Origin of the sequence: Nocardioides sp. (assembly GCF_036493135.1) — a bacterium.
Taxonomy (GTDB): Bacteria; Actinomycetota; Actinomycetes; order Propionibacteriales; family Nocardioidaceae; genus Nocardioides.
On the sequence record NZ_DASXQG010000052.1, the window covers coordinates 1 to 46,551 of the forward strand.

A 46,551-nucleotide genomic window follows, 5' to 3' on the forward strand; every position below is an offset into this window, starting at 1 on the left:
GTTTCCTTCTTCCCTATGAGGTGTCCGAGAGGAGTGATGCTGTTCAGCCGCGGCCGTAACGGGCGGCGGAGTAGCGCGCGACTCGATCCAGCATCACCCCCAGTGCGGTGATGGCGATGCCGGCGGCGAGCCCCTTGCCGAAGAGCTGGTCCTGTGAGAAGCCCGAGACGACGAGGTAGCCCAGACTGCCTCCGCCGACCAGTCCGCCGATGACGACGACCGAGAGCACATACAGCAGGCCCTGGTTGGTGGCCAGCACCAGGGACTCGCGGGCCATCGGGATCTGGACCTTGCGGATCATCTGCCAGCCGGTGATGCCGGAGGCGTGAGCCGCCTCGACGGTGGTGGACGAGACGCCACGGATGCCGTCGGCCACGAGCTTGGTCGCGATCGGTACGCCGTACGCCACCGCCGCCACGATGGCGGTGAAGCGGCCCACACCGAACAGCGCCAGGGCCGGCACCAGGTAGACGAACGACGGGATCGTCTGGAAGGTGTCGAGGAAGGGACGGATCGTGACGTCCGCGATCCGGTTACGACCCATCGCGACGCCCAGGACCAGCGCGATGATCATCACCAGGATCGTGGCGACGAGGGTCATGGTCAGGGTGATCATGGAGTCGTTCCAGAGCCCGGTGCCGAGGATGATCGCCTCGCAGACGGCGACCGCCACGAGGGCGCGGATGCCGCCGAGCACGAACCCGACCGACAGCAGGACGAAGGCCATCAACCACCACGGCGACTGCGCCATCAGGTCCTGGAGCGGGTTCAGCAGGCCGTAGGTCACGAGGTTCTTGAAGGCGGTCGTGACGGTGTCGACCTGGTTGACGAACCAGTTGACGAAGTCGTTGATCTTCTGCGCGATGTCGCTCCCGAAATCCCAGCTCTCGGGGAACTGGGCCAGGTTGAGGTACTGCCGCGACAGGTAGACGCACACGATGACCGGGATCGCGACCAGGCCCAGGCTGATCCGGCGCATCAGCGCCGACGGCCGCCTGCGACTCACCCGGGCGTCCTCGCTCGCCCAGCGCGGCAACCGCTCGAGCACGACGTTCGTCAGCATCACGCTCATGCCGGAGACGGAGGCGACCCGGCCCTGCACGCGCTCGCGGCGCTCGCTGGCCGCAGTGGTGGTGCGGTCGAGCATGATCGCGATCATCACGATCAGGCCGCCCGAGACCGCCGCGGTACCGACGTCGAGGTTCTGCAGCGCGTTCATCACGTCCTGTCCGAGACCGGGCCCGGCGACGAAGGCCGAGATCACGGCCATCGACAGCGCTGCCATCGTGCACTGGTTGATGCCCACGACGATGGTGCGCCGAGCCATCGGCAGCTGGACCTTGCGCAGGAGCTGGCCCTTGGTCAGGCCCATGGAGCCCGCCGCCTCGATCGTGGTGTCCGGCACGGTCCGGATGCCGTGCTCGGTGATGCGGACCAGCGGCGGCAGGGCGTAGATGATCGTGAGCACCACCGCCGACGAGGCGCCGATCCCGAAGATCAGGGCCAAGGGAGCCAGATAGGCGAACGAGGGCATCGTCTGCATGATGTCGAGCACCGGCGTGATCGCCGGGGAGAGCCACTTGCGTCGTGCCATCGCGATGCCGAGGGGAATCCCGATCACGATGCAGGTGACGACCGCGATCACGGTGATGATCAACGTGTCGACGCCGTCCTGCCAGAAGCCGCAGAGGCCGAAGAGCAGGACGGTCACCATGACCAACCCGGCCCATCGGACGCCGGCGGCCGCCAGACCGACCCACCCGAGCAGGGCCACGACGCCGAGCCATCCGATCTCGGGGACGGGGCGCGGGGGCGAGGGGATGCTGACCAGCTGCTGGATCTGGGTCACCAGCCAGTTGAAGAAGTCGGAGATGTTGCCGATGACGCCGTGGAAGAACCAGTTGGTCTGGGCCGCTGCCTGGATGTCGTCGCGGAGACCGTTGATCCAGGTGTCGAAGCCGTTGAGCTGCTGGAACGGCACGTACAGCGTGTTCTGGCCCTTGAGCAGGGACCAGCCCACGACCCACACGACGGCGATCGCGAGCAGCTTCCACCCGGTGTGGCGCTTGTCTCGCGCGACGGCGCGCGGCTGCTCCTCCTTCGGGGGCGGCGTCGCCGAAGGCTCGGGGGCGGTCTCGACGGCGGTCACGACTCGACATCCTCCGCGACCACGACCCGGAGGATGTCCTCATCGTCGACGACGCCCACGACCCGGTCGCCCTCGACCACGCGGACGGGACCGTCGGCGGCGAGCACGGCGCGTGCGGCTTCACGGACGATGGTCTCGGCCGGCAGGGACGGTCCGCCCTCCGCCTCGCCGGGCTTCGGGTCGCGCATCACCCAGCGCAACGTCAGGACGTGGGACTTCGGGACGTCGGAGACGAAGTCCTTGACGTAGTCGTCCGCCGGTGCGCCGACCACCTCGTCGGGCCGGCCGACCTGGACGACCGCGCCGTCGCGCATGATCAGGATCCGGTCGCCGAGCTTGAGCGCCTCGGCGAGGTCGTGGGTGATGAACACCATGGTCTTGCCGACCTCGTGGTGCAGCCGGATGACCTCGTTCTGCATGTCGCGCCGGATCAGCGGGTCGAGCGCGGAGAACGGCTCGTCGAACAGGAGTACGTCGGGGTCTGAGGCGAGTGCGCGAGCCAGTCCGACACGTTGCTGCATGCCACCGGACAGCTGGTCGGGGTAGGAGCGTTCGTAGCCGCTCAGACCGACCAGGTCGACCATCTCCTGCGCACGTCCGCGTCGTTTCCCGCGGTCGTCGCCACGCACCTCCAGCCCGAACCCGACGTTGTCGATCACCTGACGGTGGGGGAGCAGGCCGAAGTGCTGGAACACCATGCCCACACGCTTGCGCCGCAGCTCGCGCAACGCCTTCTCGTCACACGTCGTGATCTCTTCACCACCGAGGTGGACCGAGCCCGCCGTCGGCTCGATCAGCCGGGTCAGCATCCGGACCAGCGTGGACTTTCCCGACCCGGACAGACCCATGACCACGAACACCTCGCGCGGAGCGACCTCGAACGAGACGTCCTTCACCGCCATCACGCAGCCCGTCTTCTCCTGCAGGTCCTTGCGCGAGAGGTCGGCGTCGGGCGTGCCGATGATCTTGTCGGCGCGGGCACCGAAGATCTTCCAGAGCGCGTCGACCTTGAGAGCGGCGTCGCCGGCGCTGCCGGCGGTGGCCTGACGGTGCTCGGGTTCCATCGTGGGCGCGGTCATCGGGTGACCTCCTTGTCGGCCGGGCCGGCCGGGTCGGCCGGCCCGTCGGTGGCGGCCGCGTTGCGCGCGTCGCCGGGTGGGTAGAGCGGCATGCGGTCGCGATGCCGGTAGTACGGGACGTCGAGGGCGGGCAGCGGGGTGTTGCCACTGATCAGGTCGGCCGACTTCTCGGCCACCATCATCACCGGCGCGTAGATGTTGCCGTTGGTGACAAAGGGGAAGACCGACGCGTCCACGACACGCAGTGCTTCGAGCCCGTGCACTCCCATGGTGGTGGGGTCGACGACGGCGTCGTCCTCGATCCCCATCTTGGCCGTGCACGACGGGTGGAGCGCGGTCTCCGCGTCGCGGGCGACCCACTCGAGGATCTCGTCCTCGCTGTCGACCGAGGGTCCGGGGGAGATCTCCCCTGCGTTGTACGGCGCGAGGCCTGGCTGGTTGAGGATGTCGCGCGCGACCCGGATCGCCTCGACCCACTCCTTGCGGTCGGTCGGGGTCGACAGGTAGTTGAAGAGCATCGACGGGTGCTGGCGCGGGTCGGTCGAGCGGATCTTCACGTGGCCGCGGGTGTCGGCGTACATCGGACCGATGTGCACCTGGTAGCCGTGGCCCTCGGCCGGAGTGCTTCCGTCGTACCTGATGGCGACGGGCAGGAAGTGGAACATCAGGTTCGGGTAGTCGACGTCGTCGTTGCTCCGGACGAAGCCGCCGCCCTCGAAGTGGTTGGTGGCACCGAGCCCGCGCCGGTGGACCAGCCACTGGTAGCCGATGCCGGGGCGGGCCCGCAGGCGCAGCCCCGGGGCGATCGAGACGGGTTGCTTGGAGGCGTACTGGACGTAGACCTCGAGGTGGTCCTGGAGGTTCTGGCCGACACCCGGTACGTCCGCGACCACGTCGATGCCGAGCTTCCCGAGGTCGTCGGCGTTCCCGACGCCCGACAGCTGCAGGAGCTGAGGCGTGTTGATCGCTCCTCCGCAGAGGATCACCTCGCCGGCGTCGACCTGACGGCGGAGGCGGCCGCCGCGCTGGTAGTCGACGCCGACCGCGCGCTTGCCCCGGAACCGGACGCCGGTGACGAAGGACAGCGTGTGCACGGTGAGGTTCTTCCGGCTCTTCACCGGGTGCAGGTACGCCCGGGCAGCCGAGAGGCGACGGCCCCGGTGGAGGTTGCGGTCGAACCTGGCGAACCCTTCTTGGCGGTAGCCGTTCACGTCGTCGGTGAGCGGGTAGCCGGCATCCTGGGCGGCCTGGAAGAACGCACCGAAGAGCGGGTTCTCGGCGGGGCCGCGCTCCAGGACCAGCGGTCCGTCGCCGCCGCGCCAGTCGTCGGCGCCGACCCGGCCGTCGGGGAGGAGCACCGTCTCCATCCGCTTGAAGTACGGCAGGCAGTGGGCGTAGTCCCACTCCTTCATGCCCGGCTCGGCCGCCCAGCGCTCATAGTCGAGCGGGTTGCCGCGCTGGAAGATCATCCCGTTGATGCTGCTCGAGCCGCCGAGCACCTTGCCGCGGGCGTGGTAGATGCGGCGCCCGTTCATGTGGGGCTCCGGGTCGGACTCGTACTTCCAGTCGTAGAGCCGGTTCCCGATGGGGATCGTCAGCGCCGCGGGCATGTGGATGAACGGGTCGATCTTGAAGTCGGACCGGCCGGCCTCGAGGAGCAGCACGCTGGTGCCGGGGTCCGCGGAGAGTCGGTTGGCCAAGGCGCAGCCGGCCGACCCGCCGCCCACGATCACCACGTCGTACCGGTCCGTCATCGCCTCACCCCGCACCGTCGGGGCCATCGGATGCGCCGTCGAACCATCGCTGCTCGGACGGCCGGATGTTGTGCCAGACGTGCTTGGTCTCGCGGTACTCCGCCAGACCCACCTCCCCGAGCTCCCGGCCGAACCCGGACTGCTTGTACCCGCCCCACTCGGCCTGCGGCACGTACGGGTGGTAGTCGTTGATCCACACCGTGCCCATCCGCATCCGGGCCGCGACCCGCTGCGCCTTGCCGGCGTCCTGGGTCCAGACCGCGCCCGCCAGGCCGTACGTCGAGTCGTTGGCGATCGCGACCGCCTCGTCCTCGCTGTTGAAGGTCTCGACGGTGAGCACCGGGCCGAAGGACTCGTTCTGGGTGACGCTCATGCTGCTGGTGCACCCGTCGAGGACGGTGGGCAGGTAGTAGAACCCGTCGGCCAGGGCCGGGTCGTCGGGCGCGGCGCCGCCGCAGCGGAGGACCGCACCCTCGGCGACGCCGGCTGCGACGTACGCCGCCACCTTGTCGCGGTGTGCGCTGCTGATCAGCGCTCCGGTCTCGGCCTTCTCGTCGTGCGGGCCGCCGAGGCGGATCATCTGCGCCCGCTCGACCAGGGCGTCGACGAGGCGGTCGTGCAGCGACTCCTCGACGAGCAGCCGCGCGCCGGCCGAGCACACCTGCCCGGAGTGCAGGAAGACGGCGGTCAGCGCGTAGTCGAGGGCGACGTCGACGTCGGCGTCCGCGAACACGATGTTGGGGTTCTTGCCGCCGAGCTCGAGGGCCACTCGCTTCACGGTCGCGGCGGCAGCGGCCATGATCCCGCGGCCGGTCTGCACGCCGCCGGTGAACGAGACGAGGTCGACGCGGGGGTCGGTGGCCAGGGGCGCACCCGCGTCGGGGCCGGCGCCCAGCACCAGGTTGCCGACGCCGGCCGGGAGCCCGGCCTCGGCCAGCAGGCGCATCAAGTGGATCGAGGTGTGCGGCGTGAGCTCGCTCGGCTTCAGCACGAACGTGTTGCCGGCGGCCAGGCAGGGCGCGACCTTCCAGGACGCCTGGAGCAGCGGGTAGTTCCACGGCGCGATCAGCCCGCACACACCCACCGGCTCGTGCACGATCCGGCTGACCACGTCGGGGTTCCCGGTGTCGACCACGCGGCCGGCGTCCTCCGCCGCGACCCGGCCGTAGTACCGGAGCACCGCCACCACGTCGGCCACGTCGTACCGGCTCTCGACCAGGCGCTTGCCGGTGTCCTGCGACTCGGCGAGGGCCACGGTCTCCGTGTCCCGCTCGAGCAGATCGGCCGTGCGCAGCAGCAGGTCGCCGCGCTCGCGCGCCGACGTGGCCGGCCATGGGCCCTCGTGGAAGGCGCGGTACGCCGCGGCGATCGCCCGCTCGGTGTCGGCGGCGGTGGCCTCGTCGACCTCGCCCACCAGCGACCCGTCGGCGGGGCAGTGGATGGCGCGCCGGCCGCCGGCCGACGCTTCCTCCCAGACCCCGTCCACGAAGAGCTCTGGCATCTGCCGCGCCTTCTTCCCACATTTTGCGACAGGGAAGGCGAGTTGCGTGATCTGCAACTCGGTGCTTATGTCGCAACGATCCCTATGAACGGAGGATAGGTGACCTAGGCCACACGTCAAGGGTCACGACCACATTGTCACCCCGCCGTGCCCTTGGGGAGAGGGGCGGCGGCTTCGCGATCAGGACGGTCAGCTGCGCCGCCCCCACCCGAGGCGGTGCGAGACCTCGAGCGCGGCCGCGACCACCATCGGCACGGCCTCGGCGAGACGCCCGTCGTCCAGCCGGAAGGTGGGTCCGGAGATGCTCATCGAGGCGATGATGTCGCCGTGGGCGCTGCGGATCGGCGCCGCCGCAGCGGTCAGGCCGAGCTCGAGCTCGTCGACCGCGAGTGCGTACCCGAGTCGCCGTACCTCGGCGAGCTCGTCGAGGAGCTTGCGCCGCGACGTGATCGTCAAGTCTGTGAAACGGGGCAGGTCCGGCAGCGCCTGCGCGAGGTCCTCCTCGGCGAGCTCGCTGATCAGCACCTTGCCGTTGCTGGTGGCGTGCAGCGGGATCCGTTGGCCCACCCAGTTGTGGGACTGCAGCGCCGAGGACCCGGCGGCCTGGTCGAGGTACAGGGCAGAGGTGTCCGACCGCACGGTGATGTTGACGGTCTCGCCGGTGTCGGTCGCCAGCTGCCGCGACACGGGCCGTGCCTCGGTGACCACGTCGAGCCTGGCAGTGGTGGCGCCGGCCAGCCGCAGGTTGCCGACGCCGAGCCGGTAGCGGCCGCGGTCGTTGATCTGCTCGACCAGGCGATGCGCCTCGAGCGTGGCCAGCAGACGGAACGCGGTGGACTTGTGGACGCCGAGCCCGCCGGCGATCTCGGTGACGCTGGACTCGCCGTCGTGCGCGAGCAGCTCCAGGATCGTGATCGCCCGGTCGACCGACTGCACCGGGGCAGCGGTCCCGGCAGGTGGTGGGGCGTCTGGCACCGCCGACATGGGGCGCAGCCTAGGTCATGAGTTGCGCATCGCGCGACATGTCCCGCAACACGCAACAAACACCGGCTCGGAGTGAACGTGATGCCTGTTTTGCGGCCGACTCGGTGTCAGCGGAACACCACCGTACGGCTTCCGTTGAGCAGAATCCGGGTCTGGGAGTGCCAGCGAACGGCGCGCGACAGTACCTGCGCCTCGACATCGCGGCCGGACGCCACCAGCTGGTCGGGGCTCAGCGTGTGGTCGACACGCGTGACGTCCTGCTCGATGATCGGGCCCTCGTCGAGGTCTCCGGTGACGTAGTGGGCGGTCGCGCCGATCAGCTTCACGCCGCGGTCGAAGGCCTGGTGGTACGGCTTGGCGCCCTTGAAGCTCGGCAGGAACGAGTGGTGGATGTTAATCGCACGGCCGCTCAGATGCCGGCACAGGTCGTCGGACAGGATCTGCATGTAGCGGGCCAGCACGACCAGGTCGATGTCGAGATCGTCGACCAGTCCCATCAGCTCGGCCTCCGCCTGGGCCTTGGTGTCGGGCGTGATCGGGATGTGGTGGAAGTCGACGCCGTAGTGCCGCGCCATCGGCTCGGCGTCGCGGTGGTTGGAGACCACCAGCGGCACCTCGATCTGGAGGTCGCCCGTCGACGTTCGGAACAGCAGGTCGTTGAGGCAGTGCAGCTGCTTGGAGCACATGATCAACGTGCGGTACGGCGCCTGGGCCGACCACAGGTCGTAGCTCATCGCGAACTGCGCCGCCGTCGGCGCGAACGCCTCGTGCAGCGTGCCGGCGTCGGACGCCCGTGCGGTCTCGAAGTCGATCCGCATGAAGAAGCGACCACTCTCGCGATCACCGAACTGCTGGCTCTCGCGGATGTTGCCGCCGTTCTCCAGGAGGAAGGAGGTGACGGCATGCACGATGCCGGGCTGGTCGACGCACGCCAGCGTCAGCACGTAGTCGCCGAGCGGCTCGACGGTCGAGGTCGTCATTGAGGGGTCAGTCCCCCAGCTCCGTGCGGCGGCGGTTCACGTAGGCCTCGAGCTCCTCGCGGACGGCGTCGTCCAGCGGTGGGGGCTCGTACTCCTCCAGCTTCTGCTTGTAGATCTCGCCCGCGCGGGTCGCGGTGTCCTTGGCGCCGTTGCGCATCCAGCGCTCGTAGTTCTCCGAGGAGGAGAGCATCGGCCGGTAGAAGCAGGTGCGGAAACGCTCCATCGTGTGCGCCGCGCCGAGGAAGTGTCCGCCGTGCCCGACCTCTTCGTGGGCGCCGAAGGCCATCGAGGCCTCGTCGATCTCCAGCGGGGTGAACTCGTGCTGGAGCATCTGCACCAGCTCGACGTCGATGACGAACTTCTCGAACCCGGCGACCAGGCCACCCTCCAGCCAGCCGGCGGAGTGCATCACCCAGTTGGCGCCCGCCAGGAACGTCGGCAGCAGCGTCATCAGCGCCTCGTAGCCGGCCTGCGCGTCGGGGACCTGCGAGGAGGTCAGGCCGCCGCCGGTGCGGAAGGGCAGGTTGAAGTGGCGCGCGATCTGGCCGGTGCAGAGCAGGCCGATCCCGGACTCCGGCGTCCCGAACGTCGGGGACCCGGACTGCATGTCGATGTTGGAGAGGAACGAGCCGAAGACCACCGGGGCGCCCGGGCGGATCAGCTGGGACAGCGCGATGCCGGACAGCGCCTCCGTGATCTGCTGGACCAGCGCAGCCGGGATCGTCACCGGCGACATCGCCCCCATCAGGATGAACGGCGTGAGCACGACGGGCTGGTTGGCGGCGGTGTACTCGAACTGTGCCTCGAGCATCCGGTCGTCCCAGCGCAGCGGGCTGTTGCAGTTGATCAGCGAGATGATCGCCGGCGTCTCCTCGATCGTCTCCCGGGAGCCGAACAGGATCTCGGTCATCGCGATCGTGTCGGCGGCGTTCGTGCCGCTGACGACGTTGCCCATGTAGATCTTGTCGGTCAGCGTCTGCAGCGCATAGACCATGTCGAGGTGGCGGCTGTCGAGCGGGGTGTCGTTCGGCTCGGTGACGACACCACCCGCGCTGTCGAGCACGGGGAAGCTCTGGGCCAGCCGGGAGAAGTTCCGGAAGTCCTCCATCGTGCCGTCGCGACGTACCTCGCCCTCGCGGACGAACGGCGGGCCGTAGACCGCACCGAAGGCCATCGCGTCCGCGCCGATGTGCACGGTGTTCTCGGGGTTGCGGGCCTGCAGGTCGAACTCGCTCGGCGCCTTCGCGACCTGCTCGAGGACGAAGTCGGGGTCGAGGAAGACGGTGCGGTCCTCCACCTTCTGCCCGGCCCTACGGAACAGGTCGAGGGCGCGGTCGTCCATGAACTCGACGCCGATCTCGGACATCAGCCGACGCCAGCCCTGGTCGAGGGTGGCCATCGCGTCCTCGGAGAGCACCTCGTAGCGGGGCATCCGGTTGCGGAACATCGATCCTCCTGTCTAACCTCATGATGTGGGACCACAGTTCCACATCATGGAACCATCACGAAAGACCTTCTGCGAGGTGAGTTTTGCGGTGACCGAGCCGGCGAGCAGCGGGACACAGGCACTCGACCGTGCCGTGCAGCTCGCGTCCATGGTGGTCCAGGGCGACGAGCCGCTGTCGTTCGCGGATCTGCAGGAGACGTCCGGGCTGGCCAAGTCGACGACCTCGCGGATCCTCGCCGCCCTCGAGCGCGGCGGGCTGCTGGAGCGCGACGACACCGGCGGGTACGTCGCCGGCCGTCTCTTCTGGCTGTACGCCGCCCGGCACGACCCGTGGGAGGAGCTGGTCCGGATCGCCCGCCCGGTCATGGAGCGGGTCGGCAGCGACACCCAGGAGACCGTGCACCTGTCGGTGGTGCGCGGCGACAAGGTCGTGCAGGTCGCCCAGGTGGACTCGCGCTACCTGCTCGGGACGCGGGACTGGACGCAGGTCGACGTGCCCAACCACACGTCCGCCCTCGGCAAGGTGTTCCTCGCGTGGGGCGTCCTCGACGTACCCCGGCACGACGTCGCTCGACTCACGCCGGAGACCCTGACAACCCACGCGCAGCTCGATCGCGACGGCGCCGCTGCGCGCCGGCGCGGCTATGCCGTGACCGTCGACGAGCTCGAGGTCGGGCTCACCGGCATCGCCGTTCCGGTCCACGGCGCGCACGATGACGTCGTGGCCGCTCTCGGGATCTCGGGTCCCACCAGCCGCCTCGAGGACCGGACCGAGGAGCTCGGCCGGAACCTGGTCACCCGCGCGGCCGAGGTCGCCGCGGTGCTCCACGGCAACACCCATCACGTCACGAAGGAAGGCGTTGCATGAACACACCCGAGGAGATCCTCCAAGGCCTCTACGACGAGACGCTGGTCGGCAACGCCCCCCGCGTCCTCGAGCTCACCGAGGCGGGTCTGACGCTCGGCATGGAGCCCCAGACCCTGCTCTTCGACGCGCTGATCCCTTCCCTGGAGGAGGTCGGAGCCCGCTTCGAGCGTGGCGACTTCTTCGTCCCCGAGATGCTGATCGCCGGCCGGGCGATGGCCGGTGCGATGGAGCGGCTGCGCCCGCTGCTGGCCGAGACCGGCGTCGAGACAGTCGGCAAGTTCCTGATGGGCACGGTCAAGGGCGACGTGCACGACATCGGCAAGAACCTCGTCAACATCATGCTCGAGGGCGCCGGCTTCGAGGTGATCGACCTCGGCGTCCAGGTGGCCCCGGAGAAGTTCGTCTCCGCGATCGAGGAGCACCACCCCGACATCGTCGGCTTCTCGGCGTTCCTCACCACGACGATGCCGATGTTCAAGGCCAACATCAACGCGCTCGAGAAGGCCGGCCTGCGCGAGTCCGTGGTGATCATGGTCGGCGGTGCCCCGGTCACCCAGGAGTACGCCGACGCCGTCGGTGCCGACGGGTACGCCGCGGACGCCTCGGCCACGGTCAAGCGCGCCAAGGACCTCCTCAACCAGCGCCGTGCCAAGGCGATGGCATGACGGGCACGAACGCGGAGACCAAGGAGACCGTGCTCCGCAGCGCCACCAAGGAGGTCGTGATCGGGCACGGCCGCCGCTTCTGCCTGATCGGCGAGCGGATCAACCCGACCGGCCGACGGATCTTCCAGGATCAGCTACGGGCCGGCGACCTGTCCGCGATCGAGCGCGACGTGGTCGCCCAGGTCGAGGGCGGCGCCGACGTCCTCGACGTGAACATGGGCGTGCCGCTCACCGACGAGCCCGAGCTGCTGGCCAAGGCCATCACGCTCGTGCAGTCGCTGACCGACCTGCCGATCTGCATCGACTCCTCCGTGGTCGAGGCGCTCGAAGCCGGTCTCTCGGTCTATCAGGGCCGCGCCCTCGTGAACTCGGTGACCGCCGAGGACGACCGCCTCGCCGCCATCCTCCCGCTGGTCAAGAAGTACGGCGCAGCGGTCATCGCCCTGCCCAACGACCACGACGAGATCCCGATGGAGGCCGACAAGCGGCTCGCCCTCACCGAGAAGATCATCCGGGTCGCCACCGGGGAGTACGGCCTCGACGCGGCCGACATCCTGATCGACCCGCTGGCGATGCCGATCGGCGCGGACACCACGACCTCCGTGGTGACCATGGAGTGCATGCGCCGGATCCGCGACCAGTTCGGCGTGAACATGACCTGCGGCGCGTCCAACGTGTCGTTCGGGATGCCCGATCGGCACACGCTGGGTGCGGCCTGGCTGCCGATGGCGATGGCCTCCGGGCTGACCAGCGCGATCATGGACGCCCGCACGCCGCAGATCGTCGACGCGATCAAGGCCGCGGACGTGTTCCTCGACCACGACGACTGGGGGACGGCCTGGATCTCCGCCCACCGCGCGAAGCAGGCCGCGTCCGCGTGAGGAGTGGTGCGTGAGGACGGCATGACCGACAGTGAGCCGGAGCGACCGGAGTTCTCGCTCGACGCCGTGCGTCGGGAGGGGCTGCTCGCCCCGGCCGGCGTCGAGCCGGCCGCGCACGACGGCACCGGCCGGGTCCAGCTGTCCTTCACCGTCGAGGACAAGGAGGCGCCGCCGGCGCAGCGCCAGGTGCGGGTGCCGCCGGGCGTCAGCGTCTTCGACTCCGCGTCGTGGAACGGCATCGCGATCGACTCCACGTGCGGCGGGCACGGCACCTGTCACAAGTGCAAGGTGCGCGTCTCGCCGGCCACCGCGGTCACCCGGCACGACGCGCGCACCTTCACCCCGCGAGAGATCGACGACGGATGGCGGCTCGCCTGCCTGGTCCAGGCGACCCGCGACCACGATGTCGTCGTACCGCCGCTGACCACGCGGCCGAAGGCCGCGACCGTCGGCGTCGGCCGCCAGGTGATCCTGCGGCCCGCGGTCCAGAAGCGGTACGTCGAGCTCTCCGAGCCGACCCTCGAGGACCAGCGTCCCGACCTCGACCGGCTCCTCGAGGCGATCGACGACCTCGAGCCGGTGGCCGACCTCCATGCCCTGCGCCGACTCGCCGGCGTGCTGCGGCAGGCGGACTTCAAGGTGACCGCCGTCGTCGTCGACGAGGCCCTGATCGACGTCGAGCCGGGTGACACGACCGCCGTCCGGCACGCGATCGCGTTCGACCTGGGCACCACGACGGTCGTCGCCACCCTGCTCGACCTGGTGACCGGCACGCCGGTCGCGGTCGCCTCGATGCTCAACAAGCAGCAGCCGTTCGGCGGCGACGTGATCTCCCGGATCAGCGCGACCATGATGGACCCGGCCGCCCTCGGCCGGCTCCAGGACGCCGCCGGCCAGACCCTCTCCGAGCTGGCCGAGCAGGTCTGCCGCGAGGGCGGGGTCGACCCGCAGCACGTCTACGAGGCGGCGCTCGCGGGCAACGCGACGATGACCGCGCTGGCCCTCGGCATCGACCCCGAGCCGCTCGGCGTCGCGCCGTTCGTCCAGACCACGGCGACGCCGCCGACCGTGCTCGCCGGCGAGATCGGCCTGAAGCTCCACCCCGGGGCGCGCGTCGCGCTGTTCCCGGCCCTCGGGGCGTACGTCGGCGGCGACATCGTCGCCGGCATGCTCGCCACCGGCATGGACCGCGACAAGCGGGTGCGGTTGTTCATCGACGTCGGTACGAACTGCGAGATCGTCCTCAGCGACGGCGAGCGGATCCTCTCGACGGCAGCGCCGGCCGGGCCGGCCTTCGAGGGCGGCGCGATCCGATGCGGGATGCGCGCGGCCGAGGGTGCCATCGAGGTCGTCAAGCTCGCACCCGACGACCCCGACGTCGAGCTCGGCGTGATCGGCGACGTGCCACCGCGCGGCCTCTGCGGCTCCGGTCTCGTCGACGCGGTCGCCGAGCTGGTCAAGGTCGGCCTGCTCGACGCGAGTGGTCGCTTCGTCTCCGACGAGGTGGCCAAGGAGGTCGCACCCGGGCTGGCCGACCGCCTCACCTTCATCGGCAAGGAGCGGGTCTTCGTACTCCACCGCGAGCGCCTCGATGCGGATCCGACGGAAGGAGTCGTGCTGACGCAGCGCGACGTACGCGAGCTCCAGTTCGCCAAGGCCGCGATCTCGACCGGCTGGACGCTGCTGATGGAGGAGCTCGGGCTCGAGCACCGCGACATCCAGCAGGTACTGCTTGCCGGCTCGTTCGGCAGCTACCTGTCCGCGGCGTCGGCGGTGCGCATCGGGCTGGTACCCCAGCTGCCGGTGCTCCGCATCGTCGCGGCCGGCAACGTCGCGGGCGAGGGCGCCAAGATGGCGCTGCTCTCGATCCGCGAGCGCGCCGGCGCGCTGGCCCTGCTCGAGGAGGTGACCTATGTCGAGCTCTCCGACCGAACCGACTTCAACGACCGGTTCGTCGACCTCCTTGCGTTCCCGAGCTGACCGACCCCGTGCCGGCAGGGTCGCCCTGGTCGCCTGCGGCGCACTGGCCCAGCCGGCGGCGTCGATCGTCGCGCGCCACGACTGGCCGGTCGACATCCACCCGCTGCCTCCACTCCTGCACAACCGTCCGCAGCTGATCGCCGAGGAGGTGCGCCGCCTGGCCACCGAGCTGGCCGCGACGTACGACGCGGTGGCGGTGGGGTACGCCGACTGCGGCACGTACGGCGCGGTCGACGCGGTGTGCGACGAGCTCGGGCTGCGGCGGCTGCCCGGGCTGCACTGCTACGACCTGTACGACGGGGAGTCGGCGCTGGCCGAACGGCTCGACGCCGAGCCCGGCACCTATCTCCTCACCGACTTCCTGGTCCGCTCCTTCGAACGGACCGTCGTACGCGAGCTCGGTCTCGACCGCTGGCCCGAGCTGCGCGACGACTACTTCGGCCACTACACGCGGGTCGTCTGGCTGGCGCAGGAGCCGGACGCCGAGCTGCGCACGCTCGCCCAGCAGGCGGCGGACCGCATCGGGCTGCCGCTGACCGTGGTGCCCACCGGCACCGGCCGGCTCGACACGGCCCTGGCCGGACTGCTCGAGAGCGTCCTGACGCCCAGCCCGTGAGCACGCCATGACGTCAGTCGAACACCCGCAACAGCCGTTCCGCCTTCCAGCGCGACTCGGCGTACTCCTCGTGCGCGTCCGATCGGACCGTGATCGCGCCGCCGGTGCCCAGCTCCCAGCTGCCGTCGCCGGCCGTGGTGAGGGTCCGGATCACCACGCCGAGGTCGGCGAGGCCGGCTCCGGAGATCCAGCCGAACGCGCCGGCGTAGGCCCCGCGCGCGGTCGCCTCGACGTCGCGGATCACCTCCATCGTCCGCAGCTTGGGGGCGCCCGTCATCGAGCCGGCCGGGAACAACGCCCGCAGCGCCCCGATCGTGGTGACGTCGTCGCGCAGCCGACCGCGCACGGTCGAGACCAGCTGATGGACCGACGGGTAGGACTCGACCTCCATCAGCACCGGCACCTCGACCGATCCGGGCTCGGCGACCATCCCGATGTCGTTGCGGAGCAGGTCGACGATCATCAGGTTCTCGGCACGGAACTTGGGATCCGTGGCGAGCCGGCGCCGCAGGCGCTCGTCCTCCTCGGGAGTCGCTCCGCGGGGCGTGGTGCCCTTGATCGGCTTGGTCTCCAGGGTGCGCCCGCGGTCGATCGTGGCGTACCGCTCGGGCGACGAGCTCAGCAGGCACCGGCCGTGGTGCCGCAGGAAGCCGGCGTACGGCGCGGGGTTCACCGCCCGCAGCCGGAGGTAGGCCGTCACCGGGTCGACGTCGCTCTGGACGTCGAGCCGGTGGGTCAGGTTGACCTCGTAGCTGTTGCCCGCCCGGAGCTGCTCCTGCACCTCGGCGAACGCCGCGGCGTACTCATGCGGGACGGCGACGTCGGGCAGTCGCCCGACCGGGGCGGCCTCGGTCTCGACGAGGTCCTCGGGGTGGTGGAAGACCTGCACATGCCGGGTCCGCATCCACACCGCGTCCGGCATCGGTGCGTCGGGGCGGACGAGCGCCGGGAGGTCGGGCCGGCTCGCGTACCCGAAGTAGCCGACCCAGTGCACATCGGGCGGGTCGGTCGCCAGGTGCTCCTCGAGCGCCGCGAAGACGTCGGTCCCGACCACCTCGGACCGACCGGAGGCGTGCCGGGTGACCTCGCCGCGCGCCGCGTCGTACGTCAGCGAGACGTCGTCCTCCTCGAGCCAGCCGAGGAGCGAGCGCCGGCCCGACCAGGGGCGTGCGCCGCCGCCGTCCAGCCAGAAGCAGCGGTCGCGGGTCGCTGCCAGCTCGGCGAAGCGGGTGACCGGGTCGCTCATCGGTCCACCTCCAGGAAGTTGGCGACCAGCCGGGCGCCGTGCTCGCTGAGCACCGACTCCGGGTGGAACTGCACGCCCTGCAACGGGAGGGTCCGGTGACGCACGCCCATCACCACCTCGCCCGTGCCGTCGGGCCCGGGGCAGGTCGCGGTGACGACCAGGTCGTCGTGCACGCGGGTCGCGGCCAGCGAGTGGTAGCGGACCGCGGCGTACGGCGACGGGATGCCGGCGAAGAGCCCGGCCCCGTCATGGCTGATCTCGGCGACCTCGCCGTGCGCGGGCTCGACCCGCTCGACCACCCCGCCGTACGTCGTGACCAGGCCCTGCATGCCCAGGCACACCCCGAGCACCGGCACGCTCGCCGCCAGCAGCACCTCACGACCCACCGAGAAGTCGGCGGGGTCGGCCGGATGACCCGGCCCCGGCGAGAGCACGACGTGGTCGAACGAGAGCACGTGCGCGGCCGTGGTGGCGTCGTGCTGGACCACGTCCGGGAGCGACCCGGTGACGCTCGCGACCAGGTGCACCAGGTTCCAGGTGTAGGAGTCGTAGTGGTCGACGACCACGACCCTCGACACCACCCCCGGCTCCGCTCCCACGCGCGCAAGGTATCGAAAGGATCCCGCTGATGGCTCTCTCCGCGTTCGACCTGTACTCGGTGGGCATCGGGCCGTCGTCGTCCCACACGGTCGGGCCGATGCGGGCGGCCAAACGGTTCGCCGACGGGCTGGCCGAGTCCGGTCGCCTCGGCGACGTGCGCCGCATCCGGGCCGAGCTGTTCGGTTCGCTGGGCGCCACGGGTCATGGCCACGGATCGCCCAAGGCCGTCGTCCTCGGTCTCGAGGGCGAGGACCCGGCGACGACCGACACCGACCGGGCCGCGGGTCGCCTCGACGAGATCCGGGCCGCCGGGTCCCTGCGGCTGGCCGGCACGACGACGGTCCCGTTCGACGTGGACGACGACCTCGTGATGCATCGACGCCGCAGCCTCCCGGCCCACCCGAACGGCATGACCTTCGCGGCGTACGACGCCGACGACGCCGAGATCAGCTTCCGCACCTACTACTCGGTCGGCGGCGGGTTCGTCGTCGACGAGGCGGCGACCGGTGCCGACCGGGTCGTGGTCGACGAGACCCCGCTCCGCTACCCGTTCACCACCGGGGCCGAGCTGCTCGCCATCTGCGAGCGCGAGGGCCTGCCGGTCAGCCAGGTGATGCTCGCCAACGAGGCGGCCTGGCGCACCGAGTCCGAGATCCGCGAGGGGATGCTGCACCTCTGGTCGGTGATGGCCGAGTGCGTCCGGAGCGGGTACCACCGCGAGGGCGTCCTGCCCGGGGGGCTGCGCGTCCCGCGTCGCGCACCGGGCCTCTACCGCGACCTGACGGCCCAGGGGTACGCCGACCCGCTGCATGTCATGGACTGGGTCAACCTCTACGCCCTCGCCGTGAACGAGGAGAACGCCTCGGGCGGCCGGATCGTCACAGCGCCGACCAACGGCGCCGCGGGGATCATCCCCGCCGTACTCCACTACTACGTGAAGTTCGTCCCCGGCGCCGACGACGACGGCATCGTGCGCTATCTGCTCACCGCGGCCGCCGTCGGCATCCTGTTCAAGACCAACGCCTCGATCTCCGGTGCCGAGGTCGGCTGCCAGGGCGAGGTCGGATCGGCGTGCTCGATGGCCGCCGGAGGGCTCGCGGAGGTCCTCGGCGGCAGCCCGGCCCAGGTCGAGAACGCCGCGGAGGTCGGCATCGAGCACAACCTCGGGCTCACCTGCGATCCCGTCGGCGGGCTGGTCCAGATCCCCTGCATCGAGCGGAACGCGATCGCGTCGGTGAAGGCGATCAATGCGGCCCGCCTCGCCATCAACGGCGACGGCAGCCACAAGGTCAGCCTCGACAAGGCGATCAAGACCATGCGCGACACCGGCCGCGACATGAGCACCAAGTACAAGGAGACCGCCCGCGGCGGCTTGGCCGTCAACGTCATCGAGTGCTGACTGAGCTCAGCAGCGGGCATCAGTGTGCCCCGCGGGGGAATGGACACCGCGGGGCACACTGCGCGGGGGGACGCGCACCGAGATCACTGGGGTCAACGAGGACCCGGGTCGGGGGTTACGGACCCGATCGGTAAAACTCCGAACGGGCAGGCGTCAGCGCCCGCATCGACATGGCGCCGGCACGACCCGGAGCCGCCGGTCTGATCGTCCGCGCAGCCGACGCTCACCACCCGAGCTCACGCAGCCGCGCGTCGCCGATCCCGAAGTGGTGACCCACCTCGTGGATGACCGTTCGCCGAACCTGCTCGACGACCTCGGGCTCGCTGGTGCAGATCGCACAGATGGCACGCCGGTAGATCGTGATCCGATCGGGCAGGGCGCCGGCGTAGAACCCCGACCGACGGGTCAAGGGCACTCCCTGGTACAGCCCCAACAGTCCCCTCGGACCACCGTCGTGCTGCACCGTGACGGCCACGTTGCTCATGAGCTCGCCCAGCTCTTCGGGGATGCCGTCGAGCGCCTCGCTCACCATCACCTCGAACCGCTCGGGATCCACCTCGACCACGCACCAAGTGTCCAACCCCACGCCAGACGCGGGGGATCTCCGGCTTCGAGCGTGCGATGGCACTCAGGAGAAGACCACATGGCCGATGGCGAGAACCAGGGCCCCGAAGGAACCCACCGCCAGGAAGAACCAGCCCTGTGCTGTCCTCAGGTAGTACAGATACCGGTCCGGGGCGACCGCATCCTCCACCCGGTCGAGCATCGTGAAGAACTTGAAGAGATGGTGCATCCGTTGGGTGGACGTGCGCGGGAGGAACTCGGCGTCCTTGTCGGCCTCCGCCATGGAGTCCCACATCCTCAGCACCGTGCCGATGAACACGAACGTCGTGGACCCGATCAGGGTCACGTCGCGGATCACGGTGATGCGAAAGGTCGGGCCAGCATGACGACAGTCTTCAGCGCGGCGGTGGTGGTTTCGAAGATACGCAGCCTGCGTGCCGTGTCAACGCGGTCAGCGGCCGGTGGTCAGCTGCTCGAGGAGCTCCCGTCGCCACTTCTCGGTCTCGGCGATCTGGTTGAACGTGAAGACGTGCACGCCCTCGACGCCGAGCTCCGGTGGGGCAAGCTCGGCGGCGCACTTCTGCAGGAACTTCTCGCCGGTGAAGCCGCCGGGTGCGGCGAGCCGGGCGAAGGTCCCCTTGTGCTTGACCAGGAAGCGGGTCGACTCGCCGACGCCGATCTTGCCGGCCATGGAGATCAGCTTGGCCCGGTCGACGGGGCCGGGTACGCCGAGCAGGATCGGCAGGGTGATGCCGCGGGCACGCATCCGGCGTACCCAGCCGACCAGCATCGACGGGTCGAAGGTCAGGTTGCTGACCACGTGGGTCGCGAAGCGGCGCTTGTCCCACATCGACTGGATGGTGAGGTCGTCGTTGATGGTGGGATGCGACTCGGGGTAGCCGGTGATGCCGACGTGGGTGAACGGGTGGCCGATCTCGGCGAGGTCCTCGAGCATGCTGAGCGCGTCGGGGTAGGCACCGGGCGGGTCGGCGTCGCCGCCGGGCACGAAGACCCGGGTGATGCCCTTACCGGTGAGGCGCTCGGAGATCTCGATCAGCTCGGCACGGTCGCGCACCATCCGCGCGGCCAGGTGCGGGACCGCGACGTACCCGTGTCCGGTGAGTCGCTCGGCGAGGTCGAGGGTCGGCTCCAGACCCTTGCTCGGCGAGGCGGTCACGGTGATGGTGCGCTCCACGGGGACGTGCTCGAGCACCTTGTCCTCGATCGAGGCAGTCGGCAGCACCTCGTAGCGGGTGTTCTCGAGCAGCCGGACCGTCGTGTCCGCGGCCCTCGCCTTGTTGCGCATCATGCGTCTCATTCCGTAATACGCACCGTCCGGCTGCGAGTCTAGGACCAGACCCCGCCCCGGTCGATGGTCCGCGTCTCCGATTTTCCTCCGTAACGTCGCGCGAGCCGGCATCACCCCTTGCGGTGAAGCCGGGACGAGCAGGCCCCGCGCAGAATCCGGCGCATGTCCGCCCCGAGCAGGTTCGCCCCGCCCACCGGGCGACCGCTCGGCCGGACGGTCGCCTGCCTGGTGCTCGGCTTCGCGGTGATCTGTGCCGGGGTCGTCGCCCTCGGCTGGGCGATCACGCATCCGCTCGAGGACACGATGCGGCACGAGAACCCGGTCAACCGCTGGTTCGTCGACCAGCGCACGAGTGGGCTGACGCACGTCGCCGATGCCGGGTCCCTCGTCGGCGAGACGGTGACGGGACTCGTCGTCCTGGTCCTACTCGGCGTCGTCTTCGCTGTCTGGCGGCGGACCTGGTGGCCGCTGGTGTTCGTCGGCGTGCTCGACGCCGGCATGGGCCTGTTCTACCTGGCGGGTACGTCGCTCGACCCGCGGCCACGTCCCCCGGTGCCCATCCTCCAGTCGGGGCTGGTGGCCGACGCCAGCTTCCCGTCCGGGCACACCGGTACGGCGACCGCCATCGCGGCCGCACTCGCCGCGCTGCTCTGGGCCTACACCCGGGTGGCGAAGGCGCTACTGGTGCTGCTGCTGGTGGTGCCGGCGTACACGATGGTCTCCCGCCTGTACCTCGGCGCCCACCACGTGAGTGACGTGGTGACCGCGTTCGTCTACGCCTGGCTCTGGGCGTTGCTGTGCGCCCGGATGCTGCTCCCCGCGCGTCGGGCGCCGGTCGCGCTTCCGACCAGTGAAGCCGGTTCACCGCCCCGGATCGAGACGCGACGGGAGGACGCCTAGCAGCACGCCCAGCACGACCACGAGGAACGCCGCCACGACGATGCCGGCGGTCCAGCTGACGACGACCGAGAAGATCAGGGTCGCCATCCCCACCACGAGGACGGCGATGGCGGCGATCACGATCTGCGCGACGACGTGACCGACCCTCACCACACGCCCCTTGACGTGCTCCCCGAAGACGCGCCGGTGCATCATCACCGGCATCAGGTTCAGCCCGACGGCCATGCCGGCGATCACGACCAAGGAGAGGTAGAGCGCCTTCTGCCGATCGTCCAAGCCGCCGAACACCTGGGTGAACGCCAGCGTCAGCAGGAATCCGGAGAGCAGCTGAAGGCCGGTCTGGGTGATTCTCAGCTCCTGCAGGAGCTCGTTCCAGTTGCGGTCGAGCCGCTCGTCCTCCGACTCGTCGCGGCCGTCGCGGCTGACTGGTGGTGCCATGGCGCACCTCCTCGGTACTTCAGCGCTCGTCGGGCGACAGCTGGTCGCCGCTCAACCGAGCACGGTCGGGCTGGAACCCGTGGTCGATGCCCCACAGGATCGCGCGCGACCGCGAGGTGACGCCGATCTTGCGGTACGCCGAGCGGATGTAGGACTTGATCGAGTTGATCGACAGCAACGTCGTGTCGACGATGTCGTTGTTGGAGTACCCCTGGGTGATCAGCGACAGCACCTCGGACTCCCGGGCGGTCAGGCCTTCCTCGCGGCCCGGCCAGTCGCCGCCGACCAGCGGACCGCGGCCCGGGTCGTGCAGACGCACCGGCTCGCCGGCGTGGATCTTCTCGAGGGCGTCGACCAGCTCGGCGGCCGCGAGCCGCTTGCTGACGTACGCCGAGATGCCCGGCACGCGTCCCTGGCTCACCGTCGGGTCGTCGGCGCTCCACGTGTAGACGACGACCTTGCCGATGCGAGGGTCGCGCACCAGACGCGCGATGCGTTCGCGATCGCGGAAGCTCTGGGCGAAGGTGTCGAACAGGGCGATGTCCACCGCCGACACCGGATGGGCGTTCACATCCGCCTCGACCACCTCGATCCGGTCGCTGTAGGAGCGCAACATCGAGACCAGGCCGTGCACCACGACCTCGTAGTCGTTGACGATCGCGAGTCGGATGGCCACGGCCGAAGAGTATGGGCCGGACGCACCCCGGCGTGCTCACCTGTAAGGGTGAAACGCGTCCCCCATCCCGGTTGGGACGTCCCTGAGGGTGCTGTCCGACGGTCCGCCTAGTGTCGTCCCGTGAGCCTCCACCTGCACCGAGCGGTCCGCGCCGACGCGCTGGCCGACGGACTCGGGCGGTTGCTCGCGGCGCCGTTGCCGGACCCGTTCGCGAGCGAGCTGGTCGTCGTGCCGGCGCGCGGGATGGAGCGGTGGCTGAGCCAGCGGCTCTCACACCTGCTCGGCGCCGGACCGACCGGCGACGGGGTCTGCGCCGCGGTGGAGTTCCGGTCACCCGGCTCGCTCGTCGCCGAGATCACCGGCACCCGGGACGACGACCCATGGGCACCCGACGCGCTCGCCTGGCCGCTCCTCGAGGTGCTCGACGACTGCCTCGGCGAGCCGTGGGCGGCGACCCTGGCGCGACACCTCGGGCACGGGCTGATCGGGGAGGAGGCAGACCTCCGGTTGGGGCGGCGCTTCTCGGTAGCCCGTCGGCTCGCCGGACTTTTCGCGTCGTACGCCGGGCAACGGCCGTCCCTCGTCACCGACTGGTCCGAGGGCCGCGCCGGTGACGGCACCGGTCGTGCCCTGGCGAACGATCTGTCCTGGCAGCCCGAGCTCTGGCGTCGCCTGGTGGAGCGGGTGGCGGCGCCGTCGCCGGTCGAGCGCCACCGGCACACGGTCGAGGCGCTGCGCGAGGATCCCGAGGCGTTCGACCTGCCGACGCGGCTCTCGTTGTTCGGTCACACCCGGCTCTCCGTGACCGAGATCGACCTGCTCGCGGCGCTGGGCGACGGGCGCGACGTACACGTCTGGCTGCCGCATCCGTCGCCGGCCCTCTGGGCACTCCTCGTCGGGCGCCGGGGCGCCATCGAGAGGGAGGCCGACGACAGTCATCAGGTCGTGCGCCACCCGTTGCTGTCGAGCCTCGGGCGCGACACGAGGGAGCTCCAGCGGGCGCTCGCGGTCGCCGACCCTGCGAGTGACACCGAGGAGCCGTCACCCCCGACCACGGACACCTTGCTCGGCTGGCTCCAGGCCGACCTCGCCGCCGACGAGGCCCGTCCCTCCGGCCGCACCCTCGAGCCCCGCGACCGGTCGGTGCAGGTGCACGCGTGTCACGGCGTCGCCCGTCAGGTCGACGTGCTGCGCGAGGTCCTGCTCGGACTGCTCGCCGATGACCCGACCCTCGAGCCGCGCGACGTGCTCGTGATGTGCCCCGACATCGACACCTACGCCCCACTGATCGAGGCCGGGTTCGGGCTGGGCGACGTGGTCGGCGAGACCGGCCATCCCGCGCACCGGCTACGGGTCCGCCTCGCCGACCGTTCGCCGGTGCAGACCAACCCGCTGCTCGCCGTTGCCCGTGCCCTTCTCGACGTTGCGGGCGGGCGTGCGCCGGCGACGCAGGTGCTCGACCTCGCCCGGGCGGAGCCGGTGCGCCGGCGTTTCGGGTTCAGCGACGACGACCTCGAGCAGCTCGACATCTGGGCGCGGGAGTCCGGCGTGCGGTGGGCCTTCGATGCGACTCATCGCACGGAGTTCGGACTGCAGGACTACGTCGCGAACACCTGGGAGTTCGGTCTCGACCGGCTGCTCACCGGCGTCGCCCTGTCCGACGACTCCTCGGCCTGGCTCGACCGCGCGCTGCCGCTCGACGACGTCGGCAGCGCGCAGGTCGACCTCGTCGGCCGCCTCACCGAGTACGTCGCACGGTTGCGCGCCGCTACCGACCGGCTCACCGGGACGCACCCGCTCGACCACTGGCTCGAGGCGCTCGACGACGGGGTGGCGTCGCTGACCGCCGTGTCGTCGCTCGACGGCTGGCAGCCCGGGCAGGTGCACCGCGAGCTCGGCCGGGTACGACGCGCGTCCGCCGGCCTCGGCGCGGTCGACCTGCGCCTGCCCGACGTGCGCGCGCTGCTCACCGACCGCCTGGCCGGTCGCCCGACGCGCGCCAACTTCCGCACCGGCACGCTCACGGTCTGCACGATGGTGCCGATGCGGTCGGTGCCCCACCGGGTCGTGTGCCTGCTCGGGCTCGACGACGGGGTGTTCCCGAGACAGGGCTCGATCGACGGCGACGACGTACTGGCCCGCGACCCGATGACCGGCGAGCGCGATGCCCGCAGCGAGGACCGCCAGCTCCTGCTCGACGCCATCCTCGCGGCGACCCAGACGCTGGTGATCACCTACACCGGTGCCAACGAGTTCTCCGGGCAGCCGCGACCTCCCGCCGTACCGCTGGGAGAGGTGCTGGATGCCCTCGACACGACCGGGTCCACAGGCGACGGCCGCTCGATCTCCGAGGCCGTCTCCGTCCGCCATCCCTTGCAGCCGTTCGACCCGAAGAACGTCTCGCCCGATGGCCTCGTGGCCGGAGAGACCTTCTCCTTCGACACCGCCGCCGCGGCCGGCGCGCGGGCGGCCTCGGGACCGCGCACCCCGCCGGTGCCCTTCCTCGACGCAACGCTCGGCCCGGCCCACGCCGATGACGTGTCCCTCGCTGACCTCGTGCATTTCTGGACCGACCCGGTCAAGGGTTTCCTCGGCCGCGACGGCGTCGACGTCGCCCTGTCCATCGACGAGGACCAGCCGGAGGACGCTCTCCCGGTCGAGATCGACAACCTCGCCCAGTGGGCGGTCGGCGACCGGGTGCTCACCGACCTGCTCGCCGGCCTCGACCCGGCCGTGGTGAAGCAGCGCGAGTGGCGACGAGGCGAGCTGCCGCCGGGCCAGCTCGGCTGGCGGATGCTCGGGCGGATCCTCGAGCGCACCGCGCCTCTGCACGAGGCGGCTGCGGAGCTCAGAGCCTCCACGCCACGAGCGGTCGACGTCGCCGTCGACCTCGGCGGCGGCCGCCGGCTCGTCGGCACCGTCCCCGAGGTGTACGGCGACCGGCTCGTGCCGGTGACCTACTCCCGGCTCGGTGCCAAGCACCGCATGTCCTCGTGGGTGCACCTGCTGGCGTTGTCGGCGGCCAACGCCGACCGCAACTGGACCGCGCACACGCTCGGGCGTCCCCACAGCCGTTCACGCGACGCGGTCGCCACCTCGCAGCTCGGTCCGCTCGACCACACCTCGCTCGCCGTGCTCCGCGACCTGGTCGCGCTGCGTGATCGCGGGCTCCGTGCGCCGCTGCCGATGCCCCTCAAGGCCTCGCTCGGCTACGCACGCGCACGCCGTACCCGGGCCGACGTACCTGATGCGCTGGTCAAGGCGGGCTACGACTGGAGGGACGGGAAGTTCCCGGGCGAGCAGTCCGAGCCCGCCGTCCTGAAGATCTGGGGTCGGCTCGAGGAGCCGCCCGAGGTCCGTGAGAGCCCGGCACCGGGTGAGGAGTTTCCCGGCGAGACCGGTCGCTTCGGTGCGCTGGCCATGCGGGTGTGGAGCCCCCTGATCGAGGCCGAGCAGGGGAGCTGGTGAGGTCGCGCATGGAGTCCTTCGACCTCGCCGGTCCGCTCCCGACCGGCACCACGTTGCTCGAGGCCAGCGCCGGCACCGGCAAGACCTTCACCGTCGCCGCTCTCGTCACCCGGTACGTCGCGGAGCAGGGCGTGGCGCTCGACCAGCTCCTCGTGATCACGTTCGGCCGCGCCGCCAGTCAGGAGCTCCGCGAGCGGGTGCGCGACCAGCTCGTGCACGCCGAGCGGGCGCTGGCCGATCCCGCGACCGCCGACCGGAGCCATCCGGTGATCGGCACCCTTCTGGAGCAGGACGTCGGGCTCCGGCACGAGCGGCTGCGCGACGCGCTGGCGTCGTTCGACGCCGCGACCATCGCGACCACGCACCAGTTCTGCCAGACCGTGCTGCGCTCGCTCGGCGTCGCCGGCGACACCGACACCGGGGCCACCCTGGTCGAGTCGCTGGACGACCTCGTGGTCGAGGTGGTCGACGACGTCTACCTCAAGACCTTCGGCGGGGAGACGACCGATCCGCCGTTCGGCCGCGACGCCGCGCTCACCCTGGCGCGCACCGTCGTCGGCGACGCCCATGCGGAGCTGGCGTCGGTGAGCAACAGCGAGTCCGAGGCGGGAGCGCGCGTCGCGTTCGCGGGCGAGGTGCGCCGCGAGGTCGACCGGCGCAAGCGACGCCTCGGGATCCTGTCGTACGACGACCTCCTCGGCCGCCTCGCCGACGCGCTCACCGCAGACGACGCGCCCGCTCGGGAGCGGATGCGGCAACGCTGGAAGATCGTGCTGGTCGACGAGTTCCAGGACACCGACCCCAAGCAGTGGGAGGTGCTCGACCGGGCCTTCTCCGGCCACGCCACGATGGTGCTGATCGGCGACCCGAAGCAGGCCATCTACGCGTTCCGTGGCGGCGACGTCGTCACCTATCTCGCGGCCGCGGGCACGGCGTCCACCCGGGCGACGCTCGACACCAACCGTCGCAGCGACGCCGACCTCGTCGCACGCCTCCAGGTCGTGCTGCGTGGCGCCGCCCTCGGCGACCCGCGGATCATGGTCCGCGAGGTCACCGCGTCCCACCCGGGCTCGCGGCTCGAGGGGGCTCCGTCCCCGGCGCCGTTCCGGGTGCGTCACGTCGAGCGGCGCGGCTTCAAGCTGGCCCGCGGGCTGATCCGCGCCGACGACGCGCGACGGCACATCGCCGCCGACTGCGCCGGCGACATCGCGGGGCTGCTCGCCTCCGACGCGACCTGGGACGGCGAGCCGATCGCCGCTCGACACGTCGCGGTCCTGGTCGGCGAGTGGTCCCATGCCGAGCTGGTGCGGGCCGAGCTCGTCGCTCGTGGCATCCCTGCTGTCGTCGGCGGCGGCACCAAGCTGCTCACGTCCCCGGCCGGCGACCAGTGGCTGGCCCTGCTCGAAGCACTCGAGCAACCCCATCGCTCGGGCCGAGTCCGCGCCGCCGCCCTCACGTCGTTCCTCGGCCGCACCCTCTCCGAGCTCGACGCCGGCGGAGATGAGCTCACCGACCGGCTCGCCGACCGCCTGCGCGGCTGGGCCCTGCTGCTGCGCGGCCGCGGCGTCGCGGCGTTGTTCGAGGCGTCCGAGGAGCGCGGGCTGACCGCCCGCGTGCTCGGGACCGTCGGCGGCGAGCGGCTGTTGACCGATCTCCGGCACCTCGCGCAGACCCTCCACGAGACCGCCCGCCGTGAGTCGTTGGGACTGACCGGGCTGCTGGAGTGGCTGAGGTCCGAGCGCGAGAACGCCGCGTCCGAACGGGTCCGGCGTCTCGACAGCGACGCGGCGGCCGTCCAGATCACGACGGTGCACCAGAGCAAGGGCCTGCAGTACCCCGTCGTCCACCTGCCCTTCGCGTCGATGAGATTCGTCCGGTCGGTCGACGTGGCCCGCTACCACGACGAGCACGGCACGCGGATGGTCGACGTCTCCGGTGGCGGTCCCGAGTGGTCGGCCCACGAGGAGGCACATCTCGGCGAGGAGGCCGGCGAGGAGCTGCGCGACCTGTACGTCGCGCTGACCCGTGCCCAGTCGCAGGTCGTCACCTGGTGGGCCCCGACCCGGAACACCCCCGACGGCGGACTGCACCGACTCCTGTTCGGACGCCAGCCGGGACAGGCCGAGGTGCCCGACAGCCAGGGCGTCAAGGACGATGCGTACGTCGCTCGCATCCTCGGCCTGCTCCACGAGCTCGGCGGGCCGTCGCCCGAGGTGTCGAGGGTGTCGGACGCGGCGCCCGAGGCCGCGCGTGGCCCGGTGGGCGAGCTGGCCGCCCGGGTGTTCGACCGCGAGGTCGACACCGAGTGGCGACGCACGTCGTACTCCGGGCTGATCCGGGTCCAGGAGCAGCCGGCCGGGGTGAGCTCGGAAGTCGAGGTGGAACCGAAAGACGACGAGCAGATGTCAGGCCACCTCGCGAGCGAGCGCGCTTCCGTCTCGCCGCGGCCGCCGCGCTCCGACTCCGTCGGATCCCAGCGTCCTCGCTCGAGCCCGATGGCCGACCTCCCGGCGGGCGCGACCTTCGGCAGCCTGGTGCACGGTGTCCTGGAGCTGGCCGACCCCGAGGCGCCCGATCTGCGCGAGGAGCTGTTGGCCCGCACCCGCGAACAGCTGTCCTGGTGGCCGGTCGGCGTCGACGCCGAGGCGATCGCCGACGGCCTGGTCCCGTCGCAACACACGCCTCTCGGTCCGCTCGCGTCCGGGCTCCGCCTGGTCGACATCCCGGTGCGCGACCGGCTCTGCGAGCTCGACTTCGAGTTCCCGCTGACCGGCGGCGACCGCCCCGAGCGGGCTCGCAACGACGTACGTCTCGGCGACGTCGCCGGACTGTTGCGCCGCCACCTCTCCGCCGGCGACCCGCTCGCGCCGTACGCCGACCAGCTCGTCGGCCCGCTCGCTGAGCAGGCGCTGCGGGGCTACCTGTCCGGGTCGATCGACGTGGTCCTGCGCGTGCCGGACGGCCGTGCTGACGACGGCGGTCATCGATACGTCGTCGTCGACTACAAGACGAACCTGCTCGGTGAGCCCGGGACGCCGTTGACATCTGCCGACTACGGCCGCGCCGAGATGGCCGGGGCGATGCTGCACAGCCACTACCCCCTCCAGGCGCTGCTGTACTCCGTCGTCCTTCATCGCTATCTGCGCTGGCGACTGCCGTCGTACGACGCGTCGCTCCACCTGGGCGGTGTCCTCTACCTGTTCCTGCGCGGCATGTGTGGCCCCGAGACGCCGGTCATCGACGGGCGCGTCGCGGGCGTCTTCGACTGGTCACCGCCCGCTGCGCTGGTGACCGACCTCAGCGACCTGCTCGAAGGGACCGCGAGATGATCGAGCCCTTCGAGACCGAGGACCCGCACGACCGCCGCTTCGCGCTCGGGCTGTCCGGCGTGCTCGGCCGCTTCAACGCCTCGGGCGTGGTCGAGGCCGCGGACGTCCATGCCGCCCGGCGCATCCAGGCGCTGGCCGCCGAGCCCGACGACGACGTCGCGCTGGCGGTTGCCCTGGCGGTGCGTTCGCTGCGGCACGGCTCGGTCTGCCTCGAGCTGCCCGGGCTGACCGCCGAGGCGTTGCCACCGGGCCTGGCCTGGCCGGGTGACGGCTGGGTCGACCGGGTGGCGGCCAGCCGCGTCGCGCAGGCCGGCGTCGTGCGCGTCGAGGACGGCGTGCTGTACCTCGATCGCTACTGGCGTGAGGAGTGCCAGGTGCGCGACGACCTCGTCTCACGGCTGTCGCTGCCGCCTCCGGCGGTCGACGAGGCACGCCTCGAGACGGTGGCGCGCGTCCTCTTCGACGAGAGGTACGACGAGCAGCGCGCGGCCGCGCTCGCGGCGGCCCGGCAGTGGACCACGGTCCTCACCGGTGGCCCGGGCACCGGCAAGACGACCGCGGTCGCCGGGCTGCTGGCGCTGCTGGCCGACCAGTCCGACCGGCCGCTCCGGATCGCGCTCACCGCACCGACCGGCAAGGCCTCGGCGCGCCTGCAGGAGGCGGTGCGGACGGCGCTGGCCGGGGCGCCGTTCGACGATCACCGCGACGCGGTCGGTCAGCCCGTCGCTCAGACACTTCACCGGCTGCTGGGCTGGAAGCGCGGCAGCCGCAACCGGTTCCGCCACGACCGGCGCAACCGGCTCCCCCACGACGTGATCGTGGTCGACGAGACCTCGATGGTGTCGCTGACGATGATGGCCCGCCTGGTCGAGTCCGTACGCGCCGACTGCCGGTTGGTGTTCGTCGGTGACCCCGACCAGCTGGCCTCGGTGGAGGCCGGGGCGGTGCTCGCCGACCTGGTGGCGGGGCTCACCCGCCGTGATCCCCTGGTCGTGGCCGCGCTGACGACGTCCCACCGGTTCGGCCCGGAGATCGGCGGGCTCGCCGCGGCGGTGCGCGACGGCCACGCGGACGCCGCGCTCGACCTCCTGGCGACCGGCGGCGACCATGTCGAGCTGCTCGACGCGTCCGATCCCGACGTCCTCGCCGGGCTCGGTGACCGGCTGGTGAGGCACGCCCTGCGGCTGCGCGAGGCCGCGGCGTCCGGCCACGCGAGCGAGGCGGTCGCGATCCTCGACCGGCACCGCCTGCTGTGCGCCCACCGGGACGGCCCGTGGGGCGTCGGCCACTGGAACCGGCTCGTCGAACGCTCCCTCTCCGAGCACACCGGGCTGCCCATCGGGGGCGGTTGGGGTCAGGAGTGGTACGCCGGAAGGCCACTGCTGCTGACCAGCAACGACTACGGGCTGGACCTGTTCAACGGCGACACCGGGGTCGTCGTCGCCACGGACGAAGGCCTGCGGGCCGCGATCGCCGTACCCGGTGGTCATCGCGACCTGGCGACCTCGCGGCTCACCGATGTCGAGACCATGCACGCGATGACCGTGCACAAGAGCCAGGGCAGCCAGGCGGCCACGGTCACCGTGCTGCTCCCGCCCGACGACTCGCGGTTGCTCACCCGCGAGCTGCTCTACACGGCGCTGACCCGCGCCGAGCAGAAGGTGACCGTGGTGGCGACGCCCGACGCCGTGCGCCTCGCCGTACGTCGGGAGGCGCAGCGGGCCAGTGGCCTGGCCCCGCGGTTGGCCCACTCCCCGGGCAACGAGACCTGACCGTCCCGTGACCTGGCTAGGGTCGGGGCATGCTGCTGCTGAGGGTGGAGCTGCCGAACGTGCCCGGGTCGCTGGGCCGTCTGGCGAGCGCGATCGGCGCCGCGGGTGGTGACATCGAGTCGATCGAGATCGTCGAGAAGCGCGTGGACGGCACCGACGTCGACGACGTGCTCCTCGACATGGTCGAAGGCACGATGCCCGACTCCGTCGTGTCCGCGTGCAACGCCGTCGACGGAGTGAAGGTGCTGTGGATCAGCCGCTACCTCGCCGGCGGCAACCTGTTTCCCGACCTCGAGGTGGTCGAATCCCTGACCGCGGACCCCAAGATCGCCCTCGACCGGGTGGTCGAGGCTCTGCCGGTCGCCTTCCGGTGCGAGTGGGCGGCCCGGGTCGCTGTCACCGAGAACGGTTTCGAGATCGAGCGCGCCAGCGAAGGGGCGCCGACCTCGATCGACCTCAAGCCGGACTCGGGGCTCGCCCGGCAGACGATCGGCGACGACCTGGTCGCGATCGCCCCGCTCGGGCAGGCGCGGGTGGTGGCCATCGGGCGCCGCGGCGGCCCTGAGTTCCTCGACTCCGAGCTCGCTCGGCTCGGTCATCTGGTCGGGCTGGCCGCGTCGATCGCGCGCGCGACGTAGGACTCAGTCCGCGCGCTCCAGCAGGAACACCGGGATCTCCCGCTCGGTCCGCTTCTGGTACTCCCCGTACGTCGGCCAGGTCTCGACCGCGTAGTCCCACCACTGCGTGCGCTCCGCACCCGACACGAGCCGGACGTCGTACGTGTGCTTCTCCGCGCCGTCCTGCAGGTCGACCTGGGGGTGTGCGAGGAAGTTGTGGTACCACTCGGGGTTCTTGGGTGACCCGCCCACGGACGCGATCGCGACGTACGCGCCGTCGCGCTCGACCCGCATCACCGGGTTCTTCCGCAGGCGGCCGCTCTTCGCACCGATCGAGGTGATCACCACGATCGGGTAGCCGGTGTCGCGCAGGGTGTTGGCGCGCTCGCCGTCGGACTCCTCGTACGCCGCGACCTGGTCGCGCACCCATTGCTGGGAGCTGGGGACGTAGGTGCCTTCGAGTGCCATGTCAGGGATAACCGGCAGTCCCACGCACGCATTCCGGCACCACTAGGTTGTCCGCATGAGCGCGATCGAGGGTGTCAGCGCGATCTTCGACCCCGAGCAGTGGGACGACGTCCCTGGCTTCGACGACCTCACCGACCTCACCTACCACCGGGCCAGGGCCCACGGCACGGTACGCGTCGCGTTCGACCGACCCGACGTCCTCAACGCCTTCCGCCCGCACACGGTCGACGAGCTGCTCCGGGTCCTGGAGCATGCACGGACGTCGAGCGACGTCGGCTGCGTGCTGCTCACCGGCAACGGGCCGAGCCGGAAGAACGGCAAGTGGGCCTTCTGCACCGGCGGAGACCAGCGCATTCGGGGCAAGGCGGGCTACCAGTACGCGGTGGGCGAGACCGCCGACACCGTGGACAAGGCCCGGCTCGGCCGGCTGCACATCCTGGAGTGCCAGCGGCTGATCCGCTTCATGCCGAAGATCGTGGTCTGCCTGGTCCCCGGCTGGGCCGCCGGCGGTGGGCACTCGCTGCACGTCGTCTGCGACCTGACCCTGGCCAGTGCCGAGGAGGCGCGGTTCAAGCAGACCGACGCCGACGTCGGCTCGTTCGACGGCGGCTTCGGCTCGGCGTACCTCGCCCGGCAGGTCGGCCAGAAGTTCGCCCGCGAGATCTTCTTCCTCGGCCAGGAGTACTCCGCGGAGGACGGCGTACGCATGGGCACGGTGAACCGCGCCGTCCCGCACGCCGAGCTGGAGGCCACCGCCCTGGAGTGGGGAACCCTGATCAACGGCAAGAGCCCGACCGCCCAGCGGATGCTGAAGTACTCCTTCAACCTGATCGACGACGGCCTGGTCGGCCAGCAGCTCTTCGCCGGCGAGACCACCCGCCTGGCCTACATGACCGACGAGGCCCAGGAGGGACGCGACCAGTTCCTGGAGAAGCGCGACCCCGACTGGTCGCCGTTCCCCTGGTACTACTGATCGCCCGAAGTGGGCCTTCTCCGCCGCCGAGGTGTGACCTGTCCGCCGCCGAGGTGTGACCTGTCCGCGGCCGAGGTGTGGCCTGTCCGCGGCCGAGGTGGGCTTCACCCGGCGGAGTCAACGGTGAGTCGGGCTCGGAGACTCCAGTGCTGGGGCCGGAGAACTCCCACCTGGGGTTCGGAGAACTCCCACCTGGGGTTCGGAGAACTCCCTCTTGGGCGCGGGAGAGGGCCCACTTCGGCGTCAGGCGCGGGTGAAGCCGGTCATGGCCTGGTAGAGCGCGAGCCGCTTGCACTTGAGCGACCCCGGCGCGTACTTCTGCTCCCAACTGTCGTCCTCGCTGAGGAACAGGCTGGCGTCGAGGACCGACTGCGGCTCGCCGGCGGTGGCCTCGGTGACGCTGCGGAAGTAGTAGTGGTTGAAGATCCGGTTGAACTCGGTGGTGTAGATGTCGGCGGCCCGGCGGTCGCCGCGGACGACGATCATGTTCTCGTCGTTGTCGGTCGTCGACGCGTCGCTGAAGTTGGCCGAGCCGGTGACCACGATCGGGTCGTCGCCCAACGGGTCGATCAGCATGAACTTGGAGTGCACGTAGCTGACGTGGCTGTTGAGGCCGAGGAGCGCGGCGTTGGTCTCCTTCGCCCATTGGTAGACCGGGTTTTCGAGGTACGAGCCCCACGCTTGGTAGACGTTGTTGCGGGCGTTGATCCGGACGAACGCGGTCGGGTGCTTCGGGTCGGGCTTGTCCTGCTTCTCCAGCAGCATGAAGACGATCGCGTTCTGCGTGGTGTTGTCCGACAGCAGGGCCTTGAACGCGGCACCGACACCGAAGGCGAAGGTGATGCAGCCCTCGCGTGCCGCGCTGTCGAGCAGTACGGCGTACTCCTGGAGCACGGCGGTGGTCCTGCGTGGGCTGAACACCGGCGTGACTCCGGCCGGTGCGTCGTGCAGGTCCGCGGGCACGGGGGAGAGCTGCTCGACCGCCGAGCGGAAGGCCGCGTTCTTGGCGATCGCCTGCGAGCGGGTGTCGTCCGAGCGGCCACCGGGGTCGCTGGACAGCAGGTTCCAGTAGCCCTGGAAGGCGAGGGCCGTGGCCGGGTCGCGGACCCAGTGGCCGACGTTGGTCTGACCCGCGATGCCGCCGAGAGTGAGGTTGGTGGAGCCGGTCCACACCTGGGTCGGCACGGAGCCTGCGGGGATGTGCACCATGAACTTGTTGTGCGCGATGTCGGCCTTGCGCGCCTCGCGCAGGACCACCCGGTCCATCGGGATCTGCGCCGACGCGAGCGTCGCCAGGTTCTCCTCGCGCGGGAAGTCGGCGGTGGTGGCGGTGCCGTTCTGCTTGGCGTCGACGACCAGCCGGACGTCGACTCCGCGGTCGATCGCGTTCTTGAGGGCGGTCGCGGCGGGCTCGTAGGCGAACTCGTAGAAGCAGCCGAGCAGCCGGTCACCGGACTGGGTCTGATCCACGAAACGCAGGAGCGCGTCGTCGAGGTCGCGGCTGAGCCAGCCGAGCGCCTGCTTCTGCCGGTCCGGGTCGAGGTCGGCGATCCGGGTGTCGCCGTACGTCTTGGTGTAGGCCTGGCTGCTCGCGACGCCGCGGTTGAAGAACACGTCGTGGCGCTCGCCGTACAACGGCTCGGTGCGGATGGTCAGCGTCAGCGCGGTCGCCGAGCGGTCGAGGTCGGACGGCGTGCCCTTGAGCGGGTGGAAGACGTAGCGGTAGCGGCTGTCCGGCTGACACGTGAAGTCGTCCCACGTGAAGCTCTGTACCGGCTGGTCGTGCGTGCTGACCCGGGTGTCGGCATCGGGCTCGGGGATCAGGGAACCGAAGACCTTGAAGCCGGACATCCACTCGTCGGTGCCCGCGGCCAGGTCATAACGGCGTACGGCGAAGCCGAGCAGGCCGGCCTTCGTGCGGTCGCTCGCGATCACCGCGAACGACACCGTGTTCGTGCCGGTGACGGCGTACACCCTGCCCGCGGCCGCGGTGCGTGACCTGAACCGCATGCCGCACCTCCCGTTGCTCCGACGGTACTGCTCGAGTGCGATGCGCGTCGTCCATCGCGGGAACGAGACCGGCTGGGGAATGCAGCCGCGTGGGCGTAGGTTGCCGCCACGTGACGACCTCCTCCACGCCTCCGGTGGGGCGCGCCCAGGTGGGGCTGCGCAGCGAGCGTGGACCGATCCTGCTCGCGGTGATGCTGAGCACGGGACTGTTCGCCATCGACTCGACGATCCTGGCGACCGCGGTCCCGTCGATCGTGTCCGACCTCGGCGGCTTCACGTCGTTCCCGTGGCTGTTCTCGATCTACCTGCTGGCCCAGGCGATCTCGGTGCCGATCTACGGCAAGCTCGCCGACCTGTACGGGCGCAAGCCGCTGATGCTGCTGGGTGTCGGCCTCTTCGTGGTCGGCTCCTTGCTGTGCGGCTTCGCGTGGAGCATGACGGCGCTGATCGTCTTCCGGCTGGTGCAGGGCCTGGGTGCCGGCGCGATCGGTCCGATCGGGATGACCATCCTCGGCGACATCTACTCGCTGCAGGAGCGAGCGACGGTGCAGGGCTACCTGGCCAGCGTGTGGGCGATGGCGGCCTTGATCGGGCCGACCCTCGGCGGGGTGTTCTCCGAGACGATCGGGTGGCGGTGGATCTTCTTCGTCAACCTGCCCCTGGGGGCGGCGGCCATGTGGACGCTCTGGCGCCGGTTCCACGAGCACGTCGAGCGCAAGCGGCACCGGATCGACTACCTCGGCGCCACGCTGCTCGGCCTCGGCGGGACCCTGCTCCTGCTGGCTCTGCTCGAGGGCGGCGTCGAGTGGGGGTGGAGCTCGGCGACCAGCATCGGGTTGTTCGCGGCCGCCGTGGTGCTGCTCGGCGTGTTCGTGCTGGTGGAGACCCGAGCGGTCGAGCCGGTGCTGCCGTTGTGGGTGTTCCGGATGCGCGTGCTCAACGTGTCGAACGCGAGCGGGCTGCTCGTCGGCGTCTTGATGATGGGCCTGTCGTCGTACGTGCCGCTGTTCTCGCAGAAGGTGCTGGGCACGGGTGCCGTGGTGGCCGGACTCGTCCTGGCGGCGATGACGATCGGCTGGCCGATCGCGGCCGCGACCGCGGGCCGGCTCTACCTGAGGTTCGGCTTCCGGTTCACGCTCGTTCTCGGTGGCGCGATCACGATCATCGGCGCGCTGATCCTGGCCACGGTGGACGGCGACAGCTCACTGTGGCACCTGACCGCCGCGTGCTTCGTGATGGGCATCGGCTTCGGGTACGTCGCGAGCCCAGGCGTCGTGGCCGCGCAGACAGCGGTGTCGTGGGCGCGTCGGGGTGTCGCGACCGGGGCCAACATGTTCTCCAGGTCGGTCGGCAGCGCCATCGGCGTCGCAGTCTTCGGAGCCATCGTGAACAGCCACGTCAGCGATGCCCTCGGCTCGAGCAGTCCGGACGTGGCGCACGTGTCGAGTGCGATCCTCGAACCGGCCATCCAGGACGTCTACGTCGTCAGTGCGTTCATCGCCGCGGCTCTGCTCGCGGTGGCGTTCCTGATGCCGACCCGCGTCATCGAGCCGGACGCCCCGGGCGGGGTCGAGCCGGAACCGCTCCCCGAGGCGGAAGCGGACACGGTCGCCTGAGGCGGCCCCGAGCACCGGCTCGATGAGCGCGCTGCGCTCATCGACGTAGCACGCAGTGATGGGCTCACTCCAGAGCCTCAGGCAGGATCGCCGAGCTCCTCGAGCCAGGGGGCACGCTCGGGTTCGACGTCCTCGAGGGCCGAGCCCAGGCTGTGGCCGGTGAGGCCCGATGCGGCCACCGCCTCGAGGACGCCGCGGGTGAGTTCGATCCGGTCCAGCACCGGCTCCGGACCGTCGTTGACGCCGTCGCGTTCGTCGGCGAACCCGTCGTGCAACAGGACGACGCGGCCGGTCAGATCGGTGGAGCGCAGCTCGGCCAGGTACTTCTCCGCCGGATGCGTCTCCCAGTCCCGGCAGGCGACGCTCCACAGCACCGGCATCAGGCCGGCGTCGCGGGCGGCGCGCCAGGAGACCAGGTCCTGTGCGCCGTACGGCGGGCGCGACCACCGCACCGGGACCGCCGCGAGATCCTCGAGCTCGGCCTTGGCGTCGCGGAAGCGGGCGGGCATGGCCTCGGCCGGCAGGGTCGTGAGCCGACGATGGTCCGACCCGTGCAGCCCGATCTCGTGTCCCGCGGCCAGCACCTCGTGCAACAGGCCGAGGTGCGCACGCACCCGGGTGAGCAGGACGAAGAAGGTGGCGGTCGCGCCGGCTTCGGCGAGCACCGGCAGCAGCCGATCGGTGACGCCCGGGGTGGGACCGTCGTCGTAGGTGAGCACGGTCGACGTGGCGGGTCGGCGCAGCGCGACCACGGAGCTCCCCTCCGGCTCGGCTCCCATCGGTGGTGCGCTCACAGCCCCGGGTCGCTGGGGAGCCGGCCGTGGATGTGGCAGTCCTCGCGGACCTCGCTCCCGGGCACGGCGTACGCCGAGCGGGTGGTGCCCTCGTGGACGAAGCCGGCAGCCTCGGCCACTCGGCAGGACGCCCTGTTGTGCACCGAGTGCTCGAGCTGGACGCGCATCAGACCGCGCGACTCGAACGCCCAGCGGGTGACGGCGTCGACCATCTGGCGCGCGACGCCGCGCCCACGCGCGGACGGCAGGACCCGGTAGCCGATCTTGGCGACCCGGTCGTCGGTGTCGATCGCGAACAGGCTGACGTTGCCGAGCATGGTCCCGGTCTCCGGGTCCACCGCATGGAAGGTGGCATGGGTGCCGCTGGACCAGTCCCCGCCGGCCCGGCACCAGGCCGCAGCCGCCTCGAGGTCGGGGCACTCTCCGCCCGGGTTCCAGAGCTTCACGTCCGGGTCGTTGAGCAGCAGGAACGCCTCGGGCGCGTCCTCCTCGACCGGCGGGCGGAGCACCAGGTCGGCTGTCTCCAGACGTTCCACGGCGAACACCCTAATTGCGAAAACGGGTCAGGTCAGGCGAAGGAGCGCGCCCGCGTGCGACGGCAAGGTGATGCCCTGTGCGTCGACGGTGGCCGCGCTCGGAGTCGTGAACAGCAGCGCGCCGGACTCCGGCAGCGTCGCCGGGGTCGTCCCGAAGTTCACCGCGATCAGCAACCCGCCTCGCCGCAGCGTGAACACCCGCGTCGCCTCGTCCGCCGTGGCCGCCAGGGAGGTGAAGGACGGATCGGTGAGCTCGGGCAGCGACCGCCGCAAGGCGGCGAGTGTTCGGTACGTCGCCAGCAGCCGCGCGTGCCGTCCGCCCGACAGCTCCGACCAGTCCAGCTTCGACCGCTCGAATGTCGCGGGGTCCTGCGGATCGGGCACCTCGGAGGCATCCCAGCCCATCCGCTCGAACTCCACGAGCCGGCCCTCGGCGGTGGCCCGCCCGAGGTCGGGCTCGGGGTGGGAGGTGAAGAACTGGAACGGCGTGGAAGCTGCCCACTCCTCACCCATGAACAGCAGCGGCGTGAACGGCCCGCACAGGGTGAGCAGCGCCGCGCACGCCAGCTGGTCGTCGTCGAGGTGCTCGGTCAGCCGGTCGCCGCGCGCCCGGTTGCCGATCTGGTCGTGGTCCTGGCTGCAGACGACCAGCCGCCAGGTCGGCATGTGTGCGGTGTCCACCGGCACGCCGTGGTCGCGACCGCGGAACGACGACCACGTGCCGTCGTGGAAGAACCCCTTCTCGCACACCTTCGCCAGTGCCGACAGGGGCGCGAAGTCCGCGTAGTAGCCGAGCGTCTCGCCGGTCAGTGCGACGTGGAGGGCGTGGTGGAAGTCGTCGCTCCACTGCGCGTCGAGCCCGTACCCGCCGCCCTCGCGCGGCGTCACCAGGGTGGTGTCGTCGAGGTCCGACTCGGCGATCAGCGTGAGCGGTCGTGCGAGGTGGGCCGACAGTGCGGCGGTCTCGATCGCCATCTCCTCGAGGATGTTCGTCGGCGAGGAGTCCTCCAGCGCGTGCACGGCGTCCAGCCGCAACGCGTCGACGTGATAGTCGGCGAACCACATGTGGACGTTGTCGAGGACGAAGCGGCGTACCTCCGCCTCGCCGTCGAGGTTGACCAGGTCGCCCCAGGTGTTGCGCCCCTGCTTGAGGTACGGCGCGAACTGCGGCAGGTAGTTGCCCGACGGACCCAGGTGGTTGTAGACGACGTCCTGCACCACGCCCAGCCCCGCGGCATGACAGGCGTCGACGAAGCGCTGGTACGCCGGAGGCCCGCCGTACGCCTCGTGGACGGCGAACCAGTCGACGCCGTCATATCCCCAGTTCCACACGCCGTTGAAGGCGTTGACCGGCATCAGCTCGACCAGGTCGACCCCGATCGAACGCAGGTGGTCGAGCCTCCCGATCGCGGCGTCCAGGGTGCCGTCGGGGGTGAACGTGCCGACGTGCAGCTCGTAGATCACCGACCCCGGCAGCTGCCGTCCGGTCCAGGCCCGGTCCGTCCAGGGGAATGAGGTCGGATCGTAGGTTCGCGAGCGCTGGTGGACGCCCGCCGGCTGGCGCCGCGACCGCGGGTCGGGTCGTGGCACGTCCGAGTCGTCGATCAGGTATCCGTAGTCGAGTGGTCCTTCCGTCGGGTCCAGAACGCCGTCGGGGATCCACCAGTCGCCTCCCGAGCGGCTCATCTCGACGATGGCATCGCCCACCGACAGGCGGAGCCGCTTCGCGCGTGTACTCCACACCGCGAACGGCCCGTGGTCGTGGGTCCAGAAGCTCATCCGGCTTCTTCCCGGAGCAGGAGGGCGACCGGGTAGTCCGCGAGCAGCTCGTGGAGAGGCGCGTCGCCGGAGTACTCACGCCCGGTCAGAAGGTCGGCCCACGCGCCCTCGGGCAGCGGCAGCACCGTCTCGCCCCAGCCGCGCGTGGCCAGTCCGAACGGCAGCCGGGTCGCCACCGTGAGCGCTCCTCCTCGGTCGAAGGCGAGCGCGTGCTCGCCGGCCTGCCCCCGGGGATGCACCGGGAGGTACGTCGTGAACCGGTGTGGCTGGTTGCGTCGCAGGGTGAGCGCGGCCTGGGTGAGCAGCAGCTTGGCGTGACCGTGGTCGTCGACGTGGGGCGTGAGCACGGGTCGCTCGCCCGCGAGCACCCGATCCAGCACGCGGCGACGTACACCGAGGTCGACCGGGCGGCGGTTGTCGGGGTCGACCAGCGACTGCTCCCAGAGCTCGCTGCCCTGGTAGACGTCGGGCACGCCCGGCATGGTCAGCGCCACGAGCTTGGTCGACAGGCTGTTGCTCCAGCCCGGACCCGCGACGTACTCGAGCAGGTCCTCGAGGACCGCCGTGACGGCCGGATGGTCGAAGGCGGCGTCGACGGCCGCGTGCACCGCGCCCTCGTACGTCGCATCGGGCGCTGTCCAGGACGTCCGGTCGCCGGCCTCGCGCATCGCCTTCTCGGCGTACCCGTGGAGGCGCTCACGCGACGCCGGCCAGGCGCCGAGGACCGCCTGCCAGAGCAGGTTGCCGAAGGACGCGTCGGGAAGAGGGACGAGCGAGAGCAGGGTGTCGAGGGCGCCGGCCCAGAGGTCCGGGATCTCGGCGAGAACGGCGATCCGGGCCCGCACGTCCTCGCCGCGCTTGGTGTCGTGCGTCGACGTGGTCGTCATCGCCTGCGGCCGCTCGCGCTGCCGCACGTCCATCGCCGCGTGGAACTCGTCGACCGTGACCGACCACTCGCTCGGGTCGCCACCCACCTCGGTCAGCGAGGTGAGCCGGGAGGTCCGGTAGAACGCGCAGTCCTCCACCCCCTTGGCCATCACCGCTCCGCTGGTCTGCTGGAAGCGCAGCGCCGCCGGGTGCGCCGGATCGCCCAGCACCGGCTCCAGGGCGTCGAACGTCGCGGACAGGTCGGGCCTGCGTCGCCGGGCGTCGCTGAAGGCCGTGGCGAGGTGCTCGGCGCCACCGGGGAGGTAGGAGCGATAGACCGGGAAGCACGCGAGCAGCTCGTCCAGCGCGTCGACCAGCAGGTCGGAACCACCCTTCGCCGGCACCTTCCGGGCCACACGTCGGACCTCGGAGCCGAGGATGCCGTCGGCCACGGCCCGCTTCGTGTCGTGGGTCAGGTCGGGCCAGGCCAGGGCCGAGCCTCGTAGGCGCGCCTCGAGCGCGGTCAGCGGCGCCTGCCCCGCCGGGTCGGTGAGGACCCGGTCGACCAGGCCGAGCACGTCGTAGCCCGTGGTGCCGGCGGTGGCCCAGGAGCTCGGCAGGGTCTCGCCCGGTTCGAGGATCTTCTCGACCAGGACGTAGGTGCCGCCGGTCAGCTCGCTCAGGACGTCGAGGTACGTCGCAGGGTCGCGGAGGCCGTCGGGGTGGTCGACGCGGAGCCCGTCGACGAGCCCGTCGTCGAACCAGCGCCGGATCTCGACGTGCGAGTCGTCGAGCACCGACCGGTCCTCGACCCGGATCCCCGCCAGGGTGGTGACCGCGAAGAACCGCCGGTAGTTGAGCCCGGTGTCGGCCACGGTCCAATGCACGAGCTCGTAGTGCTGCTCCTCCAGCGTCGTCGTACCGGGAGCGAGCGGGAAGACGTGGTCGTGGTACCGCACGACTCCTTCGGTGTCGTCGAGCTCGATCGCCGAGCCGCCGTCGTCACCGAGGACCGGGATGCGGACGCGTCCCTGACCGTCGGCCCAGTCGACGTCGAACGCATCGGCATGCGCGGAGTCCCGCCCCCGACGCAGCAGGTCCCACCACCACGCGTTCTCCCGCGGGGTCGCGACGCCCACGTGGTTCGGCACGATGTCGACGAGCACGCCCATGCCGAGCCGCTTCGCCGCGGCCGAGACCGCGACCAGCCCCTCGCGCCCGCCCCGGTCGGGGTCGACCAGGGAGTGGTCGACCACGTCGTACCCGTGGTCGCTCCCGGGCTCCGCCTTCAGCAGCGGCGAGAGGTAGACCCAGTCGACCCCGAGGTCGTGCAGGTACGGCAGCGTCGTGGCGGCGTCGTGCAGCGTGAACCGGGCGTTGACCTGGAGGCGGTAGGTGCTGGTCGGGACGCGCATGATCAGGACGAGCTCTTGCTGTTCTGCTCCTGAGCAGCGACGGACGCGGCCGCCGAGGTGTCGGGGGCCGTGGTCGGCGCCGTGTGCTCGCGCAGCACGAGCACGCTCCGCCCCGCCACCTTGGACCGCACGCCGGCCCTGATCGGGCCCTTGCGGCGCCGCACGGCTCCGGTGTCGATCACGACGTCCCAGGCCGCGGCGTACTCCTCGGGCGGCAGCGTCAGGGGTACGTCGTCGCCGGCGGCGTTGAAGTACAGCAGGAAGTGCTCGTCGACGACGTCCTGCCCGCGGGCGTCGGCCCCGGCGATGCCGTGCCCGTTGAGGTACATGCCGAGCGACCGCGCATCCGGCGCGTTCCAGTCGGCATCCTCCATCGGGCGACCGTCGAGGTGCAGCCAGACGATGTCGTTGAGCCGGTCGGCGTCGCCGATGCGTACGTCGGTGCCGGTGAAGAAGCGGCGGCGCCGGAAGGTCGCGTGGTCGCGTCGCAGCTTCGCGACGTCCGCGGTGAACTCCATGAGCGGCTCGTCGACGTCGTCCCAGTGCAGCCAGGAGATCGGGCCGTCCTGGGCATAGGTGTTGTTGTTGCCGTCCTGGGTGCGGCCGACCTCGTCACCGTGCAGCAGCATCGGCACGCCCTGGCTGAGCAGCAGCGTGGTCAGGAAGTTCCGTTGCTGGCGCGCCCGCAGGGCGAGGATCTCCGGGTCGTCGGTCGGGCCCTCGGCGCCGTGGTTCCACGAACGGTTGTGGCTCTCGCCGTCGTTGTTCCCCTCACCGTTCGCCTCGTTGTGCTTGTCGTCGTACGACACGAGGTCGCGCAGGGTGAAGCCGTCGTGGGCGGTGACGAAGTTGATCGAGGCGACCGGGCGGCGTCCCGACTGCTCGTAGAGGTCGCTCGACCCGGCCAGCCGGCTGGCGAACTCGCCGAGCGACGGCTCGCCGCGCCAGAAGTCGCGCACGGTGTCGCGGAACTTGCCGTTCCACTCGGTCCACTGCGGCGGGAAGCCGCCCACCTGATAGCCGCCCGGCCCGACGTCCCACGGCTCGGCGATGAGCTTCACCTGGCTGACGACCGGGTCCTGCTGCACGAGCTCGAAGAACGTCGACAGCCGGTCGACGTCGTAGAACTCCCGGGCCAGGGCGGAGGCGAGGTCGAAGCGGAAGCCGTCGACGTGCATCTCGATCACCCAGTAGCGCAGCGAGTCCATGATCAGCTGCAGGGAGTGCGGGTGGCGCACGTTGAGACTGTTCCCGGTGCCGGTGTAGTCCATGTAGTAGCGCAGGTCGTCCTCGACGAGCCGGTAGTACGCCGGGTTGTCCAGGCCCTTGAAGCTCAGCGTCGGACCCAGGTGGTTGCCCTCGGCGGTGTGGTTGTAGACGACGTCCAGGATCACCTCGATCCCGGCCGCGTGCATCGACCGGACCATCGACTTGAACTCCTGCACCTGCTGGCCGAGCTGCCCCGCCGCGGCGTAGTCGGCGTGCGGCGCGAGGAAGCCGAGGGTGTTGTAGCCCCAGTAGTTGCGGAGTCCCTTGTCGAGCAGCGTGCTGTCCTGCACGAACTGGTGCACCGGCATCAGCTCGATCGCGGTCACGCCGAGCCGGGTCAGGTGCCGCACCACGGACGGGTGCGCGAGCCCGGCGTACGTGCCTCGCTCGTCCTCGGGAACGTCGGGATGCAGCTCGGTCAGCCCCTTGACGTGAGCCTCGTAGATCAGGCTCTCGTGGTACGGCGTGTTGAGCCGGCGGTCGCCCTCCCAGTCGAAGAACGGGGTGATCACGACGCCGAGCATCATGTGGGAGCCGGAGTCGTCGTCGTTGCGGGAGTCCGGGTCGCCGAAGTCGTAGCCGAACAGCGACTGGTCCCAGTCGATGTCGCCGACGGTCGCCTTGGCGTAGGGGTCGAGCAGCAGCTTGGCGGGGTTGCCCCGGAGTCCGTGCTCGGGATCGTAGGTGCCGTGGACCCGGTAGCCGTACCGCTGACCCGGCTGCACCGACGGCAGGTAGCAGTGCCACACGAACGCGTCGACCTCGGTCAGGGGCACCCGGACCTCGTTCCGGGCGTCGTCGAACAGGCACAGCTCGACCTGCTCGGCCACCTCGCTGAAGACCGCGAAGTTGGTGCCGACGCCGTCGAACGTCGCTCCCAGCGGGTACGCCGTGCCCGGCCAGACCTCCAACGGAACCCTCCAGGTCGTCACGAATTCGTCACCGGCGCCCCATTGTCGGTACGTCGTACAGCCGGGACAGTGCGGTCATGAACGATACGGCGTACGACTTCACCGGACTGAGGGCGCTCTTCATCAACTGCACGTTGAAGCGCTCACCCGAGCCGAGCAACACCCAGGGGCTGGTCGACGCCAGCCGCACGATCATGGAGAAGCACGGCGTCCACGTCGACGTCGTCCGAGCCATCGACCACGAAATCGCCACCGGGGTGTGGCCGGACATGCGCGAGCACGGCTGGGAGACCGACGCGTGGCCGGAGATCTTCGAGCAGGTCAAGGCCGCGCACATCCTCGTGCTCGCCGGCCCGATCTGGCTCGGCGACAACTCCTCGGTGATGAAGCAGGTGCACGAGCGGCTGTACGGCGGCTCCCACCTGCTCAACGACCAGGGGCAGTACCTCTACTACGGCCGCGTCGGTGGCTGCCTGATCACCGGCAACGAGGACGGCATCAAGCACTGCGCGCACAACGTGCTCTACACGCTGCAGCACATCGGCTACACGATCCCGCCGCAGGCGGACGCGGGCTGGATCGGCGAGGCCGGCCCCGGACCGTCGTACCTCGACCCGGGCAGCGGCGGACCGGACAACGACTTCACCAACCGCAACACCGCGTTCATGACCTGGAACCTCATGCACCTGGCGAAGATGCTGAACGACGCCGGCGGCGTCCCGGCGTACGGCAACCAGCGCTCCGAGTGGGACGCGGGATGCCGCTTCGACTACGAGAACCCGGAGTACCGCTGACCGGGCTGCGAGCGCCTCAGCCGGGAAGGGTGACCAGGAAGCGACAGCCGGGGTCGTGGTTCGAGACCGCGACCCGCCCGAGGTGGGCCTCCACGATCCCCTTGACGATCGCGAGTCCGAGACCGGCCCCGGCGCCACCGGTGGCGCCGGCGTGATCGGGGGTGCGCGCGCTGCTGCCCTGCCAGCCGACGTCGAAGACCCGCGAGATGTCCTCGTCGCTGAGACCGCCACACGCGTCGGTGACCGAGAGCTCGACGCCGTCGGGCACTGCTCGCGCGCTGATCTCGACGACGCCTGCCGTGGGGGTGTGCCGGATGGCGTTCATCAGCAGGTTCGAGACGACCCGTGACAGGCCGGCCGGGTCGGCGCTCACGAGCACGTCCTCGTCCACCCGTCCTCCCAGGCGAACGCCCCGCGCACGTGCCACGGAGTCGGCCCCGGCCAACGCCTCACTGACGACATCACCCAGTGCCACAGGCTGCGGGCTCAGCCGCAACACACCCGCGTGGATCCGCGAGAGCTCGAAGAGGTCGTCGACCATCCGCACCATGCGGTCGACCTCGGCCCGCATCTGCGCGTGGTAGCGCGCCGGGTCGTCGGCCAAGCCGTCCTCGAGTGCCTCGGTCATCGCCCGGAGGCCGGCCAACGGGGTGCGCAGGTCGTGGGAGACCCAGGAGACCAGCTCGCGACGGGACTGCTCCAGGGCGAGCTCGCGGGCGCGCGACTCGGCCAGCCGTTCGCTGGTCCGGCGCAGCTCCTCCGAGAGCTCGGTGAACTCGACCGGACCGGACACCTCGGAGACGAACGAGCCGCTCTCGCCGAACCGCCGCGCGTCGTCCCGGAGATCCCGTGACCACCGCGCGAGGACGGACCCGGCGGCCAGGGCGACGAGGACGGCGACGATGCCGGCCACCACCGCCACCAGGCTGATCACACCGAGGTCGTGGCTGGAGAGGAACATCGCCCGAGAGGTGGCCACCGTGCCGGCGACCACGGCCAGCACGGCCGTGGTGGCAACGCCGACCATGAGCCATCGCAGGGATGCACGGCGGCCCAGCCACAGGATGACGCCACCGCCCAACCCCACGCCGCCGGACCAGGCAGCAGTGGTGAGGACGATGACGAGCTGGTCGTGGGTCATGACGCGGCCTCCCAGCGGTAGCCGACACCCCACACCGTGACCAGGCGCACCGGATGGGTCGGATCGGACTCGATCTTCTCGCGGAGCCGTCGCACGTGGACCGTGACCGTCGACTGGTCACCGAACGACCACCCCCAGACCTGCTTGAGCAGCTCGTCGCGCGAGAACGCCTGCCCCGGGTGGCTGACGAGGAAACGCAGCAGGTCGAACTCGCGCACGGTGAGGGAGAGCCGACGCCCGCCCAGCGTGACGGTGTGCTCAGTCGAGTCGATGACCAGATCACCGTCGGTGACGACGCCCTTGATGACGCCGCGCTCACCCACTCGTCGCAGGACCGACTCCACCCGCAGCACCAGCTCGCGCGGGCTGAACGGCTTGGTCACGTAGTCGTCGGCGCCGTGCTCCAGACCGACGACGCGGTCGGTCTCGGATCCGAGCGCGGTCAGCATGATCACCGGCACCTCATCGCCCTTGGCTCGGAGGCGCTGGCACACGTCGAGCCCGTCGATGCCGGGCAGCATCAGGTCGAGCACCACGAGGTCGGCCCGCTCGTCCCGCAGATCCATCAGGGCCGTCTCGCCGTCGGTTGCCTCACCGACGTCGTAGCCGGCCGCCCGCAGGTAGGTCACCACCACTTCGCGGACCGTCACGTCGTCATCGACCACCATCACGCGGGCCATGGGCACCTCCCTCCACCGGCCTCGGCGCGGTCACCCGCATCCCGGCGCGGCTGCGTCGCCCGGCGTACCGCGCGAC

At 70.8% G+C, this 46,551-nt stretch carries 37 protein-coding genes; 14 read left to right on the plus strand and 23 right to left on the minus strand.

From position 1 onward, the window contains the following. Positions 1-43: 43 nt before the first annotated feature. From VGJ24_RS09470 to VGJ24_RS09500, 7 genes are all read right to left on the minus strand, one after another. On the minus strand, positions 44-2,149 hold the full coding sequence (locus tag VGJ24_RS09470; RefSeq protein WP_331500302.1) for an ABC transporter permease: 2,106 nt from the start codon (positions 2,147-2,149) through the stop codon (positions 44-46). Then, positions 2,146-3,228 carry a betaine/proline/choline family ABC transporter ATP-binding protein gene (locus tag VGJ24_RS09475; protein WP_331500303.1) on the minus strand — a complete coding sequence of 361 codons (1,083 nt, stop codon included), beginning with the start codon at positions 3,226-3,228 and terminating at the stop codon, positions 2,146-2,148. Before VGJ24_RS09475 ends, VGJ24_RS09470 begins: the two co-directional genes overlap by 4 nt. Then, the gene (betA, locus tag VGJ24_RS09480; RefSeq protein ID WP_331500304.1) at positions 3,225-4,982 is read right to left on the minus strand and encodes a choline dehydrogenase; all 1,758 of its coding nucleotides are present in this window, start codon (positions 4,980-4,982) and stop codon (positions 3,225-3,227) included. Before betA ends, VGJ24_RS09475 begins: the two co-directional genes overlap by 4 nt. A 4-nt stretch (positions 4,983-4,986) precedes the next feature. Next, positions 4,987-6,483, minus strand: coding sequence for an aldehyde dehydrogenase family protein (locus VGJ24_RS09485; protein WP_331500305.1), 1,497 nt, complete (start codon positions 6,481-6,483; stop codon positions 4,987-4,989). Between the two features lie 189 nt (positions 6,484-6,672). After that, complete coding sequence (locus tag VGJ24_RS09490; RefSeq protein ID WP_331500306.1) at positions 6,673-7,467, minus strand: IclR family transcriptional regulator; 795 nt, start codon at positions 7,465-7,467, stop codon at positions 6,673-6,675. 107 nt (positions 7,468-7,574) lie between these two features. Beyond that, entirely contained in the window at positions 7,575-8,447 is an 873-nt protein-coding gene (gene purU, locus VGJ24_RS09495; RefSeq protein WP_331500307.1) for a formyltetrahydrofolate deformylase, read from the minus strand. A 7-nt stretch (positions 8,448-8,454) separates the two neighbouring features. After that, positions 8,455-9,894 carry a trimethylamine methyltransferase family protein gene (locus VGJ24_RS09500; protein WP_331500308.1) on the minus strand — a complete coding sequence of 480 codons (1,440 nt, stop codon included), beginning with the start codon at positions 9,892-9,894 and terminating at the stop codon, positions 8,455-8,457. Between the two features lie 46 nt (positions 9,895-9,940). Between VGJ24_RS09500 and VGJ24_RS09505 the strand changes: the two genes are divergently transcribed. From VGJ24_RS09505 to VGJ24_RS09525, 5 genes are read left to right on the plus strand one after another with little or no spacing between them, the layout of a single operon-like run. Beyond that, complete coding sequence (locus tag VGJ24_RS09505; RefSeq protein ID WP_331500309.1) at positions 9,941-10,762, plus strand: IclR family transcriptional regulator; 822 nt, start codon at positions 9,941-9,943, stop codon at positions 10,760-10,762. Beyond that, positions 10,759-11,427, plus strand: a complete 669-nt coding sequence (locus VGJ24_RS09510; protein WP_331500310.1) for a corrinoid protein — start codon at positions 10,759-10,761, stop codon at positions 11,425-11,427. The genes VGJ24_RS09505 and VGJ24_RS09510 overlap by 4 nt, the downstream gene beginning before the upstream one ends. Beyond that, positions 11,424-12,308 carry a dihydropteroate synthase gene (locus VGJ24_RS09515; RefSeq protein ID WP_331500311.1) on the plus strand — a complete coding sequence of 295 codons (885 nt, stop codon included), beginning with the start codon at positions 11,424-11,426 and terminating at the stop codon, positions 12,306-12,308. The genes VGJ24_RS09510 and VGJ24_RS09515 overlap by 4 nt, the downstream gene beginning before the upstream one ends. 21 nt (positions 12,309-12,329) lie before the next feature. Next, complete coding sequence (locus tag VGJ24_RS09520) at positions 12,330-14,288, plus strand: ASKHA domain-containing protein (RefSeq protein WP_331500312.1); 1,959 nt, start codon at positions 12,330-12,332, stop codon at positions 14,286-14,288. Then, the gene (locus VGJ24_RS09525; RefSeq protein ID WP_331500313.1) at positions 14,272-14,904 is read left to right on the plus strand and encodes a DUF1638 domain-containing protein; all 633 of its coding nucleotides are present in this window, start codon (positions 14,272-14,274) and stop codon (positions 14,902-14,904) included. Before VGJ24_RS09520 ends, VGJ24_RS09525 begins: the two co-directional genes overlap by 17 nt. Before the next feature lie 13 nt (positions 14,905-14,917). On the opposite strand, the gene pabB is transcribed toward VGJ24_RS09525, so the two are convergent. After that, the gene (gene pabB / locus VGJ24_RS09530; RefSeq protein ID WP_331500314.1) at positions 14,918-16,150 is read right to left on the minus strand and encodes an aminodeoxychorismate synthase component I; all 1,233 of its coding nucleotides are present in this window, start codon (positions 16,148-16,150) and stop codon (positions 14,918-14,920) included. Then, complete coding sequence (locus VGJ24_RS09535; RefSeq protein ID WP_331500315.1) at positions 16,147-16,749, minus strand: aminodeoxychorismate/anthranilate synthase component II; 603 nt, start codon at positions 16,747-16,749, stop codon at positions 16,147-16,149. The genes pabB and VGJ24_RS09535 overlap by 4 nt, the downstream gene beginning before the upstream one ends. A 29-nt stretch (positions 16,750-16,778) precedes the next feature. Between VGJ24_RS09535 and VGJ24_RS09540 the strand changes: the two genes are divergently transcribed. Beyond that, positions 16,779-18,149 (plus strand): L-serine ammonia-lyase, encoded by a 1,371-nt coding sequence (locus VGJ24_RS09540; protein WP_331500316.1) that lies wholly within the window; start codon positions 16,779-16,781, stop codon positions 18,147-18,149. Between the two features lie 223 nt (positions 18,150-18,372). Here the strand turns inward: VGJ24_RS09540 and VGJ24_RS09545 are convergent, their stop codons facing one another. From VGJ24_RS09545 to VGJ24_RS09555, 3 genes are all read right to left on the minus strand, one after another. Next, complete coding sequence (locus tag VGJ24_RS09545; RefSeq protein WP_331500317.1) at positions 18,373-18,714, minus strand: metallopeptidase family protein; 342 nt, start codon at positions 18,712-18,714, stop codon at positions 18,373-18,375. A 63-nt stretch (positions 18,715-18,777) separates the two neighbouring features. Then, positions 18,778-19,071, minus strand: a complete 294-nt coding sequence (locus VGJ24_RS09550) for a hypothetical protein (protein ID WP_331500318.1) — start codon at positions 19,069-19,071, stop codon at positions 18,778-18,780. A gap of 93 nt (positions 19,072-19,164) precedes the next feature. Beyond that, positions 19,165-20,022 (minus strand): methylenetetrahydrofolate reductase, encoded by an 858-nt coding sequence (locus tag VGJ24_RS09555; RefSeq protein ID WP_331500319.1) that lies wholly within the window; start codon positions 20,020-20,022, stop codon positions 19,165-19,167. 162 nt (positions 20,023-20,184) lie between these two features. Here VGJ24_RS09555 and VGJ24_RS09560 point away from each other — a divergent pair, with 162 nt between their 5' ends. After that, positions 20,185-20,922: a phosphatase PAP2 family protein gene (locus VGJ24_RS09560; RefSeq protein ID WP_331500320.1), complete on the plus strand. Its 738-nt coding sequence runs from the start codon at positions 20,185-20,187 to the stop codon at positions 20,920-20,922. On the opposite strand, the gene VGJ24_RS09565 is transcribed toward VGJ24_RS09560, so the two are convergent. Further along, positions 20,884-21,360 (minus strand): DUF6328 family protein, encoded by a 477-nt coding sequence (locus VGJ24_RS09565; RefSeq protein WP_331500321.1) that lies wholly within the window; start codon positions 21,358-21,360, stop codon positions 20,884-20,886. The two genes, VGJ24_RS09560 and VGJ24_RS09565, sit on opposite strands and share 39 nt — an antisense overlap. Positions 21,361-21,379: 19 nt before the next feature. Next, positions 21,380-22,036 carry a response regulator transcription factor gene (locus VGJ24_RS09570; RefSeq protein WP_331500322.1) on the minus strand — a complete coding sequence of 219 codons (657 nt, stop codon included), beginning with the start codon at positions 22,034-22,036 and terminating at the stop codon, positions 21,380-21,382. Between the two features lie 120 nt (positions 22,037-22,156). On the opposite strand from VGJ24_RS09570, the gene recC reads away from it, so the two are divergent. The 4 genes from recC to VGJ24_RS09590 are packed head-to-tail and all read left to right on the plus strand — an operon-like array spanning position 22,157 to position 31,243. Next, positions 22,157-25,504: an exodeoxyribonuclease V subunit gamma gene (gene recC, locus VGJ24_RS09575; RefSeq protein ID WP_331500323.1), complete on the plus strand. Its 3,348-nt coding sequence runs from the start codon at positions 22,157-22,159 to the stop codon at positions 25,502-25,504. Further along, positions 25,501-28,833: a UvrD-helicase domain-containing protein gene (locus VGJ24_RS09580; protein ID WP_331500324.1), complete on the plus strand. Its 3,333-nt coding sequence runs from the start codon at positions 25,501-25,503 to the stop codon at positions 28,831-28,833. Before recC ends, VGJ24_RS09580 begins: the two co-directional genes overlap by 4 nt. Continuing rightward, positions 28,830-30,605 carry an exodeoxyribonuclease V subunit alpha gene (gene recD, locus VGJ24_RS09585; RefSeq protein ID WP_331500325.1) on the plus strand — a complete coding sequence of 592 codons (1,776 nt, stop codon included), beginning with the start codon at positions 28,830-28,832 and terminating at the stop codon, positions 30,603-30,605. The genes VGJ24_RS09580 and recD overlap by 4 nt, the downstream gene beginning before the upstream one ends. A gap of 29 nt (positions 30,606-30,634) precedes the next feature. Continuing rightward, entirely contained in the window at positions 30,635-31,243 is a 609-nt protein-coding gene (locus VGJ24_RS09590) for an amino acid-binding protein (RefSeq protein WP_331500326.1), read from the plus strand. Between the two features lie 3 nt (positions 31,244-31,246). Here the strand turns inward: VGJ24_RS09590 and VGJ24_RS09595 are convergent, their stop codons facing one another. After that, positions 31,247-31,690: a nitroreductase family deazaflavin-dependent oxidoreductase gene (locus tag VGJ24_RS09595; protein WP_331500327.1), complete on the minus strand. Its 444-nt coding sequence runs from the start codon at positions 31,688-31,690 to the stop codon at positions 31,247-31,249. A gap of 55 nt (positions 31,691-31,745) precedes the next feature. Here VGJ24_RS09595 and VGJ24_RS09600 point away from each other — a divergent pair, with 55 nt between their 5' ends. After that, positions 31,746-32,663 (plus strand): 1,4-dihydroxy-2-naphthoyl-CoA synthase, encoded by a 918-nt coding sequence (locus VGJ24_RS09600; RefSeq protein ID WP_331500328.1) that lies wholly within the window; start codon positions 31,746-31,748, stop codon positions 32,661-32,663. Between the two features lie 243 nt (positions 32,664-32,906). On the opposite strand, the gene VGJ24_RS09605 is transcribed toward VGJ24_RS09600, so the two are convergent. Then, on the minus strand, positions 32,907-34,673 hold the full coding sequence (locus VGJ24_RS09605) for a phospholipase D-like domain-containing protein (protein ID WP_331500329.1): 1,767 nt from the start codon (positions 34,671-34,673) through the stop codon (positions 32,907-32,909). Positions 34,674-34,783: 110 nt separating this feature from the next. On the opposite strand from VGJ24_RS09605, the gene VGJ24_RS09610 reads away from it, so the two are divergent. Next, positions 34,784-36,289 carry an MDR family MFS transporter gene (locus VGJ24_RS09610; RefSeq protein ID WP_331500330.1) on the plus strand — a complete coding sequence of 502 codons (1,506 nt, stop codon included), beginning with the start codon at positions 34,784-34,786 and terminating at the stop codon, positions 36,287-36,289. A 77-nt stretch (positions 36,290-36,366) separates the two neighbouring features. Here VGJ24_RS09610 and VGJ24_RS09615 read toward each other — a convergent pair whose 3' ends face one another. Genes VGJ24_RS09615 through glgX form a run of 5 tightly spaced genes read right to left on the minus strand, consistent with a single transcriptional unit; the run spans position 36,367 to position 43,860 of the window. After that, positions 36,367-37,068 (minus strand): polysaccharide deacetylase family protein, encoded by a 702-nt coding sequence (locus tag VGJ24_RS09615; protein WP_331500331.1) that lies wholly within the window; start codon positions 37,066-37,068, stop codon positions 36,367-36,369. An 11-nt stretch (positions 37,069-37,079) separates the two neighbouring features. After that, complete coding sequence (locus VGJ24_RS09620; protein WP_331500332.1) at positions 37,080-37,619, minus strand: GNAT family protein; 540 nt, start codon at positions 37,617-37,619, stop codon at positions 37,080-37,082. A gap of 27 nt (positions 37,620-37,646) precedes the next feature. Further along, complete coding sequence (gene treZ, locus VGJ24_RS09625; RefSeq protein ID WP_331500333.1) at positions 37,647-39,398, minus strand: malto-oligosyltrehalose trehalohydrolase; 1,752 nt, start codon at positions 39,396-39,398, stop codon at positions 37,647-37,649. Further along, a complete protein-coding gene (gene treY, locus VGJ24_RS09630; protein WP_331500334.1) occupies positions 39,395-41,680 on the minus strand; it encodes a malto-oligosyltrehalose synthase in 2,286 nt (761 codons plus the stop codon). Before treY ends, treZ begins: the two co-directional genes overlap by 4 nt. 2 nt (positions 41,681-41,682) lie before the next feature. Beyond that, positions 41,683-43,860: a glycogen debranching protein GlgX gene (gene glgX, locus VGJ24_RS09635; protein ID WP_331500335.1), complete on the minus strand. Its 2,178-nt coding sequence runs from the start codon at positions 43,858-43,860 to the stop codon at positions 41,683-41,685. Positions 43,861-43,937: 77 nt separating this feature from the next. Here glgX and VGJ24_RS09640 point away from each other — a divergent pair, with 77 nt between their 5' ends. Beyond that, positions 43,938-44,654, plus strand: coding sequence for a flavodoxin family protein (locus VGJ24_RS09640; RefSeq protein WP_331500336.1), 717 nt, complete (start codon positions 43,938-43,940; stop codon positions 44,652-44,654). Between the two features lie 16 nt (positions 44,655-44,670). Here VGJ24_RS09640 and VGJ24_RS09645 read toward each other — a convergent pair whose 3' ends face one another. Together VGJ24_RS09645 and VGJ24_RS09650 are read right to left on the minus strand one after the other, a co-directional pair. After that, positions 44,671-45,795 (minus strand): HAMP domain-containing sensor histidine kinase, encoded by a 1,125-nt coding sequence (locus VGJ24_RS09645; RefSeq protein ID WP_331500337.1) that lies wholly within the window; start codon positions 45,793-45,795, stop codon positions 44,671-44,673. Further along, positions 45,792-46,475 (minus strand): response regulator transcription factor, encoded by a 684-nt coding sequence (locus tag VGJ24_RS09650; protein ID WP_331500338.1) that lies wholly within the window; start codon positions 46,473-46,475, stop codon positions 45,792-45,794. The genes VGJ24_RS09645 and VGJ24_RS09650 overlap by 4 nt, the downstream gene beginning before the upstream one ends. Positions 46,476-46,551: the final 76 nt, after the last annotated feature.

Coding starts and splice junctions, on each gene's coding strand:
- VGJ24_RS09485 (WP_331500305.1), bottom strand. CDS start 6,483: ATGCCAGAGCTCTTCGTGGACGGGGTCTGGGAGGAAGCGTCGGCCGGC.
- VGJ24_RS09500 (WP_331500308.1), bottom strand. CDS start 9,894: ATGTTCCGCAACCGGATGCCCCGCTACGAGGTGCTCTCCGAGGACGCG.
- VGJ24_RS09605 (WP_331500329.1), bottom strand. CDS start 34,673: ATGCGGTTCAGGTCACGCACCGCGGCCGCGGGCAGGGTGTACGCCGTC.
- VGJ24_RS09600 (WP_331500328.1), top strand. CDS start 31,746: ATGAGCGCGATCGAGGGTGTCAGCGCGATCTTCGACCCCGAGCAGTGG.
- VGJ24_RS09640 (WP_331500336.1), top strand. CDS start 43,938: ATGAACGATACGGCGTACGACTTCACCGGACTGAGGGCGCTCTTCATC.
- pabB (WP_331500314.1), bottom strand. CDS start 16,150: ATGAGCGACCCGGTCACCCGCTTCGCCGAGCTGGCAGCGACCCGCGAC.
- betA (WP_331500304.1), bottom strand. CDS start 4,982: ATGACGGACCGGTACGACGTGGTGATCGTGGGCGGCGGGTCGGCCGGC.
- recD (WP_331500325.1), top strand. CDS start 28,830: ATGATCGAGCCCTTCGAGACCGAGGACCCGCACGACCGCCGCTTCGCG.
- VGJ24_RS09520 (WP_331500312.1), top strand. CDS start 12,330: ATGACCGACAGTGAGCCGGAGCGACCGGAGTTCTCGCTCGACGCCGTG.
- VGJ24_RS09555 (WP_331500319.1), bottom strand. CDS start 20,022: ATGATGCGCAACAAGGCGAGGGCCGCGGACACGACGGTCCGGCTGCTC.
- VGJ24_RS09515 (WP_331500311.1), top strand. CDS start 11,424: ATGACGGGCACGAACGCGGAGACCAAGGAGACCGTGCTCCGCAGCGCC.
- VGJ24_RS09540 (WP_331500316.1), top strand. CDS start 16,779: ATGGCTCTCTCCGCGTTCGACCTGTACTCGGTGGGCATCGGGCCGTCG.
- VGJ24_RS09510 (WP_331500310.1), top strand. CDS start 10,759: ATGAACACACCCGAGGAGATCCTCCAAGGCCTCTACGACGAGACGCTG.
- VGJ24_RS09505 (WP_331500309.1), top strand. CDS start 9,941: ATGGAACCATCACGAAAGACCTTCTGCGAGGTGAGTTTTGCGGTGACC.
- VGJ24_RS09565 (WP_331500321.1), bottom strand. CDS start 21,360: ATGGCACCACCAGTCAGCCGCGACGGCCGCGACGAGTCGGAGGACGAG.
- VGJ24_RS09645 (WP_331500337.1), bottom strand. CDS start 45,795: ATGACCCACGACCAGCTCGTCATCGTCCTCACCACTGCTGCCTGGTCC.
- VGJ24_RS09490 (WP_331500306.1), bottom strand. CDS start 7,467: ATGTCGGCGGTGCCAGACGCCCCACCACCTGCCGGGACCGCTGCCCCG.
- VGJ24_RS09615 (WP_331500331.1), bottom strand. CDS start 37,068: ATGGGAGCCGAGCCGGAGGGGAGCTCCGTGGTCGCGCTGCGCCGACCC.
- VGJ24_RS09595 (WP_331500327.1), bottom strand. CDS start 31,690: ATGGCACTCGAAGGCACCTACGTCCCCAGCTCCCAGCAATGGGTGCGC.
- treZ (WP_331500333.1), bottom strand. CDS start 39,398: ATGAGCTTCTGGACCCACGACCACGGGCCGTTCGCGGTGTGGAGTACA.
- VGJ24_RS09590 (WP_331500326.1), top strand. CDS start 30,635: ATGCTGCTGCTGAGGGTGGAGCTGCCGAACGTGCCCGGGTCGCTGGGC.
- treY (WP_331500334.1), bottom strand. CDS start 41,680: ATGCGCGTCCCGACCAGCACCTACCGCCTCCAGGTCAACGCCCGGTTC.
- VGJ24_RS09650 (WP_331500338.1), bottom strand. CDS start 46,475: ATGGCCCGCGTGATGGTGGTCGATGACGACGTGACGGTCCGCGAAGTG.
- VGJ24_RS09475 (WP_331500303.1), bottom strand. CDS start 3,228: ATGACCGCGCCCACGATGGAACCCGAGCACCGTCAGGCCACCGCCGGC.
- purU (WP_331500307.1), bottom strand. CDS start 8,447: ATGACGACCTCGACCGTCGAGCCGCTCGGCGACTACGTGCTGACGCTG.
- VGJ24_RS09560 (WP_331500320.1), top strand. CDS start 20,185: ATGTCCGCCCCGAGCAGGTTCGCCCCGCCCACCGGGCGACCGCTCGGC.